Source organism: Pontimonas sp. (assembly GCF_031581085.1).
In the GTDB taxonomy this organism is placed as follows: Bacteria; Actinomycetota; Actinomycetes; order Actinomycetales; family Microbacteriaceae; genus Pontimonas.
This window is the reverse complement of the sequence record NZ_JAVLBO010000002.1, coordinates 57,672-111,879: the sequence shown is the minus strand read 5'-3', so window position 1 is coordinate 111,879 and position 54,208 is coordinate 57,672. Positions and strand designations below refer to the sequence as shown.

Below are 54,208 nucleotides of genomic sequence, written 5' to 3'. Positions count from 1 at the left end.
AGTGACGGAGTCGAGGTACTGCCCGGGCAGCGACGCGAGCTCACCGTCATAAATGGTCATCGTCCCGTGGGTGCGGTAACAACTGAGCCCGATGACTGGATTCGCCATGGTGGACTACTCGGCCAGCACGCCGCGGAAGTACTGCACCGTCTGGTCGAGCCCCTCGCGGAGCTGGACGCTCGGTTCCCACCCGAGCTCCGAGGTGGCCAGGCTGATATCGGGTTTTCGCTGCTTCGGGTCATCTTCTGGCAGCGGCTGGTAGTCGATGGGCGAGGTACTCCCGGTCGCCTCCAGCACGGCGTGGGCCAACTCGTTCATGGTGAACTCGCCCGGGTTGCCGAGATTGACCGGGCCCACCAGGCCCCGATCGTTATCCATGAGTCGCACAAACCCCTCGACCAGGTCGGAGACGTAACAAAATGAGCGTGTCTGCGAACCGTCACCGTAAATCGTGATCGGCTCACCGCGGAGAGCCTGGAGGATGAAGTTACTGACCACCCGGCCATCGTCGGGTGCCATGCGCGGGCCGTAGGTGTTGAAAATTCGCGCCACTCGAATATCCATTCCGTGTTGCCGGTGGTAATCGAAAAAGAGTGTTTCGGCGGCGCGTTTTCCTTCGTCGTAGCAGGCGCGAGGGCCAATGGGGTTGACCTTCCCCCAATACGACTCCGGTTGCGGGTGGACTTCCGGGTCGCCGTACACCTCCGAGGTGGAGGCTTGGAAGATGCGCACTCCCAAACGTTTGGCCAAACCGAGCATGTTGATTGCCCCCAACACGCTGGTCTTTGTGGTTTGGACGGGGTCTCGCTGGTAGTGGATGGGGGAGGCGGGAGAGGCGAGGTTATAAATGGCATCGACTTCGACGTACAGGGGGAAGGTGATGTCGTGACGAATCACTTCGACATTTAACTGGTTGTGCAGGTGCCACAGGTTTTTCTTACTCCCCGTGAAGAAATTGTCGACAACGATCACTTCGTGGCCGTCGGCCACCAGTCGATCGGCGAGGTGGGAGCCGAGGAAACCGGCTCCGCCGGTGACGAGGATGCGCATCACCACATGCTAGGCGATAGTGACCCGCCGCCTGCTCTCGACAAACCAGCCAGTGGCGGAAACCAAGACCACGACCACGGACACCAGGGCGGCTACCTCCAGGGGGCGACCCATCAGGGCCACCGCTGCGTCGGTGGCCAGAGACGGACCGTGGTTGTGAATAAAGACTCGTGCGACGAAGACCGGAAGGAGTGTCACCAGTGGTGTCACCACGCCGATGGCGATCCAGGCTAGGTCTCGACGCCTCGCAAACCACAGCCCCAGCCCGGTGAAACCGACGGCGAGCAGGGCAAGCCACGGGTCAGCTGCCGCGGCGATACTGTAGCCGCGCTGCCAGGTCTCCGGTGGCTCGACCGTGAACAGTGGGAGAGAGACTTCTGGGATGGGAAGGCGCTCTAAGCCGGCGAAGCCAGAGTCGGCAATGTCATCTCGAACCAGTTCCAAAAACGGTTGTAGCGGGAGGGCGATGTCGATCTCGCCGCCGTTGATGACGGCGTCTTGGAACGAGCGGTGCGAATTGCCCACGGCGGTGCGCCAACTCGTGGCGAAGGCTTCGCTGGCGACAATGTCGGCCGCCGTATTTTCCACCTGGTTGGTGAGTTGATCAATGAGCGGCTGGATGAGCCCTTCGGCACTGTCTTGGAGGCCCTCTGGCAGAGCATCCGGCACTCCCGCGGATTCCACAAGGAAGGAGATAACGGCTTCCGAGGTAAACGCTTCGGTGAGGGGTTGGAGCGCTTGCTCGACTAGCTGTTGCTGAATGTCGGGTCGTTCAATCAGGGGCTCCAGGGAATCCGCAACGTATTCGGTGTTCTCCACGACCTCGACCACACTGTGGGCGCTGAGGGCAACGGGCGACATCGCGAGGCCCAATCCGATGAGCACAGCAGAGCCGCGGGTAGACCACGGTGTCGTGCGGTCAGGGATACTCATGCTTCCATTGTCTCAAGCTGAGGCCACCGCGGTGAGTGTTCACCTTTTGTTTACCCAAGAAAACCAGAATCGGCCGATGTTCGCATCGCCAGGGAGGGTCGCGATTGACGGTCTTGTCCGCACCGCCCACCCCGAGAGTTTTCCTTTCGTTCACCACTTGACCACTGGGCGTCTACGTAAGGCTTTGAATATGGGGCGCGGGCAGAAAACACTGCCCTCATTCAATCCAAGAGGAGAAGTATCACTGTGAAAAAGCACCTGATCGCTCCGGTCGCCGCATTGTCGGCCGGGCTTTTGCTGCTCTCCGCGTGTGCGACCGAAGCGGAAGAGCCGGCACCGGCTCCTACCGAAGCCGCTGAGGAGACCACCGAAGAGACCACTGAAGAAACCGCTGAACTGTCCGGCACCGTGTTGCTGGATGGCTCCAGCACCGTGGGTCCGTTTGCTGAGGTGGCCGCTGAGCTGTTCCAGCAGGAGACCGGCGTCGAGGTTACTGTGGGTATCTCCGGTACCGGTGGAGGCTTCGAGAAGTTCTGCAACGGTGAAACCGATGGCTCGAACGCTTCGCGTGGCATCAAGGACGAAGAAAAGGCTCTGTGCGACGAGAACGGTGTCGAATTCGGCCAGATCACCGTCGCTAACGACGCCCTCTCGGTCGTTGTCAACCAGGACAACCCCCTCGAGTGCATCACCACCGAGCAGCTTTCCGCGATGTGGAACGTTGACTCGACTGTTGCCACCTGGGGTGAAGTGGACGGCCTCGACGCCGGCGACCTTGCCAGCGAAGACCTCGTCCTCTACGGTCCCGGAACTGACTCGGGAACCTTCGACTTCTTCACCGACGAAATCAACGGCGAGTCGGGCAACATCCGCACCGACTACACCAACATTGGTGAAGATGACAACCTGGCCGTCCAGGGTGTTGCTGGTGGCGTGGGAGCCATGGGATTCATCCCTTACTCCTTCTACCAGGAGAGCTTGGACGAAGTGAAGGGTCTCGCCATTGACTCCGGCAACGGATGTGTGGAGCCCACCGTCGAGAACCTTCTCGCTGGTGACTACACCCCGCTCGGCCGTGGCCTGTTCATGTTCCCGGCTTCGGAAGCCCTCGAGCGCCCCGAGGTGCTCGCGTTCTACGAGTTCGTGATCGACAGCAACGAAGACATCGCCGCTGGTGCTGGTCTGGTCGCTCTGACCGACGAGCAGAAGGCTGAGCAGCTCGAAGTTGTTGCCGGACTCGGCAGCTAGAACACTGTTCGACAAGTCACTGTTGGGGATGATGGAGAGATTGGTTAGGTTCGTCTAGACATGTCTTCATCAACAGTGCAGTCGGCCTGGAGTGGTGCGCCACAGCGGCGCACCCTCCAGGCCGAATCCCCCCGCTACGGAGAGAAGCTCATCATTGGGTTTCTGTTTCTCACCGCGGCGATATCGGTGGGGGTCACGACCGCCATCGTTATTTCACTGTTTCAACCGCTACCCGGTTTCTTCCAAGAGATTTCCATCGTCGAGTTCTTCTCCGAAACGGAATGGTCTCCCGGGTACACCGATCCAAAGTTTGGCGTCTGGCCCGTGGTGGTCGGGACGTTCATTGTCGTTATCACCGCGATGCTCGTCGCGGTGCCGCTGGGGCTTCTCTCCGCGATTTACCTCTCCGAGTACGCCCCCAATCGGGTGCGGAAGTCGATCAAACCGGTCCTCGAGGTCCTGGAGGGAATCCCGACCGTTGCGACAGGCTTGTTCGCCTTCTTCTGGTTGCGCCCCTTTTTGGAATACCTCACTCCCTGGCTGCCGTGGTCGGGAATTTTCTCCACCGGCGTCGCGGGCTTCGCGGTGGGGCTCATTATCATTCCGTTGATTGCCTCAGTCGCTGACGACGCGATGCGCTCTGTGCCGCGCGCGCTGCGGGAAGGCGCTTACGCCCTCGGCGCCAGCAAAATGCGTGTGGCACTGAGGGTTGTGGTCCCGGCCGCTATTTCGGGAATTATTGCCGCCTTCGTTCTTGGCGCCTCGAGGGCTGTGGGCGAGACCATGATTGTGTTGCTGGTGGCTGGCGCGGGCTCGCCGTCGTTGTCGTTTAACCCGTTCGAAGCGACCCAGACGATGACCGCCTACATCGCGAGCCGGGCGACCGGTGAGATTGCGGTGGGGTCAATCGTCTACGACACCATTTTTGCTGTCGGATCGCTGCTGTTTCTCATCACTCTGATTTTCAACATGATTGCGATTCGGTTCGTCGAGCGATTCCGGGAGGTATACGACTAATGTCCTCTTCGACTCCTCGGTCGTCGATGCGCTCAGCCGCTGCGGTAGCGGGTGCACGATCCACAGTAAACAGCCAATTCCAGTCGAAAGACGCTTGGGCGGAAGTCGGCCGGGCCCTGTTCGTCGGCGTGATGATCGCTGCTCTGTCCGTCGCCATTGTCGCCATTTTCGCCATCCTCGCGTGGGCGTTCGTGGAAGGGCGCACACGAATCGATCTCGACCTGCTCACGAACGGCCCGTCGACCGTGAACCGTGCCACCGCGGGTTACAGCGTCGCCATTGCGGGAACGCTGCAAATTATCGCCGGCGTGGTCGCGCTGATTGTTCCGCTCGGGGCGGGAGCCGCTATCTACCTGGAGCAGTTTGCTGATCGCACGAAGTGGTACAACCGGCTCATTGAGCTGAACATTCAAAACCTCGCTGGTGTGCCCTCCATTGTGTTTGGCATCCTCGGTCTCGCGTTCTTTGTGCGAGGACCCTTTAGCTGGGGATTCGTGGCGGCAGCGGGTTCGGCGACAATTGCTCTGCTGGTCTTGCCCACCGTGATTTTGGCGTCACGAGAGGCGATTCGTGCCGTGCCGTCATCGATTCTTGAGGGCTCGCTCGCTCTCGGTGTGACCCGTTGGCAGGCGGTGCGCAAGCAGGTCTTGCCCGCGGCGTTCCCCGGTATTCTCACCGGCATCATCTTGGCGATTTCCCGTGCGATCGGTGAGGCGGCCCCGCTGCTGTTGGTGGGAGCGTTGACCTTCGTGACGTTCTACCCGAACTTCTTCGACGGCGGCTTTTCCGCGCTGCCGGTGCTGATTTATAACTATGCAGGTCGCGCCCAAGAAGAGTTTCAGATTCTTGCGGCCGCGGGCGTGCTGTTGATGTTGGTGATTTTGTTGGCTATCAACTCGGTGGCCATCTGGCTTCGTGCCCGATACGAGAGGACGTGGTAGCAGTGTCGATGGCTGCAGCAGATATGGGAGAAGCGACGACAATGAAGGAAGAAGTCTTTTCGCTCAAAGATGTGTCGGTGTATTACGGCAACAACTTGGCCGTCGACTCGGTCAACCTTCCCGTCTACAAGAACGAAATCACCGCACTGATTGGGCCCTCGGGCTGTGGCAAATCCACGATTTTGCGCTCGCTCAACCGCATGAACGACCTGATTCCCGGCGCGCGTGTTACCGGGGATGTGCTCTACCACGGTGAGGACATCTATGGCCCGACCGTGGACCCTGTTCAGGTGCGCAAAATCATCGGAATGGTGTTTCAAAAGCCCAACCCGTTCCCCAAGTCCATCTACGACAACATCGCCTTTGGCCCCCGCACGATCGGGATGAAGGGCGACATGGACGAAATCGTCGAAAACGCTCTGCGCTCGGCGGCCCTCTGGGATGAAGTGAAAGACCGTCTTAAAGACAACGCCTTTGGCATGTCCGGTGGTCAGCAGCAGCGCCTCGTCATCGCCCGGTCGATTGCCGTCAACCCCGATGTGATCCTGATGGACGAACCGTGCTCGGCGTTGGACCCGGTCTCCACCTTCAAAATCGAAGACTTGATGAACGAGCTGAAAGAGAAGTACACCATCGTCATCGTGACCCACAACATGCAGCAGGCGGCCCGGGTCGCCGACCGCACCGCGTTCTTTACCGTGGTCTCCGACGACGAAGCAGGAAGTCGCATCGGGACGCTGGTCGAACACGACGAGACGTCCAAAATCTTCGAAAACCCCACCAACGACAAAACCCGCGACTACGTCACGGGTCGTTTCGGATAACCTCGCCGCGGGGCGGCCCCCACGGGGCGGCCCACACGCTGTGGCAGACACGCTGGTGCCTCCACTTCACTGGAGCGCACGGGCTTTATGGCAGAACCCCTGTTGCCCTCGGCGGTAGCCTGGGGCAATGAGCGGTAATCTCCCGACCACCCAGAGAGCCCACGCGGTGTGGCGCGACAGCGAGGATCCCCTGGGGCGCTATCCCGGTCAGTTTTTCCGGGCCGATCCGGATCAGTGTTACCTCGATGGCAACTCACTGGGTCGACTGCCCCTTGCGACGAAAGACGCTCTGGAGTCTTTTCTCACTGATGGGTGGGGCACTGAGTTGGTCGATGGCTGGAGTCACTGGATCGATGAGCCGGAACTAGCCGGCGATCAGTTGGCTCGGGCGGTCCTCGGTACCGGGCCCGGGCAGTCGCTCGTTACCGACAGCACGTCGGTGAACCTCTACCAACTCTTCACGGCAGCGATTGATGCGCAACCGTCGAGACGAACCGTCATCATCGACTCGGCCAACTTTCCCACCGACCGCTACATCCTCCAAGGCATTGCCAAAGCGCGGGGCTTGACGCTGGTGACTCTCGACGTCGACCAGTCTGGAGGGCCTGGAGCCGTTCGGATGGATACCGATATAGAGCGGTTCGACCCCAACGCCCTGGAGTCGTTGCTGAGCGAAGATGTTGCGGTGTTGACCCTGCAGGCGGTGAACTACCGCTCGGGGACGCGTCAGCCGGTGCGAGAAATTACCGAAATGGCGAGGAAATATGGAATCCCGGTGGTCTGGGACTGCTCCCACGCAGCCGGATCAGTGGTGTTAGATTTCGACGGCAACGGGGTCGACCTCGCCGTGGGCTGTACGTATAAGTACTTAAACGCTGGGCCCGGTTCACCGGGATGGCTGTTTGTGCGAAAAGAGTGGCAGGAGCGTCTTCAGGTCCCCATCCAGGGGTGGTTTGCTCAGGCCGACCAGTTCGCGATGGGGCCACTTTTTGATCCGGTGGACGGTATTCGCCGCTTCCAAATCGCGAGCCCTCCCGTCATGGGCATCCGGGCTGTCCAGTCCAGCCTGGACATGATTGAGCGCGCGGGGATGGCCGCCATTGAAGAAAAGGCCCAGCGGGGAACCCAGATGATGGTGGAGCTTTTTGACGCCTGGCTCGCTCCACTAGGTTTTGCGCTTCAGACCCACAGGAATGCAGAGTATCGGGGTGGACACATCGCCGTGACACACCCCGAGGCCAAGCAGATTGCCCTGGCCATGCGGCAACTCGGTAACGTCATTCCCGACTACCGTGAGCCGTCAATGATTCGTCTGGCGATGTCACCGCTCGCGACGACCTATCAGGAAGTGTGGGACGGTATGGATCGGATGCGGGAGCTCGTGGAGTCAGGGCGTTACCGAGACGCCACCGCCGAAGCGTCAAGGGTGACCTAACAGTCCACCCGCACCCCTCCGCGCTATCGAGGCGTTATCGGGGTGAGTCGATAAACGTTGGGCCCTCGACGCTGTGGCTTTCACCGCGAGCCGGCGGGGTGTAGCTGCAACGATCTCCCGGACATAACTGCGGGGGTTCTTTCGCGAAGAGGCGCTGGAGTTCGCAACCGACGCAAATTCCCATGGCCGCTTCGAGAAACAACAGAACCAGACACAGCCCACACAGCGCCAACATCCAGATTGCGGGAAAGCCCAGCCAGCCAAATCCCAGACACCCCACACTCGCCAGTCCAAAGCCCAGCCACCAGGCGAAGCGTTTCTGGGGGGCTCCCACCCATTCGGGTCGTTGCCAACGGACCATCAACGCGCCGATTGCCATGGCTGGGGCAAAGCGGTGGCTGAGGGTGAGGCGCACCATCATTTCGATGAGAAAGAGCGCTCCAAAGGTGCGCATGGGCTGAAAGTCACCGGTGTAGAAAGCGGCCATCCAGGCAGCAAACCCCACAAGAAAGAGCAGGCCGGCCGACGCACGGACCGCACGTTCGTTAAAGACCGGGATGTCGATGCCCTCGACTTTTTCACCAAAACTTGGCGCATCGTCTTTCGTCGCAGTCGCTGTGCTCACCCGCCCCACTATACCAGGGGGGGTATATGAATTCGACCCCTATCCCCAGCGTTAGGCTTAACCAATGCCCCCAACCCGCGTGAAAGCTGACGTCGCCGATGCCCTTCACACCGGATCTCCGGTGGTCGCACTGGAATCGACAATCATCTCCCATGGGTTACCACACCCCGACAATTTTGAGGCCGCCAAGCGTTTTGAGGCACTCGTGCGGGAATACGGAGCGACCCCGGCAACAATCGCCGTCATCGACGGTGTAGCCCGGATTGGTCTTGAGGATGGTGAGCTCGAACTCATTGCCAGCGCCGATGACGTGGAGAAGCTGAGCGTTCGCGACCTGCCCATCGTGATGGCCCGTGGTGGTCACGGAGCCACCACGGTGGCTGCGACAGCTTTCCTCGCCGCCACAGCAGGCATTTCAGTGTTTGCCACCGGCGGACTCGGCGGGGTCCACCAGGGGGCGAACACCAGCTTTGATGAATCGGCTGACTTGGGCACCCTCGCCCACACCCCAGTCGCAGTGGTGTCAGCGGGTGTGAAATCTGTTTTGGATATCCAGGCCACCCTGGAGCGGCTCGAAACACTGAGCGTCCCCGTCCTCGGTTACGCCACAGATGTCTTTCCCCGCTTTTGGCTGCCCCGCAGTGATTTCCCGGTAGACCACCGGGTGGATAGCCCCGAAGAGGTCGCAGCCGTCTTGGCTTCCCTTCGGCAACTCGGTCTCGATAGTGGAGTGTTGGTGGCCAACCCCATACCGGAGGACAAAGCCTGGAGCGTGGACGAGCACGACCGCCTGGTTGACCAAGCATTCGCCGCCGCCAATCAGGAGGGTATTCGCGGCAAAGAGGTCACCCCGTTCCTGTTGGATTACATTCAACGCGAATCCGGTGGTGACAGCCTTCGGGTGAACCTCGACGTCGTTGCCCACAACATTGAGGTCGCGGCGGGTATCGCTCGAGCGGTCAGCGAACGGGCTTCATCCAGTGACTAAAGCGTGGGCCTTAGTGGTCGGCGACATCATTGACGACGTCCACGTGGTCGCCGACGGACCCATTCGTCAAAACACCGACACCCTCGCCACTATTCAGGTCCGACCGGGAGGCTCCGCCGCGAACACGGCATGCTGGTTAGGGCATCTGGGTGCGTCGGTGAATTTCCTCGGGCGGGTCGGGGCGGACGATGAGGTGCGCCACCGGGTTGAATTTGAACGCTTCGGGGTAGACGCCACTCTTCAGGTCGAACCCGGAGGGCACACGGGAACAATCATTGTGATTGGTCAGGGTTCCTCCAGGACCATGCTGAGTGACCGGGGGGCAAACCTCACCCTGGACGTGTCCGACATCGGCTTCGACGACACCAACGCCCCTCGAGTGCTCCATCTCACCGGGTACAGCTTTTTCCACCGCGAAACGTTAGATGATCTGTTGGAATTGATGGACCGAGTGGTCCAGCGTGGCGGTGACGTGGTGTTGGATGCGTCCTCGTCGGGCTTCCTGGCAGATCACGGGGCTGCGTGGTGGTGGGAGATTGCCCGGCACGCCACGGTGTTGCGCGCCAACGAAGACGAAGCCCATTTCCTCACCGGGTCGAAAGATCCGATTGAGGCGGTGGAGATGTTCACCCACCACGGTGTGACCGGCATTGTCACACTGGCAGAAGAAGGGGCAGTGTGTGCCAGGCCGGGTCAGTCGGCTAGCCATTTTTCGGGCCATCCGCTCGGGCCTGAGGGTCTTGTGGATCCCACCGGGGCTGGCGATTCGTTTAGCGCAGGGGTGGTTTCCCAATTGTTGAGTGGGGGCTCACTCGAGCAAGCCGTGACTGAGGGACTTCGTGTATCAGCGCTTGCGGTTACCCAGTTAGGGGCGAGGCCTTCGTCGCGTCAAAAGCGCTGAGTGCTCTCCCCCGGGATTCTTTGAGGTCAAGGATGGGATCTGGGTAGTCATCGGTCCCCCATTCGGGCAGCCACTTCCTTCGGTAGCTCCCGTCGGGGTCAAACCGGTCTGCTTGGACGACCGGGTTAAACACACGGAAATAGGGGGCTGCGTCGGTGCCACAGCCCGCAACCCACTGCCAACTCCCCGGATTATTGGCCTCGTCGGCGTCGACCAGCCTGTCCCAAAACCACTGCTCGCCAAGCCGCCAGTGCACCAGCATGTTTTTGACCAGAAACGACGCGGTGACCATCCGCACCCGGTTGTGCATGTACCCGGTGCGCAAGAGCTGACGCATCCCGGCATCGACCAGGGGTATTCCAGTGAGCCCCCGATGCCAGGGTTCCAGTTCGGAGTTTTCTGGCCACCGCCAGGGGAACTGGTCGAAAGCGGGCTTGATGTTCTGGGTGTGGAGCTGAGGGTGTTGGTAGGCCACGTTGATGGTGAACTCTCGCCAGCCGATTTCGCTCAAGAACTTCTCGACGTTCGCCCGGGCATCGGGCTGAGTCACCTGGTGGGTCTGGTGCCACACCTGGTGAGGGCTTATTTCACCAAAGCGCAGGTGCGGGCTCAACATGGACGTCGCGTCGATCCCGGGTTCATCCCGGCGGTGATACAGCGCGAGCCCGGTCTCGAGAAACGCCCCCAGTCGATCGTTGGCGCCATCCTCTCCCGGCGTCCAGTGGTCGCTGAGACTGGCAGACCACTCGGGTGAATCGGGCTCCAGCGCCCATTCGGCAAGCTGCTCGGATTCCACGCTCTCTACTGCGGGCAGCGCTGTGGGGGTGGACAGTGGTTGTCGAGGCGGCTCACCGGAGAGGCAGCTGCGCCAAAACGGGGTGAACACCTGGAAGGGCTTATCGTCTTTGGTCGTAATCGTCCAGGGTTCAAACAGCACGTTCGCGTGGAAGCTGTGCGCGTCCACCCCCTGGGCTCGAAGCTGGGCCTTGAGGTCCTGGTCAATCGCTCGAGACGCGCCGTAGCGGCGATTCCAGGCGATCGCTCCGGCGCCGACCTCACTGACCAGCGCCGCGATGGTCTCCCTGGCGGGGCCGGAGCGGAGCGTGAGCGCACTTCCTAACTCCCGAAGAGAGGTGTCCAGCGCGAGTAGTGAGCGGTGTAGCCACCATTTGCTGGCGGAGCCCAGCGGTCTGATTTCTGGCGAGTGTTGGTCAAAAAGGTAGAGGGCGACAATCGGCTCGCCTCGCTCGATGGCCCAGTGGAGGGCGGGGTGATCGCTGATGCGCAGGTCGTCTCGGAACCAGACAATGGTGGGCGATGGCACACCCCCAGATTACGCGGGTCGGCGTGTGTGGTCGCTGGAGACAAAGAGAAGGGCCGGTCGCCGAGGCGAGCGACCGGCCCTGTATCCCTTGCACCAAGAGTGTTCTGCAATCACATTCACGAGAGTTGTCACAGCAAACAACTGACGATGACTTCAATGTATAACGAAACGGTAACGCTGTCTAGTGACCAAATCGTTATTTAACCTAATGGCCACTTTCTTTTCGCCATTCTTTAGACACCGACGTCTGGTGAGGGGCCCTGACCAAAGACGATCGTCACGTCGGCGTGACGATCGAATCGGTAGCCCTGGCCCCGCACGGTGCGGACAATGTCCGGGTAGGGCTCCAGCTTCTGTCGAAGACGGCGCACGTAGACATCGATGGTGCGCTCATTCGGGGCGTCGCCGGATTCCAAACCCCACAGGTGGTTGATGATCGCCTGCCTCGCCACGGATTGTCCCTCGCGCAACACCAGAAACTGCAGGAGTTCAAACTCGAGAAAGGTGAGGGCGGCGACAACACCGCCGAGCACCACTTTCTTGCGCGAAATGTCGATGACCACGCCGTCTGGTTCGTTTTGTGGTTGATGCTGCTCTGCCAGAGCGCGCAGTTTCCCCGGGTCGTGTAGCGCTAAGCGCACCAATTCCAAGTTATCCCCGGGGGTCCCCCGGGGAGCCAGCGCAATCGTCGCGTGGGTCTTTGCCCCCGGGGCACTCTGGGTGACGCGGTCTTTGAGGACGTGAACGAGGTCGGCGAGGGACATTCCGGCCGCCGCGGCGGCGTCCTCATCGAGTCCCACATAGAGCGCGAACCCGCGAGCCTGGTTGTCTGCGCTAGTCGGCGAGTCCATAGAGACGATCTCCCGCATCACCCAAGCCGGGGACAATGTAGCCCTGGTCGTTTAGCCGCTCATCCAGTGCGCCCAGCACGATCGTGACATCCCGATCACCGCTGGCCTCCTCGAGTGCCGCCACACCCTCCGGGGCGGCTAAGAGACAAATCGCGATGATGGACCGGGCGCCCCGCTGGAAGAGAAACTCGTGGGCTTGAGCCAGTGATCCGCCGGTCGCCAACATCGGATCGAGCACCAGAGCGGTGCGACCAGATAGGTCTTGGGGGAGTCGCTCGGCGTAGGTGGTGGCCCGCAGGGTGTCTTCGTCGCGCACCATTCCCAAAAAACCCACTTCGGCGCGGGGCAGTAGCGCCAACATCCCATCCAACATGCCCAGCCCGGCCCGCAAAATCGGGACAATGAGCGGCCCAGGGGAGGGCATTTCCACCCCCGACGCGCTGGCCACCGGAGTGTCGACCTGCACCTTGGCGACCTCGATGTCTGAGGTCGCCTCGTAAGCCAGGAGCGTCACCAGCTCCCTCGTCAACGCCCGAAACTCAGGAGTGTCAGTGCGCTGGTCTCGAAGGCGGGTGATTTTTTCCGCAACGAGAGGGTGGCTGGAGACCTGTTGGCGCATGGGCCAAGGGTAGCGCAGGGCGGAAAAGCCACTGCGGTCTCTTACGCTTAATGACATGGGTTATTCCCCGCTGGAAAATGTTCATCCCGACTCGCGGCCCAGTCGCGATCAGATGGAGCAGTGGATGCAACGCGCCCTGCAGAACGCGCGGGTGGCGACGCAGCAAGGGGACGTGCCAGTGGGTGCAGTCGTCGTGGGCTCCGACAAAGAGGTCATCGCCGAGGGCCACAACACCCGCGAAGCGGAGCATGATCCGACCGGGCACGCCGAAATTGTCGCTTTAAGGCGGGCTGCCCAGACTCTCGGAAGTCCTCGACTCGATGGCTGCACTCTTGTCGTTACCCTCGAGCCCTGTGTCATGTGTGCCGGGGCAATCACCCAGTCGGGTATCAGTCGGGTTGTTTACGGCGCAGCCGACCACAAAGCCGGTGCGGCCGGGGGCGGGCCACACGACTTGGTGCGCGACCGGTCCTTGCCCCACCGGGTGGACGAGGTCATCGGTGGGGTCCTCGCCGACCAATCGGCAGCTCTTCTCCGTGACTTCTTTGAGCCGCTGCGCGATTAAATCAGACGCACTGTGCGACGCAGCGGACGGTGGAGTGTTGCGGGCCTAGCCCATCACCACACCGGGCCACAGCACCGCCACGAATACATCGATGAAAGCAAGCCCACCGGCGGTGTGGAAAAACGGCATCAGCTTGCGTTCATTACCGGCGAGGCCCCCGCGCTGTCGGAGGAAGCCGATCAACGCCGCGGTGAGGGCGACCAGCGCGACACCGGTTTTGACCGCAATCTTGATGTGGTCCACAGCGACATCCGGATCATCCGCCAGACGCATTTCGGCCAGACCCGTCAGGACTAAACCGGTGACCAGCTGGACGATGGTGCCGGCGAGTACCCAGTTAAAGGGGTAGCCGCTGCGAGAGCGCAGGTGGAGCAAAAAGGGGCCAATAATCATGGCCAGCCCAATGAAGTGGGCAATCAGCGTGAGGTTTCGGGCCAGTTCCATAGCAGTGCGTCCGTTCTCGTCAACAGGGTGTCTGGTCAGTCTGATGCCCGAATGACGATGACGTCCGTCTCGGGTTCACTCCAGTCGGGGTCGCGCACAAGGTCGGGCTCCAAAAACACGTCACACTCTTCACCGAGTGCCTCTTTCACGCGACGCTTCGCGTCGCGCAAGGCGTGGGAGATGACGTGGTTGGGAAGCGTCTCGACCATGGCGACCCCGGCCGCCACGACCAAGGTCTTTTCTGCCTTGTCCTTCACGACGGTGAGGCGCAAGACCGATTCGATGTCGGGACTATCGAGCAGGGCGTTGGCCACCACCTGGCGACGCTCTGACTCTGTGGAAGACGTGTTCGACTCGGACATTGACGCTCACTCCCTCGACCGTGTCGGTGACTCCAACATACACTGGCGTAATGAACGCTACCCTGCCTCGTATTGCTCTTGTGGGAACCGGAAAAATGGTGGGAGCAATTCTGGAAGGGCTCCTCCAACCCGATGTGTCCCTCGAGGCGCTTCGCGCGACTACTCAGAGTGGCTCCTCAGCGTCCCTCCTCGTCGAGCGTGGCGTCGAGGCCAAAAGCGTGGAAGAAGACGCCGGCGCCAATCGCTGGGCGGTGGAAGACGCCGATATCGTCCTACTCGGTGTGAAGCCCTATGCCATTGTCGATGTGGCGGCCGAGGTGGCCTCTGCGCTGAAGCCCGGAGCCGTCGTCGTCAGTGTCGCGGCGGGGATCACCACCGCGTCAATCGAAGCGGTCGTGACACAGCCGGTCGTGCGCGCGATGCCAAACACCCCCTCCCAAATTCGACAGGGTGTCACCGGCATTGCGGGAGGCTCCCGTGCAAGCGAGCACAACATCGAACTGGTTGACGCGCTGTTCTCGCTCGTCGGCGAGGTGGTGGTCGTCGACGAGGACCGTATTAACGACCTCAGCGCTCTGTCTGGTTCCGGCCCCGCCTACCTGTTCTACATCGCCGAAAAGCTCATTGATGTCGCTCGGGAGCGAGGTTTCAGCGACGAGCAGGCCCAGACCATGGTGACCGGAACCCTGCTGGGAGCGGCTCAGTTGCTGGATCAATCAGAGCACTCAGCGGAGCAACTGCGCCACGCGGTGACAAGCCCCGGGGGGACGACCCAGCAGGCCATTTCGGTACTCGATGCCCACGACATGGGGTCAATCTGGGCGGAGGCGATCGCCCGGGCCGTTGCTCGGGCAGAGGAAATGGCCACCGCGAAATAGCCGTCGCGAAAGAGCCGCCGCCCTCAATCGGGCTGTGACCTGCGCGATTGGTTAGCTCTCGAGCGCGGCGAAGCGTTCAATATCTTCGTTCGCCCCGGAGACAATAATCAGGTCGTGGTTGGTAACGGTCGTTTTTTCCGTGGCGTAGGTAAACGGCTTTCCCGGTGACTTCACACCCACCACGGTGATGTTGTATTTGGTGCGCACACCCGACTCGGTGAGAGTTTTGCCACGAATGGGTTTGGGCGGATACATCTTGACCAGAGCGAAGTCGTCGTCGAAGCGGATGAAGTCAATCATCCGCCCGGAGACTAAGTGGGCGACGCGCTCGCCCGCTTCACGCTCGGGGTAAATCACGCGGTGGGCGCCAATGCGGGTGAGGATTTTCCCGTGCGCTTCGGAAATGGCTTTGGCCCAAATCTGGGGAACCTTCAAATCGACCAGGTTGGTCGTAATCAGCACGCTCGCCTCGATGGAGGAGCCGACGGCCACTACCGCCACCGAAAAGTCCGACGCGCCAATCTGTTGCAGCGCATTCATGTCCCTCGCGTCTAAGACCGCGGTGTGGCGAACTCGGTCAGCCCATTTTTGAACCAGCAGGGGGTCGGCGTCGACCGCCAAGACGTCGCGGCCGAGTTTGTCGAGCTCGCCGGCAGTGGCCGCACCGAAGCGACCCAAGCCGATAACGAGCACCGGGGCGTCGTGCGCAATTTTCTCAACCAACGATTGGCCTTTCCGCCGCACGCCGGTACACCGTCTGGCGGTGAGTTCCGGAGAGGGCTGTTGCGAGGGTTACTGTACCAACTCGGCCCAGCAGCATGGTGATGGCCAAGACATATTTGGCCTCTTCGGCGAGCTCGTTCGAGCTCAGCCCAGCGCTCAAGCCGCAGGTGGCAAAGGCCGAAATCACGTCGAAGAGCACCTTGTCGAGGGGTTCGTTGGTGATCTGCAAGATGGCGATGGTGGAGAGTGCGACGATACTCGACCCCCACAGCGTCACGCTCACGGCCAAGCGGACCGTGTCGGAGGGAATGCGGCGCTCATACACGCTGAGGTCCTGGTCGCCTCGGGCTTCGGCGTAAGCGGCGATGAATAAAATCGCCAGGGTGGTGACTTTGATGCCACCCGCGGTCGACGCCGAGCCACCCCCGACGAACATCAACATGTCCAGCACGAGGTGGGTGGCGCCACTCATCTCTTCGGTGGGCACGGTGTTGAACCCGCCAGAGCGGGCCATCATCGACGTGAACACTGCGGTCATTGGCCGCACCCAGAGGTCTTGGCCCCCCAGGGTTTTGTCGTTACCCCACTCCAAGAGACCGATGGCCAACGCGCCCACCACCAACAAGATGGTCGTCGTCACCAGCGTGAGCTTCGCGTGGAGTCCGATGCGCGCGTGGGCAAGAGTGGAGCGCTTCTGGCGCTTTCTTGCAATCCAGAGGGCCCGGGAGAGGGCGAAAATAACGGGGAAGCCGAGGCTTCCCAGGAACACCCCTACGCCCACGGTGAGCACGATCACCGGATCGTTTTGGTAGGCGCCGAGGCCTTCCACGAGGGGCACAAACCCGGTGTTGGTAAACGCCGACGCGGCCAGGTAGCCGCCCTGCCACAGCGCGGTGACCGGCTCAAGCCCCGACTGCCACAAGCGCGGGATGATGATCGCGGCGAGAACGGCTTCGATGGCGAACACGCTAATTACGACAGTGCCGATCAGCCCCTTCACATCGCCCAGTTTCATCCCGTGCGCGTTCATTTCTTGACGCTCGTGCAGACGCGAAGGATCGACATCGCTGGCCATGACTTTGCGGGCGCCAAGACCCAGCCGCTTCGAGGCGAGGATGGCCAGCAGGGTCGCGACGGTCATCACCCCGATGCCACCGATTTGGAGGGCAGAAAAGACGACCGTGTGACCAAAGGGCGACCAGTGGGTCGCCATGTTCACCGTTGTCAGACCGGTCACGGCGATACCGGACACGGCGGTGAAAAAGGCGTCCGCCATCGGAGTCGCCTCGCCGCTGGCCGAGGCGGCCGGCAACATCAACAGACTGGTGGTGATCAGGCTCAACAGCAGAAACACCGCGATGGTCAGCGTCGCGGCCGAGTTGCCAAGCGCCGAGCGGACACGATCAAACACCCCCAGCAGACCCGTGCGGGGGTGAAAACCGTAGGGCAGGGCGGAGGCCGAGCGCAGCGTCGAGCTGGCTGACTTCTGGCGCGAGAAGAGACCTCGCCGTCGGGCCATGCGGGTTTGCCCACTTTCTTTGGGGGTGTCGAAACGACCAGCAGAAATGGTACTCCCACTCCCGGCCCGATAGGTTAGGGGGCTGTGGTAGACATTTTCGACGTCCTCGCTGACGACACCAGGAGAGACATCCTGCTTCTGCTTCGCCAACGCGAAGCGGGGGCAACGCGCAGCGACGAAGGGGCCTTACCCGGCGAATCGAGCGTGGGTGAACTCGTGGAACGCTTGGGCCTCACTCAGCCCACCGTGTCCAAGCACTTGAAGGTGCTGCGCGATCACCAACTCGTTCAGGTCCGAGAAGACGGTCAGCGTCGCTACTACCGCCTGACTTCGCAGGCGCTCGGTCCCGTGCGCAGTTTTCTCGACGGGGTAGCACCCGGGGCTTCCGGTGAGGGTCTGGGCGACGTGGTCGATGCGCCCTATGTCGATTTGTGGCCGGCGGGTTATCAGGTCGGGGCCCTTCTGGGCCGTCTGCGAGAGGCACTCCAGGCGGGCATCCACAACCGCTTTTAATACCCCGCCTCGACACCGGGCCTTTACACTGGGCCTTTACACCGGGGCCGCCTGGCCTTTAGGGTGTGCTGAGGTAACGCTCGTCACACCAGTCACAGCGCATTAGTTACAGGAGGCCCTCATGCACGAGTCCTCCGCACCGATGCGCTTTTTCACGGTCCAAGAGGTCGCCGACACGATGCGGGTCTCCAGCATGACCGTGTACCGGATGGTGCACGCCGGAGAGATACCGGCTATTCGGTTTGGGCGATCGTTTCGGATTCCCGAATCCGCGATGGATCAACTGGTGGGCCACGCCGGCAACTGGGAAATCAACCAGGCTGGATAAATTCCCGCTCGGCGGTGCGTTACACTCGAGCGGTTGTGTCCCTCGCGCGAAATGCGCGACCAAATAAAGGTGAGTAATGGGTTCAGTAATTAAGAAGCGTCGGAAGCGGATGGCAAAGAAAAAGCACCGGAAGCTCCTGCGTAAGACCCGTCACCAGCGTCGCAACAAGAAGTAACCCGCCGATTCGGCTCGGCTAGTGGTGCAGGGCAAAAGACACCCAATGTTCACCCAGGTGAACATCAGGGTTTGCGAAGTCTGCCCAATCTTCTTAGTCTAAAGCCGTGTCTGTCACCATCACACTGATCGGAAAGCCCGGCTGTCACCTCTGCGACGACGCTCGGAGCGTGATTTCCGAAGTCGCTGACGACGCGCTCGATATCGAATTCGACGAAGTCTCCCTGGAAGACAACCCGCTCTGGGGCGAGCTTTACGGGGAGCTCATCCCGGTGGTGTTGGTCAATGGCGTGGAGCACGCGCACTGGCGGGTCGATAAACACTCCCTCTCCCACGCGGTTAACACGGCGCTCGCCGAGGCCAGCTAACGCCACAGCCTGGGCAGAACCCTTCACACTGGGGCGGGTTTCGCGGTAAAAAGGAGTCATGGCGCAGACGAGCACACCAGACCCCAATTCGGGATGGTTCTCCGAGGACGAACTCACAGCGATTAGGCAACGACTGCCCCTGATGTATGTCGAAGCCGTCCCGGTGCGCGTCGATAGCTATTCGGTCATTACGGAAGTCGGCTTATTGCTGCGGGTTAGCAGTGAAGGGTCGATGAATCGCACCCTGGTGTCTGGTCGCGTGCTCTTCGGGGAAACCCTGCGCGATGCGCTCTTTCGCCACCTGGAAAAAGACCTCGGCCCGATGGCCTTCCCACAATTACCCGTGTCGCCCCAACCGGTGCAAGTGGCGGAGTACTTTCCCGAACCCGACGCCAAATACACCGATTTTCGCCAGCACGCTGTCGCGCTGGTGTATGTGGTGCCCGTCACGGGAACGTGTGAGCCCCGACAGGACGCGCTCGAAATTACCTGGATGTCTCCCGAACAGGCCGTCAGCGACTCGGTGGGCTCAGAGCTCGAAGGCGGCAGGGGCCAACTGTTGCGCGCTGCCCTCGCAAGCGTCGGCGCACTGCCCTAGCGCGTCGCCTCCAGCACGATGTCGTGGACCGCGACGTCTTCGCCGCCAATGTTCTGGGTGCGCGCGACGACTCGCGTTGACACCCGGGACCAGTCGCCGGGCACCGCCTCGCGCAGCTGTTCTTCGGTGAAACACATATCTGCGGGTGGGCGAGGAATCCCGGCCAAGCCGTCCTGTGGATCGTGGCCCACAATCAGCAGAGTTCCCCCCGGCGAGACGGCATCGATTGCGTGCTCCCAGATCTTTTTTCTCGCCTGCGCATCCGTGTGGATGAACTGGAGGCTCACGGCACCCGCGCCGCCCGACGCGACTGGCCACGGCTCCTCTAAATCCCACACCCGCCAGTGAATATCGAGGGGGTCCCCCGAGTCTGTGCTGTGCTGGGCGGCTTCGTGCACACCTCGATAAATACCCACCGACGATGCTTCTAGCGCGGTCACACTCCAGCCCCGCTGGGCGAGCCACAGCGCATCGCCACCCTCGCCGGCTCCGGCGTCAATTGCCACACCCGGTGAGTGGGCAGAAAAGACGTCTTCGAGGACGGGGTTTACTTTCCCACTCCACATCGCGCCCTTTCCGGCATAGCGGGCGTTCCACGCGGCCGTGGCGCTCGGATCGAGCGTGCGCGTGACCAGGCGCAGTCGAAACCCTCGCCACGACCACATCACCCGCAGTGCCAGCCACAGCAGCGGGGTGAGTAGTCCCGCTCGGACGCTCAGCGTGTCCGAAAAATCGGTTCCGCCGTCTGGCCGGGCGACCAGACTCATGCGGTGGTGCCAATCGCGCAGAAGACCCAGCGCCCCGGAAGTGCCGTGGCCGGTGTCGGTGACCACGCGACTCGTCCAGTCGGCGACGTCGTCAACCAGGTGAATTGTTTGGTTGCCCAGGGGCACAACACCGCCGGCTCGCACCGACACGGTGTAGTCGGTGTCGGGGCGAAAGCGACGGGGAAGAGGATTGCCGGGCTGATCAGCAAACACCGTGAAGGGAGCGGACACGGCCCGAAAAATGGCCGGGTTGTGAAGCGCTTCCCACGCGCTGTCGATCGAGCAGGACAGAGTGGCGCGGGTCGAAATCTTCATTCGAATATTGTCTCCTGTTCGGCTTGTGCTCAGCCGGGAGGCTTAGCCTCCACACTATGAAAGCCACACTGAACGACACCGTATTGGCCGACGCGAGCGACGAAGAGGTCGTCTCCATCGAGGGCAACTGGTATTTCGCCCCGCACACTGTCAACGCGCAGTTTCTCGATGCCAGCCCCACGCAGTACACCTGCCCGTGGAAAGGCGCCTGCCAGTTTTACCATGTCCAAGTCGACGGGCTCGATCACGCGGATCAGGCCTGGGCCTACCCCGACTTAATTGATGGCGCCATCGAACGCGTTGGTCAAGACTTCGCGGGATTCGTGGCCTTTGGCCGCGAGGTCACCGTTACGCCGTAGCCCTGCGGTCGTGCCAGGTGATCAGGTAGTCCGGGTGAAACCGGTTACTGCACAGCGCGCACGACGTGGGCTTTGACGGGCGCCGAAAACGAATCACTTCGTGTCCGGCGGGACACCGCCCCAACCATTTCGCGTGTTCGGTGGCGGCCGGACTGTCGTGGGTGCGGCCGCCTTCGTAGCCGAGCTCGCGCGCAATGCGCATCCACGCGGGACCGTGTCCGGCGCGAACCCCGGCGATCGCGTGGGCGACTTCGTGGAGAAGGACCTGGTGGACCTCATCGTCTTCGGCGCTCTGACTTAAGTGCCGTGAGAGCGAAATGCGTCTTTTCTTGTGATCGCACTGACCAAAGCGGGTCTTGGCGTGGTCGAAGTGAAAACTCCACGACGGGTCGAGGTAGAGGCGAATGAGAGCATCCGCCCAGACTTCGACTCGGTGTAGCTCTGCCATGGCCACAGAGTAACCAGGCTCGGGCTATCGCTGTGGGAGGTTTTCCACAACTACTCCGACGCGTCGGGGAGGAAGGCTTGGGAGAGTGTCGGGGAGTCCAACGGGTGGGCGTCCACTTGGGGTGGGACTGCGTGGGCAAAGCGCTCGAGTGTGACGCCCGCCAAAGAGCCTGTGGGGTGGGGGCCTCGGCGAATCAGCTCCGGCCACCAGTCCGGCTCGGCGGAATCCTTCGTCGCCACCATCACCATGTTGCCAAAACGCCGTCCCCGAACGACGCCGGCTTCGCCCCAGGCGCCAACGAAGCCGAAGAGGGAGCGAAGTGTCGCCGCCTGGGCTTTGGCGAAGCTGCCTCCGCGACCATCCACCAGGTTGACCGCGATGACCCCGCCGGGGCTGAGCAGCGGGACGAGCAACGCAAAAAACTCTGTGGTGGTGAGGTGACTGGGAGTCTGGTTACCCGAAAACAGATCGACGACGATCAGATCGAGTACGCCCTGGAGTCCGGCGGGGAGTGTGGCGATGACGGCTCGGGCATCGCCGTAACGGATTCTGATGCTCCAGCGGGAATCCCAGGGGAGGTGTTCTCGCACGTAGTCGATCAGGTCTTTTTCCCATTCGACGACCTGGGAGCGTGAGCCGGGCCTGGTGTGGGCGAGGTAGCGCGGCAGGGTGAGCGCCCCCGCACCGAGGTGCAGTGCCGAGAGGGGTTGACCGGCCGGGGCGAGAAGGTCAATGAGGTTTCCGATGCGCCGAATGTATTCAAAGCTCAGCAACTCTGGACGATCCGGGGTGACCTGGGATTGGGCGACCCCGTCGACGCTTAAGACGTAGCCTCCCGGGACGTAGCGATCGGGAACCAGCTGTGCGGTGAGCCCACTGTGTTCGAGGGTGACCTCGGGAAAGGGCGACGCGTTGCTCACGCCCTCAGGGTAGTCCCGGCGGTGTGCGGGGCCGGTGCGCGTGTGGTGCCACTCCGGCTCGTGGTGGGAGGCAGGGAATCGTCTCCACGGCCCCACTGTGGGAGGCGCGTCGCGAGCTAGACAATGTCACCTCTTCGGGGTAAGGTAAAAGATTGCTCCCCCTGTCTCTCAGTCGTCATATGGCGGTCGGCCCCGAGAGTATTGCGGTTCTTCGCGATGGTGACCCGGAAAACGGGTCGATGCGGGGTGGGCATCGACACAGTTCGGTCACTCAACAGCGAGGGTAGACGCTACTACCCGGGAGGTTACTTCTTTGGCTTCTGCGCGTTCTCACACCGCATCCACCCCCAAGAACGGTCGAGTCGCTCCGCGGCTGTCGTTCGCCAAAATCTCAGACACCATTTCGGTTCCCGATCTGCTCGCCTTGCAGACCGAGAGCTTCGATTGGCTTGTCGGTAATGACGCCTGGGCCGCCCGGCTGAAAGAAGCCGAGGCCACCGGGGCGCCAGTGTCGTCCACCCAGAGTGGTCTGGAGGCAATCTTTGAGGAGATTTCCCCCATCGAAGACAACGGCGAGACCATGCAGCTGTCGTTTACCAACCCCTACCTCGAAGACGAGAAGTACTCGATCGATGAGTGCAAGGAACGCGGCAAGACCTACGCGGCTCCCCTCTACGTCGAAGCCGAGTTCATGAACCACCAGACCGGTGAAATCAAAACCCAGACGGTCTTTATGGGTGATTTCCCGCTGATGACCGAGCGCGGAACCTTCATCATCAACGGCACCGAGCGCGTCGTGGTGTCCCAGCTGGTACGAAGCCCCGGCGTGTACTTCGAGCGGGAGCTGGATAAGCAGACCGACAAAGAAATTCACTCCGTCCGCGTGATCCCGAGCCGCGGTGCGTGGCTCGAATTTGAGGTGGATAAGCGCGACCAGGTGGGTGTGCGTATCGATCGCAAGCGCAAGCAGTCGGTCACCGTATTTCTCAAGGCGTTGGGGCTGACGACCGAGGACATTCAAAAAGAATTTGCCGGGTTCGACTCCATTATCGACACCCTCGAGCGCGACACCATCCTCACCAAAGAAGAAGCGCTCAAGGACATCTACCGCAAACTGCGTCCCGGCGAGCAGGTGGCCGCGGAAGCAGCCCGTTTGCTGTTGGACAACTTCTTTTTCAACCCCAAGCGCTACGACCTTGCCCGCGTGGGTCGCTACAAGATCAACCGCAAGCTGGGGATGGATAAAGACCTCGACGTCTCGGTACTCACCGTCGACGACATCGTCCACACCATCCGCTACCTCGTCGCACTCCACGAGGGGCGCACCTCGGTCGAGGGCGTGCGCGCGGGCAAGAAGGTGGAGCTTCGTCTCGACACCGACGACATCGACCACTTTGGTAATCGCCGCATTCGCGCGGTAGGTGAGCTGATTCAAAACCAGGTGCGTACCGGTTTGTCCCGGATGGAAAGGGTTGTCCGCGAGCGGATGACCACCCAGGACATCGAAGCGATTACCCCGCAAACACTGATCAACGTGCGTCCGGTGGTGGCCTCAATCAAAGAGTTCTTTGGGACCAGCCAGCTCTCGCAGTTCATGGACCAAAACAACCCGCTGTCTGGGCTTACCCACAAGCGCCGTCTCTCAGCGCTTGGACCCGGTGGTCTGAGCCGCGAGCGGGCAGGGGTCGAGGTGCGCGACGTGCACCCCTCGCACTACGGGCGCATGTGCCCCATTGAAACCCCGGAAGGTCCCAACATTGGGCTGATCGGCTCCCTGGCGTCCTTTGCCCGCATCAACGCGTTCGGGTTTATTGAAACTCCCTACCGCAAGGTCAAAAACGCCAAAGTCACCAAGACCATCGACTACTTGACGGCCACCGACGAAGACGACTTCATTGTCGCCCAGGCCGGAACGCCGCTCAATTCGGACGGCACCTTCGCCGACGAAAAAGTGTTGGTGCGTAAAAAGGGTGGAGAAGTCGAACTGGTCACCCCCGATGTCGTCGACTATGTCGACGTGTCACCGCGCCAGATGGTCTCCGTGGCCACCTCGCTGATTCCCTTCCTCGAACACGACGACGCCAACCGCGCCCTGATGGGTGCGAACATGCAGCGCCAGGCGGTGCCGCTGCTGCGCAGCGAATCGCCACTGGTGGGAACCGGTATGGAGTCCTATTCGGCGGTCGACGCCGGGGACGTGATGATCTGTGAGGCCTCCGGTGTCGTCACCGAAGTCTCCGCCGATCACTGCGAAGTGACACTCGATGCGGGTGGAACGCAGCAATACTTCTTGCGCAAATTCGATCGCTCGAACCAGGGCACCAACTACAACCAGCGTGTGGTGGTCTCCGTGGGTGACCGAGTCGAAGAGGGCGAAGTGATTGCCGATGGCCCCGCCACCGAAAACGGTGAGCTCGCGTTGGGTAAGAACCTCATGGTCGCCTTCATGTCGTGGGAGGGCTACAACTTCGAAGACGCGATCATCCTCAGCCAGAACCTGGTCAAGGACGACACTCTCTCCTCGATTCACATCGAGGAGTACGAGGTGGACGCCCGCGATACCAAGCTGGGTAAGGAAGAAATCACTCGCGACCTTCCCAACGTGGGACCGGAGTTACTGGCGAACCTCGACGAACGAGGAATCATTCGCATTGGCGCCGAGGTGCGCCCCGGCGACATCCTCGTGGGTAAGGTCACTCCGAAGGGTGAAACAGAACTCTCCGCGGAGGAGCGCCTGTTGCGCGCGATCTTCAACGAGAAGAGCCGCGAAGTGCGCGACACCTCGCTCAAGGTTCCCCACGGTGAACAGGGCACCATCATCGGCGTCAAAGTATTTGACGCCGAAGAGGGTGAAGACGAACTCGGCAGCGGTGTCAACCAGCGTGTCGTGGTCTACATTGCCCAGAAGCGCAAAATCTCCGAGGGGGACAAGCTCGCGGGTCGTCACGGGAACAAGGGCGTCATCGCGAAAATCTTGCCCGTCGAAGACATGCCCTTCTTGGAAGACGGCACTCCCGTCGACATTATTTTGAACCCGCTCGGTGTCCCCGGTCGCATGAACGTCGGCCAGGTGTTGGAAATCCACCTCGGTTGGGTCGCCAGCCAAGGGTGGAAGATCTCCGGCAGCCCGGCGTGGGCGAAGAACTTGCCCTCCGCGTTCAAGGAAGTCGACCCCGGTACCAAGGTCGCGACGCCGGTGTTCGACGGCGCCAGCGAGGAAGAGATTGTGGGACTGCTGGAGTCGACCAAGCCCAACCGCGATGGCACGCAGCTCATTGGCGGCTCGGGTAAAGCGAAGCTCTTCGATGGCCGCTCCGGCGAGCCCTTCCCCGACCCGGTCAGTGTGGGCTACATGTACATCCTGAAGCTCCACCACCTCATCGACGACAAGATCCACGCGCGCTCGACCGGCCCGTACTCGATGATCACCCAGCAGCCCCTGGGTGGTAAAGCACAGTTCGGTGGTCAGCGCTTCGGTGAAATGGAAGTCTGGGCGCTGGAAGCCTACGGAGCGTCCTACGCGCTGCAGGAGCTACTGACCATCAAGTCCGATGACATTCTGGGCCGCGTGAAGGTCTATGAATCCATCGTGAAGGGCGAGAACATCCAAGAGCCCGGTATTCCCGAGAGCTTCAAGGTGCTGATGAAGGAGATGCAGTCGCTGTGTCTCAACGTCGAAGTCCTCGCCTCCGATGGTCAAGCCGTCTCACTGAAGGACAGTGACGATGAGCTCTATCGCGCTGCCGAAGAACTCGGCATCAACATCTCCACCCGGTTCGAATCGTCGAGTGTCGACGAAATCTAGACCGGTCCCGTTTTTTCACGAAGTCGAAATAGAAGGTAGATAGCGTGCTGGAAGCAACCACGTTTGACGAAATCCGCATTGGTTTGGCCACCTCGGAGAACATCCGCGGCTGGTCGTACGGTGAGGTGAAAAAGCCCGAGACCATTAACTACCGGACGCTCAAGCCGGAAAAGGATGGACTGTTCGGTGAACAGATCTTTGGTCCTTCCCGCGACTGGGAGTGCGCCTGTGGCAAGTACAAGCGGGTGCGCTTCAAGGGAATCATCTGTGAGCGCTGTGGCGTCGAGGTCACCAAGTCCTCGGTGCGTCGTGAGCGCATGGGCCACATCGAACTGGCGGCACCGGTTACCCACATTTGGTACTTCAAGGGTGTGCCCAGCCGTCTGGGTTACCTCCTCGACATGGCGCCCAAAGACCTGGAGAAGGTCATTTACTTCGCCGCCTACATGATCATTCGTGTCGACTCTGAAGCCCGTCACCGCGAAAAGCCCGAACTGGAAAAAGAACTGCGCCAGGAGCTCGGTGTGCTCGAAAAAGAGCGCGACGCCGCACTCGCGGAGCGGATGACCGAACTGGAGCAGGAACTGGCAGAGCTGGAAGCCCAGGGGGCCAAAGCCGACCAGAAGCGTCGCGCCGATGACGCCGGGAAAAAAGAGCTCCAGTCGATCCGTAAGAGCTACGACGACGACATCGCCCACCTCGAGCGGGTCTGGGAAGAGTTCATGAGCTTGCAGGTCGGTGACCTGAAAGCCGAAGACGCCATCTTCCAGGACGTTCAAGACCGCTACGGAATGTTCTTCGACTCCCACATGGGCGCCGAAGCGATTCAGCGTCGCCTCGAAGACTTCGACCTGCAGGGCGAAGCCGACATCCTGCACGACGAAATCCAGAACGGGAAAGGCCAGCGGAAAATCCGCGCCATTAAGCGCCTGAAGGTCGTCAACTCGTTCCTCCAAACCGGTGCCTCACCGGCGTCGATGGTGCTCGAAGTCGTCCCGGTGATCCCGCCGGAGCTTCGCCCGATGGTCCAGCTGGACGGTGGTCGCTTCGCGACCAGTGACCTCAACGACCTCTACCGTCGTGTGATCAACCGCAACAACCGCCTGGGTCGACTGCTCGACCTCGGTGCACCCGAGATCATCGTGAACAACGAAAAGCGGATGCTGCAGGAAGCCGTCGACGCCCTGTTCGACAACGGTCGTCGTGGTCGTCCCGTCACGGGAACGAACAACCGTGCCCTGAAGAGCCTTTCCGACATGCTGAAGGGTAAGCAGGGTCGGTTCCGCCAGAACCTGTTGGGTAAGCGCGTGGACTACTCGGGCCGTTCGGTCATCGTGACCGGACCGCAGCTTCGACTCCACCAGTGTGGTTTGCCCAAACTGATGGCGTTGGAGCTGTTCAAGCCGTTTGTGATCAAGCGCCTGATGGACATCGGCCACTCCAGCAACATTAAGAACGCTAAGCGCATGGTGGAGCGCTCGCGCCCCGAGGTGTGGGACGTGCTGGAAGAGATCATTCGTGAGCGCCCGGTGTTGCTCAACCGCGCCCCCACCCTGCACCGTTTGGGTATTCAGGCATTCGAGCCGCAACTGGTCGAGGGTAAAGCGATTCAGCTTCACCCCTTGGTCTGTGCGGCCTTCAACGCCGACTTTGACGGTGACCAGATGGCTGTTCACCTTCCACTCTCCGTGGAAGCCCAAGCGGAAGCTCGCGTGTTGATGCTGGCCTCGAACAACATCCTGAAGCCCTCTGACGGTCGACCCGTCACCGTGCCCACCCAGGACATGATCATCGGTTTGCACCACTTGACCTCGGTGCGCAAAGAGGCTGTGGGTGAAGGCCGCATGTTCTCTTCGGTCGCCGAAGCCATCATGGCGATGGACCACGGCGAAATCCACCTGAACTCGGTGGTGAAAATCCGGATCGACAACGTGCACCTTTCGCCGCGTAAGCAGCCAGAAGGATTCGTTCAGGGCCAGACCATGGTGCGTGAAACCACCCTGGGTCGTGCGCTGTTCAACGAACTACTGCCCGCGGACTACTACTGGGTCGAGGCGGTCATCGATAAGTCGCGGGTGTCCGAGCTGGTCAATGACCTCGCCGAGCGCTACCCCAAAGTGGTCGTAGCGGACACCCTGGACAAAATCAAAGACGCCGGCTTCTACTGGGCGACCCGCTCTGGTGTGACGGTCGCGCTGAGCGATGTTCCCCGCCCCGCCAAGAAGGACGAAATCGTCGCCAAGTACGAAAAGCAGGCGGCGAAGGTCGACGCGCAGTTTGACAAGGGTCTGATTTCTGACCAGGAGCGTCGCCGCGAGCTCGTGGAACTGTGGACTGCAGGAACCAAAGAGGTCAACGATGCAATGCGTGAAGTCTTCGAAGAGGGCAACACCATTAACCGCATGGTGACTTCTGGTGCCCGAGGTAACTGGTTGCAGGTGGGAAACATCGCCGGTATGCGGGGATTGGTGTCCAACCCCCGCGGTGAGGTCATCGCCCGACCCATTATTTCCAGCTACCGCGAAGGCCTCAGTGTGGCGGAATACTTCATCGCGACACACGGTGCCAGAAAGGGGCTCGCCGACACCGCTCTGCGGACGGCCGACTCCGGTTACCTCACCCGTCGACTGGTCGACGTGTCGCAGGATGTCATCATTCGCGAAGAGGACTGTGGCACCACGAAGGGAATCACGTTCCCGATTGCCCACCAGGACAGCGAGGGCACATGGGTGCGCTCGGACAATGTGGAGAACGAAGTCTTCGCGCGCAACCTCGCCCAGGACGCCCTCGATGCCAAAGGCACCGTGGTCGCCGAGGCGGGTGCCGACGTCGGCGACGTCCTCATCGATCAACTGGTGTCGGCCGGCGTTCACGAAATTTCCGTGCGCTCCGTGCTGGTGTGCGAATCCCACGTGGGTGTGTGTGCCGCGTGTTACGGACGCTCCCTGGCGAGCGGTACCGCGGTTGACCTCGGTGAAGCGGTGGGAATTATTGCCGCCCAGTCGATTGGTGAGCCGGGAACCCAGCTGACAATGCGTACCTTCCACACGGGTGGTTCCGCTTCTGCTGACGACATCACTCAGGGTCTGCCCCGAGTGGCGGAGCTGTTTGAGGCGCGCACCCCGAAGGCGGCGAGCCCCATTGCCGAAGCGGATGGTCGAGTCTCCGTCGAAGAGACCGAGACCCAGTACAAGATCACCCTCACTCCGGATAACGGAGACGATGAGGTGTCACACACCATTTCGAAGCGCATGAGCCTGCTCGTGGCGGACGGCGACCGTGTGGAACTGGGCGCCCAGTTGCACGAAGGAGCCGTCGACCCGAAGGAAGTTCTTCGCGTGAAGGGTGTCCGTGCCGTACAGGAACACCTCGTGGGTGGCGTCCAGGACGTCTACGGATCCCAGGGTGTGCCCATCCACGACAAGCACATCGAGGTCATCGTGCGCCAAATGCTGCGCAAGGTCACCGTGGTCGATCACGGTGAGACGACGCTGCTGCCCGGTGAGTTGGTCGATCGCACCCGCTACAACCAGATCAACCGTGAATCACTGACCGAGGGCAAAAAGACGGCCTCGGCGCGTCAGGAAGTCATGGGAATTACGAAAGCGTCGCTCGCGACCGAATCGTGGCTGTCGGCGGCCTCCTTCCAGGAGACCACCCGAGTGCTCACCGAAGCGGCTATGCAGGGCAAGCGCGATCCGCTGGTGGGGCTGAAGGAAAACGTCATTATCGGAAAGCTGATTCCTGCGGGAACCGGACTCTCGCGCTACCGCAATATTCAGGTGGAGCCGACCGAGGAAGCCAGGGCCGAGCACTACCCGGCTCGACTCTTCAGCGAAGACGACGCGTTCGGGTCGGCTGATGACCTCTCGTTTGTCGACTTTGAGGCCTTCAGCACAGAAGACGGCGCCCAGAAAGACAACTACAGCTAGAGCTGTGGATAAGGCCCACCCGGGTCCCTAATGTCTCATTAGGGTTCCCGGGTGGTGTCTTTTGATCTGGCGCATGCCCTCCTCGTGCCGGTGCTCTTTCGCCTGGTCTGGTGGGATCAACGCAGCCACCGTCTGCCCGATGCGCTCACGCTGACCAGTTTGGGCCTGAGCGCTGCGGCGCTCCTTTTTCTGGCCGTGTACGCAGACTGGGGTGAGCGCGCGCAATCGGCCGGACTCGCCGTGGCGGTGAGTGTCTTAGGGCTTTGGCTGCTCTCGGAAGCCCCCGGCCACCCGTTGGGTTTTGGCGATGTGAAACTCGGTGCACTGTTGGCCCTCCATCTCGGTGTGTACCACTGGAGTGTCGTCGCCCTGTGGTGGGGTGGGGCTTTTATCGTCGGGGGTCTGCACGCGACGTGGCTACTCTGGAGGGGCAGGCTCGGTCCGCGCGATGCGGTGGCATTTGGGCCCTATTTGGCCGGTACCTGGCTCGCCGTTCTCGCCGGCGTAGGCGGGGCGCATGGGGCGTAATCATTTGACCCTTAGGGCTGGGGGCAGTAGTCTGGTCGACTGTGTGTTCGTTGGCACGCCCGCAGCGTGTGCCCGGAATACGGGGCCGCTAGGTATCGGGTCGCGAACGTCACAAATGGGTAAGCAAAACAGTAGAGAAGTACTGGATTGCGGCCCCCACGGCATACTGTCGGCCTTCCAACCGGAGGGCCCTCGGTTCGATGTCGCCCGGGGTGTGACACATCCGTCACGCGCCGGGAAAAATCATCACACTGTCACCGTGCAGACCACAAACAAGGAGTTCATTGTGCCAACGATCCAACAGCTGGTGCGCAAAGGGCGCTCGCCCAAGGTCTCAAAGACCAAAGCGCCAGCACTGAGGGGAAACCCCCAACAGCGAGGCGTGTGCACTCGCGTGTACACCACGACCCCCAAGAAGCCGAACTCTGCGCTTCGCAAGGTCGCCCGTGTGAAGCTTTCCAACGGTACGGAAGTGACCGCCTACATTCCCGGTGAGGGCCACAACCTGCAGGAGCACTCGATGGTGCTCGTGCGCGGTGGACGTGTGAAAGACCTCCCCGGTGTGCGCTACAAGATCGTGCGTGGTTCGCTCGACACTCAAGCGGTGAAGAACCGCAAGCAGAGCCGCAGCCGTTACGGAGCGAAGAAGTAATGCCCAGGAAAGGTCCCGCAACTAAGCGTCCCGTCGTCGCCGATCCGGTTTACGGATCGCCGGTCGTTACTCAACTGGTCAACAAGATTCTCGTCCAGGGCAAAAAAGGCCTGGCGGAGGGCATTGTCTACGGCGCCCTCGAGGGTGTCTCGGCGAAAACAGGTCAGGAGCCTGTCGAGGTGCTGCGTAAAGCACTCGACAACGTGCGCCCAACTCTCGAAGTCCGTTCGCGCCGCGTCGGTGGCTCGACTTACCAGGTGCCCGTGGAAGTGAAGCCCCACCGGGCCAACACTCTGGCGCTTCGCTGGTTGGTGAGCTACTCACGCTCACGTCGTGAAAAGTCGATGACCGAGCGACTGACCAATGAGATTCTCGATGCGTCCAACGGCCTTGGTGCCGCGGTGAAGCGTCGCGAGGACACCCACAAGATGGCCGAATCGAATAAGGCCTTCGCCCACTACCGCTGGTAATCACCACACCCCTACAACCCTCCCGGAGGAGCACTGTGGCACAGGACGTGCTAACCGACCTGAACAAGGTCCGAAACATCGGCATCATGGCGCACATCGATGCTGGAAAAACCACGACCACCGAGCGAATCCTGTTCTACACGGGCATTTCGCACAAAATCGGCGAGGTCCACGACGGTGCCGCCACGATGGACTGGATGGCTCAAGAGCAGGAACGCGGAATCACGATCACCTCCGCGGCGACAACCTGCTTCTGGGACAACCACCAGATCAACATCATCGACACCCCCGGTCACGTCGACTTCACCGTTGAGGTGGAGCGCAGTTTGCGGGTACTCGACGGTGCCGTCGCGGTGTTTGACGGAAAAGAAGGTGTGGAGCCCCAGTCGGAAACGGTGTGGCGCCAAGCCGATAAGTACAACGTCCCCCGGGTGTGTTTCGTCAACAAGATGGACAAGCTGGGTGCTGACTTTTACTACACGGTCGACACCATCATCAATCGCTTAGGCGCGAAGCCTCTCGTCATTCAGTTGCCCATTGGCGCCGAATCAGACTTTTTGGGCATCATCGACCTGGTCGAAATGCGCGCGAAAGTCTGGCCCGGCGACTCCAAGGGTGATGTCACCCTCGGCGCCCAGTACGAGACGCGCGACATTCCCGAAGAGTTGCTCGAGAAGGCCCAGGAGTATCGCGCCAAGCTCGTGGAAGACGTGGCCGAAGCGAGCGAGGAGCTTCTGGAGAAGTACCTCGGCGGGGAAGAAATTTCCATTCCGGAACTCAAAGTCGGGATTCGCCAGCTGACGATCGCCGGTGAGGCGTACCCCATCATGTGTGGTTCGTCGTTTAAAAACCGCGGGGTGCAGCCGATGCTGGACGCTGTGGTCGACTACCTGCCCTCTCCTCTGGATGTTCCCGAGGTCGAAGGACACAAGGCAAACGACGAAGAAACCATCATCACCCGCAAACCCGATTCGAAAGAGCCGTTCGCGGCTCTCGCGTTCAAGGTCGCGGTGCACCCCTTCTTCGGTCGGCTCACGTACGTGCGGGTTTACTCGGGCGCCATCGAATCCGGAGCCCAAATCATCAACTCGACCAAGGGCAAAAAAGAGCGCATCGGGAAAATCTTCCAGATGCACTCCAATAAGGAAAACGCTGTCGATGCGGTCTCAGCCGGCCACATTTACGCGGTCATCGGCCTGAAGGACACGACCACCGGCGACACCCTGTGTGACCCGGCGAGCCCGGTGATCCTGGAATCGATGAGCTTCCCCGAGCCCGTGATCGAGGTCGCCATCGAGCCCAAGACCAAGGCTGACCAGGAGAAGCTGTCGCTGGCGATTCAGAAACTCGCCGAGGAAGATCCCACCTTCCGCACCGAGTTGAACCCGGAAACGGGCCAGACGGTGATCAAGGGAATGGGTGAGCTCCACCTGGATATCCTCGTCGACCGCATGAAGCGCGAGTTCAACGTTGAGGCCAATGTCGGTAAGCCGCAGGTGGCCTACCGCGAGACGATTCGTCGCGCCGTGGAGAAATACGACTACACCCACAAAAAGCAGACCGGCGGTTCCGGTCAGTTCGCGAAGGTGGAAGTCACCCTCGAGCCGCTCGAGGTCACTCCGGAGACCAGTTACGAATTCGAAAACAAGGTCACCGGTGGTCGTATTCCCCGCGAATACATTCCTTCCGTTGACGCGGGAATCCAGGACGCCATGCAGGTGGGTGTTCTGGCGGGGTACCCGACTGTCGGAGTCAGAGCGACTCTGCTCGATGGTCAGTACCACGATGTCGACTCGTCAGAAATGGCGTTCAAGATTGCTGGATCGATGGTCTTTAAAGAGGCCGCGAGAAAGGCAAACCCTGCACTGCTCGAGCCGGTGATGGCCGTCGAGGTGCGTACCCCGGAGGAATACATGGGGGACGTCATCGGTGACCTGAACTCCAGGCGCGGGCACGTGCAGAGCATGGAGGATGCGACCGGCATTAAAGTTGTGCGCGCCCTCGTACCGTTGTCGGAAATGTTTGGATACGTCGGCGATTTGCGCTCGAAAACGTCGGGCCGCGCCGTGTACTCCATGGTTTTTGACTCCTATGCTGAAGTCCCGAAGGCTGTGGCCGACGAGATTATTCAGAAGGGCAAGGGAGACTAAGCCCGAGCGAATAGGCTCGACGAGCCTTGCATTATCAAAACAACCGATCCTGTTTGAGTCGGAGCACCTGATTCAAACACCGAAGTCCTGAGGAGGACCAAGTGGCTAAGGCCAAGTTCGAGCGGACCAAGCCGCACGTAAACATCGGAACGATTGGTCACGTCGACCACGGCAAGACCACTCTGACCGCTGCAATTTCCAAGGTACTCGCTGACCGTCATCCGTCGGATGTCAACACGACGCGCGACTTTGCGTCGATTGACTCTGCTCCGGAAGAAAAGCAGCGTGGTATCACCATCAACATCTCGCACGTCGAGTACGAGACCGATAACCGTCACTACGCACACGTCGACGCTCCCGGCCACGCCGACTACATCAAGAACATGATTACCGGTGCGGCTCAGATGGACGGCGCAATCCTCGTGGTTGCCGCCACCGACGGCCCGATGGCCCAGACCCGCGAGCACGTTCTGCTCGCCAAGCAGGTGGGTGTTCCTTACCTCTTGGTCGCGTTGAACAAGTCCGACATGGTCGACGACGAGGAAATCCTCGAGCTCGTCGAGGTCGAGGTTCGCGAACTGCTCACCAGTCAGGGCTTCGATGGCGAAAACGCTCCCGTGGTGCGCGTGTCCGGTCTGCAAGCCCTCGAGGGCGACCAGGCCTGGGGCGACAAGATCATGGAGCTCATGGACGGCGTGGACGCAAACATCCCCGACCCCGTGCGCGACAAGGACAAGCCATTCTTGATGCCCATCGAGGACGTGTTCACCATCACCGGCCGTGGAACTGTTGTCACCGGCCGTGCCGAGCGTGGCACTCTGTCAATCAACTCGGACGTCGAAATCGTGGGTATCCGCGACACCCAGAAGACCACCGTCACTGGAATCGAGATGTTCCACAAGCAGCTCGACGAAGCGTGGGCCGGTGAGAACTGTGGTCTGTTGCTGCGTGGTACCAAGCGTGAGGACGTCGAGCGCGGTCAGGTTGTCGTGATCCCCGGATCCGTGACTCCTCACACCGAGTTCGAAGGAACCGCCTACATCCTCGGAAAAGACGAGGGTGGGCGCCACAACCCCTTCTACACGAACTACCGTCCGCAGTTCTACTTCCGCACCACCGACGTCACCGGTGTCATCTCGCTGCCCGAGGGCACCGAGATGGTCATGCCCGGCGACACCACCGACATGAAGGTGGAGCTGATTCAGCCCATCGCCATGGAGGAAGGTCTCTCCTTCGCGATTCGTGAAGGTGGACGTACCGTGGGTGCCGGAACGGTGACCAAGGTCATCAAGTAGTCGGCGTTCAAGCTCGTAAGAAGGCCCGGGGCAACGCCCCGGGCCTTCTTCTTTTCTCGGTGTGCTTGGATTGAGAAGTGGCCGGACCGAGAGACGTTGCCCCCGATGTCCTTCGAGGTTTTGCCCTGTGGGGAATCATCCTGGTCAATGTGGCCTACTTCTCCCACTCGGTAGATTCTGGGCCAACTGCTTCCACCCTCTTGTCCACCGGGGACGCTACTGCGGCCTTTCTGGTTTTTGTGTTGGCCCAGGGCAAGTTCTATCTCATCTTTTCTTTCCTTTTTGGCTATAGCGCCCACTATGTGTTGCGAAACCTGGAGACAGGGCGCCGACGTTGGTGGTGGCGAAGCGCGGGGCTAATAATCCTGGGTGTTGCCCACGCAAGCCTTCTCTTCATCGGCGACATCCTCTTCCTCTATGGGCTGCTGGGCATAGTGGTGCTGGCTTTCTATGGCCGCAGCGAAAAGGTCATCAGGCGTTCGATGGCATGGATCTATGGGGCGTTCGCCTTGTTCTCTGTTGCTGTTGTCGCACTGGTCTGGTCAGTGGAGGCACAGGGAATCAGCGCGGCGGGCGAGACGTCACAGGCCGCGAAGGTTTACGAATCCACCGTGCTCTCCGGCGACTACCTGGCGTCGATTCCTGCCCGTTTTGACTTCTGGTTCTCGGAAGCGATCCTGCTCGTCGCCTTCCAGGGGGCCTTGACCTTCGTCGCATTCTTAGCCGGGGTACTCGCCGCCCGCGCCGGCGCCCTCGCGTCTCATGGCCTGGCCGCGCACACGCTGCGAGGAATGATGGGCTGGGGTCTGGGCCTTGGCCTGGGCCTGCAGTTGTTGTTTGGCGGGCTGTGGTTAGCCAACACTCTCTCTGCCGCGCCCTCCACGGCCGTGGAGTTGGGGTCCTTCTTTGGAAGCTTCCTCGCCGCGCCACTGCTCAGTGCCGGTTATGTGGGGCTTGTGTTGACAATCGTCAGGGCGAAACCCACAGTCTTGGGATGGCTGGGCCGTATGGGCCGAATGTCCCTCACGGTGTATTTGGGCCAGTCGGTCATTTTGAGTGTGATCTTTGGCGGTTGGGGGCTTGGCCTCTACCAAGAGGTGCCCTACTGGTCGGCGGTCGTGATTGCGGTGGGGGTGACCCTCCTGCTCGCCCTGGGGGCCACGCTGTGGTTGCGCCTGGCCACGCAGGGCCCCATGGAGCGCCTGCTGACTGCCTGGTCGCGCGTGGGTATGTCGAGGCCTACCCGCTAGCCCCATACCCCTTCCCTATGGGGCACAACCATTGTCAATCGGCGCTTCAGACAGCGATCCTTGCCGGTTTGAAAAGCTTCGACCTAATCCCACCAGAGTGTTGTGAGACCTGCCGCCGCAAAGATTTACCTCAAAGACTGCTTCCGGTCGGAAATCCGACACGCCCGGGTTGCGGGAAATACCCGGCTGTGGCAGAGTTATCGATGTTCAACACGCGCTGCATTTGTGGCGCTCACTGCCAGGCAGTGCATAGATACGCTCTAGGCCGCGGGTAGCAGAACTCTCATCGTCACTTCGGGCTCCCGTTTCGTGCGGGTGGCTGGGGAGTGGTTTGGACTGTGCTCCAAACCCGTTGAAATACACACAGTGATGTCAGTCGGACTGCCGCGTGCGGCAGGCCGGTGGGAACGCCAGGGGCCGCGTGCTGCTGGCGTGTGAAAAAGAAGGAAGAACACCATGGCGGGACAGAAAATCCGCATTCGACTCAAGTCGTATGACCACGCTGGTCTCGACGTGTCGGCGCGCAAAATCGTCGACACTGTGACACGAGCCGGTGCCACGGTAGTGGGCCCCGTGCCGCTGCCGACCGAGAAAAACGTCGTCACGGTGATTCGCTCGCCCCACAAATACAAGGACTCGAGGGAGCACTTCGACAAGCGCACCCACAAGCGCCTCATTGACATCATTGACCCCACCCCGAAGGCAGTCGACTCGCTGATGCGACTCGACCTGCCCGCGGACGTCAACATCGAAATCAAGCTGTAGGGAAACGACTGTGTCTACTCTGACTGCAACCAAAGGTGTGCTGGGTAAGAAGCTCGGCATGACCCAGGTGTGGGACGACAACAACAACGTCGTTCCCGTCACCGTCATTGAGGTGAGCCCCAACGTGGTCACCCAGATCCGCACCGTCGATCACGACGGCTACGACGCCATTCAGATCGCCGCGGGCGCTATCGATCCGCGTAAGGTCACCAAGCCGCTCAAAGGCCACTTCGAGAAGGCCGGCGTGACTCCTCGTCGCCACATCACCGAGATTCGCACCCCCGACGCCTCCAGCTACGAAGTCGGTCAAGAGCTCACCGCTGAAGCTTTTGAGGCGGGTGCAGTCGTCGACGTAGTCGGTACCAGCAAAGGTAAGGGCACCGCCGGTGTGATGAAGCGCCACAACTTTAAGGGCGTTTCCGCCTCACACGGTGCCCACCGCAACCACCGCAAGCCCGGTTCCATCGGTGCCTCTGCGACTCCGTCGCGCGTGTTCAAGGGAATGCGCATGGCCGGCCGGATGGGTAACGAGCGCGTCACCGTGATGAACCTCTCCGTGGTGCGCGTGGATGCCGAGCGCAACCTGATCCTCATTAAAGGTGCCGTACCCGGCCCTAAGGGTCGTCTCGTTTTTGTTCGTAACGCCCGGAAGGGATCCTGAGCATGAGTGCCATCGACGTCCTCGACGCGACCGGGAAAAAGTCCGGTTCGGTTGACCTGCCCGCCGACATGTTCGACGTGCAAACCAACGTGCCGCTGATTCACCAGGTCGTTGTCGCCCAGCTCGCCGCTGCTCGCCAGGGAACTCACAAAGTGAAGCACCGCGGTGAAGTCTCCGGCTCCGGGCGCAAGCCATTCAAACAAAAGGGAACCGGTCGCTCACGCCAGGGCTCGATTCGTGCCCCCGAGCACCGCGGTGGTGGTGTCGTCCACGGACCCACACCCCGCAGCTACGCGCAGCGCACCCCGAAGAAGATGATCCGCCAGGCCCTCTTTGGAGCACTCTCGGACCGTGCCCGCGCAGAACGCCTTCACGTGGTCAAGAACTTCGGTTTAGGCGACACCCCGTCGACCAAGACCGCCGCCTCGCTGTTGCAGGCGACCGCCCCGGGACCCAAGGTCCTCGTGGTGGTCGGACGCGAAGACGAAGTCGGTCAAAAGAGTGTGCGCAACCTCCCCGGTGTGCACGCCCTACACCCCGACCAGTTGAACGCCTACGACGTGCTGGGCTCTGATGACATCGTCTTCACTCAGGGCGCCTTCGAAGAGTTCGTGTCGGGTATCGCTGTGACGACTGAGGAGGCCACCAAATGAGCGTCGACCAGATTGCCGGTAACAAGGACCCCAGGGACATCATTGTCCGCCCCATTGTCAGTGAGAAGAGCTACAACCTCATCGACCAGGGCAAGTACACCTTCGAGGTCCACCCCGAGGCAAACAAGAGCGAAATCAAGGCCGCCATCGAGAAAATCTTCGATGTGAAGGTCGGCAGTGTGAACACCCTCAACCGCCAGGGCAAGACCCGCCGCACCCGGTTCGGGCAAGGCAAGCGCAAAGACACCAAGCGCGCGATTGTCACCCTCGCCAGCGGTTCCATCGACATCTTCACCGCGGTCGGTTAAGGAGACTCTGACTCATGGCTATTCGTAAACACCGTCCGACGACCCCGGGTCGTCGCGGCTCGTCGGTCTCCGACTTCCAGGAAATCACTCGGACAACCCCCGAGAAGTCCCTGCTGCGCCCGCTGTCAAAGACCGGTGGACGAAACAACCAGGGCCGCATCACCTCGCGTCACATCGGTGGGGGCCACAAGCGTCAGTACCGCGTGATCGACTTCCGTCGCAACGACAAAGACGGCGTGAACGCCAAGGTGGCGCACATCGAGTACGACCCCAACCGCACGGCGCGTATCGCGCTACTGCACTTCGTGGATGGCACCAAGCGCTACATTCTCGCGCCGGAGAAGCTGAAGCAGGGTGACATCGTCGAGTCGGGTCCCGGTGCGGACATTAAGCCCGGGAACAACCTGCCCCTTCGCAACATCCCGGTGGGAACCGTGGTTCACGCCATCGAGCTTCGCCCCGGTGGTGGCGCCAAAATGGCCCGCTCGGCCGGAGCCTCCGTGCGACTCGTCGCCAAAGACGGCCCCTACGCCCAACTGCGTTTGCCGTCTGGAGAAATTCGCAACGTCGATGCGCGCTGCCGCGCCAGTATCGGCGAGGTGGGTAACGCCGAACAGACGAACATCAACTGGGGTAAGGCGGGACGCAACCGCTGGAAGGGCGTTCGCCCCACCGTCCGCGGTGTCGCGATGAACCCGGTCGATCACCCCCACGGTGGTGGTGAGGGCAAGACCTCTGGTGGACGTCACCCGGTGAGCCCCTGGGGTCAGGCCGAAGGGCGCACCCGCAAGCCCAACCGTCCCTCCGACAAACTCATTGTCCGTCGCCGGTCCACCGGTAAGAAGCGCTAGGAGCCAGACATGCCACGCAGTCTGAAAAAGGGTCCCTTCGTGGACGACCACCTGTTGAACAAGGTGAACGTCCAAAACGAGGCAAAAACCAAGAACGTGATTAAGACCTGGTCACGCCGGTCAATGATTGTGCCGGCCATGCTCGGTCACACCATCGCGGTCCACGACGGCCGCAAGCACATCCCGGTCTTCATCACCGAAACGATGGTGGGTCACAAGCTGGGCGAATTCGCGCCGACGAGGACGTTCCGCGGACACGAAAAAGACGACAGAAAGGGTCGCCGCCGCTAGGCGCGCGTCACAGAGGAGAGAAGACCATGGTGGAATCGATGGCCCGGGTGCGACAAATTCGCGTCACGCCCCAAAAGGCCCGCCGAGTCGTGGACCTGATTCGTGGAATGCGGGCCGTGGAAGCGGTGGCCGTGTTGAAGCACCAGCCGCAAGCAGTCAGTGAGCCCCTGGGCAAAATTGTCGCCTCGGCGATCGCCAACGCCCAGGTCATCGCCGACCGCGACGGCGTGTTCCTCGACGAGACCGACCTCTACGTCGCCAAAGCGTTCGTGGACGAGGGAATCACACTCAAGCGTTTCCGCCCCCGCGCCCAGGGACGTGCGTTTCGCATCAACAAGCGCACCAGCCACATCACCGTGGTCCTGGCGACCCCCGATGAACCGTCGCTTGGCTCAGGCCCCGGCGCGAAGCAGAAGGTGAGCAAGTAATGGGTCAGAAAGTCAACCCCTACGGTTTCCGCCTCGGAATCACGACCGACCACACGTCGCGTTGGTTTTCCGACAGCACGGCGAAAGGCCAGCGCTACCGCGACTACGTGACCGAAGACGTCAAAGTTCGCGAGTTTTTGAAAAAAGAGCTCGACCGTGCGGGTATTGCGCGCATCGAAATCGAGCGCACCCGTGACCGCGTGCGCGTCGACATCCACTCGGCACGCCCCGGCATTGTGATCGGACGCCGCGGTGCAGAAGCAGAACGTATCCGCGCCGACCTCGAAAAGCTCACCGGTAAACAGATCCAGCTCAACATCCTCGAGGTGAAAAACCCCGAAGCCGAAGCGCAGCTGGTCGCCCAAGGCATTGCCGAGCAGTTGAGCGCTCGCGTGGCGTTTCGCCGCGCGATGCGTAAGGGCCTCCAGGGCGCTCAGCGCGCCGGGGCCAAAGGTGTCCGTATCCAGGTGTCTGGTCGACTGGGTGGGGCAGAAATGTCCCGCTCCGAGTTCTACCGCGAAGGCCGTGTGCCCCTGCACACCCTCCGGGCGAACATCGACTACGGCTTCTACGAAGCCCGCACCACCTACGGCCGTATCGGTGTGAAGGTGTGGATCTACAAGGGTGATTTGACCAACAAGGAACTGGCTCGCGAACAGGCTCAGCAGCGCTCGCAGCGTCCGGAACGCCGTGATGGCGCCCGTCGCGGCCCGGCGCGCGACGCCCAGCCCGCAGCCCAGGCAAGCGGAAGTGAGGCCTAGTCATGCTGATTCCCCGGAAGCTGAAATTCCGCAAGCAGCACCACCCCAAGCGGGGCGGTCACGCCACCGGTGGCACCAAGGTGTCCTTTGGTGAGTACGGGATCCAGGCGATGTCCTCGGCGTATGTGACGAACCGTCAGATCGAAGCCGCACGTATCGCCATGACCCGTCACATCAAGCGTGGTGGAAAAGTGTGGATCAACATCTACCCCGACCGTCCGTTGACGAAGAAACCGGCGGAAACCCGGATGGGTAGCGGTAAAGGTTCGCCGGAGTGGTGGATTGCCAACGTCAAGCCCGGCCGTGTGCTCTTTGAGGTATCCGGCGTGAACGAGCAGCTCGCGCGCGAAGCGCTCACCCGCGCCATCCACAAATTGCCAGTGAAGGCTCGGATTATTTCCCGGGAGGAGGGCGCCTGATGGCTGTCGGATCGAAAGAACTGCGTCCGGAAGAGCTGGACACTTTTGAGGACCAGCGTCTCTTGGACGAACTCAAGCGTCAGAAGGAAGAGCTGTTTAACCTGCGATTCCAGGACGCGACGGGCCAGCTGGACAATCACGGTCGCTTGCGCGCGGTGCGCCGCGACATCGCCCGGATTTACACCGTGATTCGGGAGCGCGAGTTGGGCATTCGTGCCACCCCCGCTCCGATTGAGGTGCCGTCCAAGAAGAAGGCGTCCAAGAAGGCCGAGAAAGAACCCGCCGAGGCGGCAGCGAGCGAGGAGACCGCGTAATGGCGAGCGAAGCACAGAAGACCTCCGCCACTGAGGCGGAAGAGATGTCGCGTGGCTACCGCAAGGTGCGCCGCGGATACGTCGTGAGCGACAAGATGGACAAGACCATCACCGTCGAGGTAGAGGACCGGGTCAAGCACCCCCTCTACGGCAAGGTGGTGCGCCAGAGCTCCAAAGTGAAAGCCCACGACGAAACCAATCAAGCTGGAGTCGGTGACCTGGTGGTCATCAGTGAGACCAGGCCACTGTCGGCAACGAAGCGTTGGCGTCTAGTGGAAATTGCGGAGAAGGCCAAGTAGGCCCCAACAACTAAAAGGACCCCGTAGTCATGTTGCAGCAGGAATCCCGAGTTAAAGTCGCCGATAACACCGGCGCGAAAGAGCTACTGACCATTCGTGTGGTCGGTGGCTCCGGTCGCCGCTATGCGGGACTGGGCGACGTGATTGTCGCGACCGTGAAAGACGCGATCCCCGGTGGCGGTGTCAAAAAGGGCGAGGTCGTCAAAGCCGTCATCGTCCGCACAGCCAAGCAGACCCGTCGCCACGACGGTTCGTACATCAAATTTGACGAGAATGCCGCGGTGCTGATTAAAAACACCGAGGGTGAACCGCGCGGAACCCGTATTTTCGGCCCGGTGGGTCGAGAGCTTCGCGATAAGCGGTTCATGAAAATCATCTCGCTCGCTCCGGAGGTGCTCTAACAATGGCAAAGATCAAGAAGGGTGACCTGGTTCAGGTCATCAGCGGAAAAACCGAAGCGCGCGGTGGTGACCGCGGCAAAACGGGCAAAGTCATTGAAGTGCTCGCCGAACAGGACCGTGTCCTCGTCGAAGGCGTCAACTTTGTGACCAAGCACATCAAAGTGGGCCAGAGCTACCGCGGGGCAAAAACCGGCGGAATCGAAACCCACGAAGCCCCCATCCACATTTCCAATGTGGCCCTGGTCGACCCGAAGACGAAAAAGCCCACCCGCGTGGGTTTCCGTGAAGAGGTCGGCGAAAAGGGTGGCGTGAAAAAGACCATCCGTGTTCGTTATGCGAAAAAGTCAGGTGAGACCCTCTGATGTCGACCACAACCGTGAACGCGCTGCCGAGCCTCAAAGCTCGCTACCGCAACGAAATTATTGCCGCCCTCACCGAGGAATTTGGTTATGCCAACCCGCACCAGGTGCCGACGCTTGTCAAAGTAGTCGTCAACACCGGTGTCGGTGAAGCGGCAAAAGACAGCAAGGTGATTGATGGTGCGGTCGCTGACCTCACGGCGATCACCGGCCAGAAGCCCGTGGTCACGAAGGCCCGCAAGTCAATCGCTCAGTTCAAGCTGCGCGAAGGAATGCCGATCGGGGCGCACGTGACCCTGCGCAACAACCGGGCCTGGGAGTTCATTGACCGCCTGGTGAATCTCGCGCTGCCACGAATCAGAGACTTTCGGGGGCTCTCGCCCAAACAGTTCGACGGTTCGGGTAACTACACTTTCGGGCTGGCCGAACAGTCGGTCTTCCACGAAATCGATCCGGACAAGATTGACCGGGTTCGCGGTTTCGACATCACTGTCGTGACCACCGCAAAAAACGATGACGAAGGTCGGGCGCTGTTGAAGGCGCTGGGCTTTCCGTTTGTCTCCACAACAGTAGAAGAGGCCTAAGGGCCCATAAATCGGATGGGTCGGCCCCGGTGCCCCGGGAGTCGAAACCGGCCGAAGACAGGAATACAGCACTATGACGATGACAGATCCGGTCGCAGACATGTTGACCCGGTTGCGAAACGCCAACCAGGCTCAGCACGACGCTGTGAGCATGCCCGGAAGCAAACTGAAATCCCACATCGCCGAGATTCTCGAGCGTGAGGGCTACATTTCCGGTTTCGCCGAAGAGGCTCAACGTGTGGGTAAGACCCTCACCCTGACCCTGAAATACGGTCAGAATCGCGAACGCAGCATCGTGGGCATTAGTCGCGTGTCCAAACCCGGTCTTCGGGTGTACGCCAAGTCGACCGAACTTCCTCAGGTCCACGGTGGCCTGGGTATCGCCATTTTGTCCACCTCCTCCGGTCTGTTGACCAACCGTGAGGCCAACGAGAAGGGCGTAGGTGGGGAAGTTCTCGCCTACGTATGGTGATCTGACATGTCACGTATTGGACGACTTCCTATCCCTGTGCCCGCCGGTGTGACGGTGACCATCAACGGTTCCCACGTCGCGGTCAAGGGACCCAAGGGTGAGCTCGAGCTCACGATTTCTGAACCGATTGAGGCTACCGTTGAGGACGACCGCATCCTGGTCACGCGTCCCGACGATGAGCGCGAATCGCGTGCTCTGCACGGCCTCACGCGCAGCCTCATTGCCAACCAGGTGATTGGTGTGACCGATGGCTACGCCAAGACCCTCGAAGTTGTCGGGACGGGCTACCGTGTCGCGGCGAAAGGGCAGTCTGTGGAGTTCGCGCTCGGCTACTCACACTCCATTACGGTGGATCCACCGGCCGGTGTCACCTTCAGCGTGGAGGGCACCAACAAGGTCACCGTGTCGGGTATCGATAAGCAGGCTGTCGGCGAAGCGGCAGCGAACATTCGCAAGCTTCGCAAGCCGGAGCCCTATAAGGGCAAGGGTGTGCGCTACGAAGGTGAGCGCGTCCGACGCAAGGCTGGAAAGGCTGGTAAGTAACCATGGCTTTGGGAACTAGAGGTTCGAGCAAGCAGGCTCAGCGCGCCCGTCGCCACAACCGCCTGCGCAAAAAGATTGTTGGCACCCCCGAGCGTCCGCGCTTGGTGGTCACCCGTTCAGCACGCCACGTGTTTGTTCAGGTCGTGAACGACCAGGAGAGCCGCACGATTGCCTCGGCGTCAACGATGGAAGCCGACATGCGTTCCTTCGACGGTGATAAAACCGCCAAGGCTCGCAAGATCGGTGAAATGGTGGCCGAGCGTGCCAAGAAAGAGGGCATCACCGCGGTGGTGTTTGACCGTGGAGGCAACCGCTATGCCGGCCGAGTGGCCGCCATCGCTGAAGGTGCCCGAGAGAGTGGATTAGAGCTGTGAGCGACGAGAAGAAGGAAGAGAACGTGACCGACGCCGCCGAGGCAGAAGCGACCGAAGTGGTCGCGACTGAAGCGGACGCGACGGAGGGCCAAGCCGCTGAGGCCGCTCCTGCCACAGACGCCCCGGTTGCCGGAGTGTCGGTAGCGGAAGAGCCCCGCGAACAGCGTCGCGGTAGCCGTGAGCGCCGTCCCGAGGCTCAGCGCGGTGCGCGTGACACGGGCGATAAGGGCCAATTCCTGGAGCGTGTGGTCACGATCAACCGCGTGTCCAAAGTGGTCAAGGGTGGTCGCCGTTTTGCGTTTACCGCTCTCGTTGTCGTCGGTGACGGCAACGGCATGGTCGGTGTCGGCTACGGCAAGGCCCGTGAGGTCCCCCTGGCGATTTCTAAGGGAGTGGAAGAGGCGAAAAAGAACTTCTTCCGCGTTCCCCGGGTCTCCCAGACCATTCCGCACCCGGTCCAGGGTGAGGCCGCTGCGGGAGTTGTCCTGTTGCGCCCCGCCGCTGCGGGTACCGGCGTTATCGCCGGTGGTCCGGTTCGCGCCGTACTGGAGTGCGCGGGAATTCACGATGTCCTCAGCAAGTCACTGGGTTCATCCAACACGTTGAACATTGTCCACGCCACCGTGGAAGCCCTGAGGCAGTTGGAGGAGCCCCGCGCTGTCGCCGCTCGCCGAGGGGTGGAGTTCGAATCGATGGCCCCGGGCCGCCTGGTGCGCGCTGAGGCCGAAGCTGTGGCGGCGAAGAAGGCGAGCGAATAATGGCGAAGAATCTCAAAGTGACTCAGATGAAGTCGCGGATTGGCGAGAAGCCGAGGGCGCGCGAAACCCTCCGCAGTCTTGGTTTGAAAAAGATCGGCCAATCAGTGATTCGACCCGATAATCCGCAAAACCGTGGATACGTGCAGACTGTCCGTCACCTGGTGACGGTGGAGGAGATTGACTAATGGCTGAAGAGAAGAAGCCGGCCGCGAAGAAGCCGGCTGAGAAGAAGCCGGCCGCGGATAAGCCGTCCGCGGCGAAGAAGACCACGGCAAGCGCTGCCAAGGAGACCGCCGCGAAGAAGCCGGCCGCGAAAACGACGGCGGCGAAGAGCACTTCGTCGAAGAGCACTGCGTCGAAGACCACCGCCTCTAAGAGCACTGGCTCGAAGAGCACTGCGTCCAAACCCGCCGCCTCCAAACCGGCCGCGTCCAAGACGGGCTCCAAGGCGGCAGCCTCGACAAAGACAGCCTCGACAAAGACAGCGTCGACAAAGACCTCCTCAGCGAAGGCTGCGTCGACCACATCGAGTGCTGCAAAGCCCGCGGCAAAGAAACCCGCAGCGGAGAAGAAGACTGAGGCACAGCCGGCGACTAAGGCGGCGTCTTCAGCCAAGGCTCCCGCGGCGAAGAAGGCTACCGATACCGCAGCGCCTGCGGCAAAGAGCGCGTCCGGTTCCACTAAGACGGCTGCCAAGCCGGCGGCGAAGAAGAAGCCTGCTTCTTCGGATGTCGCCCGCCCCGCAGTGTTGAAGCTCCACCACCTACGACCCGCACCCGGGGCGAAAAAGTCCAAAACCCGCGTGGGTCGCGGTGAAGGATCGAAGGGTAAGACTGCGGGTCGCGGAACGAAGGGAACGAAGGCTCGTTACCAGGTGCGCCCCGGTTTTGAGGGTGGCCAGTTGACCTCGGTGATGCGTGCGCCCAAGCTGCGTGGATTTACCAACCCGTTCCGCGTGGAGTACCAGGTGGTAAACGTGGGTCGTCTCGCAGAGCTGTACCCCAAGGGTGGAGATGTCACTGTGGCCGATTTGGTCGCGAAGGGTGCCGTGCGCAAGTCCGAAAAAGTGAAGGTCCTCGCGGATGGCGAGCTGTCCGTCAAACTGAGCGTGAGCGTGGACAAAGTCTCCGCTTCCGCGAAAGAAAAAATCGAAAAGGCTGGTGGCGAGGTCCGCTAAGGCCCTCAGATTCCCGCCAGCCGGCGGGGATGAAAAACCACTAGGCTCGTGTGGATTGTGAGCGGCTCAGTCGCATCGGGAGGCAAATGTGTTTCAGGTCATAGGAAGAATCTTCCGAACTCCTGATTTGCGGCGAAAGATTGCGTTCACGGTGGCAATCATCGCCATCTTCCGACTGGGCTCCTTTATTCCCGCGCCTTTTGTGGACTACCGCAACGTCCAGCAGTGCTTGGCGGGCTCTGGCGGAACCCAGGGGCTCTATGAACTGGTGAACCTGTTCAGTGGTGGCGCCCTGTTGCAGCTGTCGATTTTTGCGCTGGGCATCATGCCCTACATCACGGCGGCCATTATTACCCAGTTGCTGCGTGTGGTCATTCCCCACTTCGAGACCCTGCACAAAGAGGGACAGCAGGGTCAGGCGAAGCTCACCCAGTACACCCGCTACATGACAATCGGTTTAGCTCTGCTGCAGTCGACCACACTGATTACGGTCGCGCGTAGTGGTGCGCTTTTTGGGGCAAACTCCGGCGTGGCCTCCTGTAATCAACTGCTGGCCAACGACTCCTGGTACGCCATCATGCTGATGGTCATCACGATGACCGCCGGGACCGGCTTCATCATGTGGATGGGTGAGATGATCACCGAGCGCGGTGTGGGTAACGGCATGTCACTGCTGATTTTCGTGTCGATTGCCGCGACATTCCCCGGGTCGCTGTGGGCGATTGGTCAGTCGGAGGGCTTCGAAATCTTCGTGGGCGTGCTCGTGGTGGGGTTGATCATCATGGCGCTGGTGGTCTTCGTTGAGCAGTCTCAGCGTCGAGTCCCGGTGCAGTACGCCAAGCGCATGGTGGGACGTCGAACCTTCGGTGGGAGCAACACCTACATCCCCATCAAGGTGAACATGGCCGGAGTCGTTCCGGTGATTTTCGCGTCCTCATTGCTCTACCTTCCCGCGCTGCTGACCCAGTTCAACCAGCCCGGAGCCGCCGGTGAGCAGCCTCCCGAATGGGTCGTGTGGATTCAAAATAACTTCACCTCCGGGGACAACCCGCTCTACATGCTCGTCTACTTCCTCCTCATCGTGGGCTTCACCTTCTTCTACGTGGCCATCACGTTTAACCCTGAAGAAGTGGCCGACAATATGAAGAAGTACGGCGGCTTCATCCCCGGTATTCGTGCCGGACGGCCCACTGCGGAATACCTGGACTACGTCCTCACCCGGATCACCTTCCCCGGCTCGTTGTATTTGGGCTTGGTGGCCCTCATCCCGCTCATCGCCTTGGCGACAGTGAACGCCAACCAAAACTTCCCCTTCGGTGGCGCCAGCATCCTGATTATTGTGGGAGTCGGCCTCGACACGGTGAAACAGATCGACTCGCAGCTGCAGCAGCGCCACTATGAAGGGCTCCTGAAGTGAGTAGCGGCACCCGCCTCCTTCTGATTGGTCCTCCCGGAGCGGGCAAAGGAACGCAGGCGACGCGCCTCGGTGAACACTTCGGTATCCCCGCCATTTCCACGGGCGATATTTTTCGCGAAAACGTCAAAAACGAAACCGAGCTGGGCAAGAAAGCTAAGTCCTACATGGACGCGGGCGAAAACGTCCCCGACTCTCTGACCAACGATCTCGTTCAGGACCGGCTGAGCCAGGCCGATTGCGCCGACGGGTTTCTCCTGGATGGCTACCCCCGCACTGCGGCGCAGGTCGACGCGCTCGAGGACATGCTCGCGGCACAGTCCACCAGGCTCGACGCTGCAGTAGAACTTGTAGCGGACGTCGAGGTGGTGGTCGATCGCCTGCGCCAGCGGTCGATTGATCAGGGCCGGAGCGACGACAGCGAAGATGTCGTGCGCCACCGTCTCGAGGTGTATGCCGAGCAGACCGCTCCGCTCATTGAAGTTTTCCAGCAGCGGGGACTGTTAGTCGCCGTCGATGGGATTGGTCCGATCGATGAAATCACCGAACGGATCGTGGCCCGCCTCGCGGCGGCCGATGTGAACTAGTCCAAGAAGATTTGTGTCGGGGGCTACTTCGGCATAAACTAACCCTTTGGTGTGTCAATGGCTTTCGAGCCAGCCACTCCAGCATGACCAGTACAAGTAGACGAAGAGGCTATGGCCAACAAAGACGGTGTCATCGAAATCGAAGGTTCGGTTATCGAGTCCCTGCCCAATGCGATGTTTCGTGTTGAGTTGACCAACGGTCACAAGGTTCTTGCCCACATTTCGGGCAAGATGCGCCAGCACTACATTCGTATTCTCCCCGAGGATCGCGTGATTGTGGAGCTAAGCCCCTATGACCTGACCCGTGGCCGAATCGTTTATCGCTACAAATAGCGGGTACTGAGAAGGAACGGCCCGCGTGAGTGGGTACGAGGCCAGCAGGAGAAAAAATGAAGGTTAGCTCGAGCGTCAAGAAGATTTGTGACCGGTGTCGTGTCATTCGCCGTAACGGAAACGTCATGGTGATTTGCTCCAACCCCCGCCACAAGCAGCGCCAGGGATAGTAGTACGACAACTCAATAGACCAGCCAGGTTCACGAATCCCTCACGGGAGGACACCTCGGGGAGAGGCCCGGGCACCGAATCTGACACATACCTCTCAGCCACTTTTGGAGAAAACAAATGGCACGTATTGCCGGGATTGACATTCCCCGCGAAAAGCGGGTCGAAGTCGCCCTCACCTACGTCTACGGCGTGGGACCCACCCGTGCGCGGGAGACTATCGCCGCGACCGGGATTAACCCGAACACCCGCGTGAAGGACCTGAGCGACGACGAGTTGCTCGCCTTGCGTTCACACATCGAAGCCCACTTCAAGGTCGAAGGTGACCTCCGCCGCGAGGTCGCCGCAGATATCCGCCGCAAGGTGGAAATCGGTAGCTATCAGGGCGTGCGGCACCGTCGTGGCCTGCCCGTGCACGGCCAGCGGACAAAGACCAACGCGCGCACCCGCAAGGGTCCCAAGCGCACCGTCGCCGGCAAGAAAAAGGCCTAGTCGGTACCTGATCACTAACGAGTCTCGGAGTTAATTAATGGCAACCACGAAAGCGTCCCCCGCGCGTAAGCCGCGTCGTAAGGGCAAGAAGAATATTGCTGTGGGCCAAGCCCACATCAAGTCGACCTTTAACAACACCATCGTGTCGATTACCGACCCTCAGGGCGGTGTCGTCAGCTGGGCGTCATCGGGCGCCGTGGGTTTTAAAGGGTCCAGAAAATCCACCCCGTTCGCTGCCCAGCTTGCTGCCGAGTCGGCCGCCAAGCAGGCGCAGGAGCACGGGATGAAGAAAGTTGACGTATTCGTCAAGGGACCGGGTTCCGGACGGGAGACGGCCATCCGGTCGCTCCAAGCCGCTGGTCTTGAGGTGGGTTCGATTACCGATGTGACGCCCCAGGCGCACAACGGGTGCCGTCCCCCCAAGCGTCGTCGCGTCTAAGGGGTGACCGACCGTCACCTAGACGGTCGGACGTCTCGCCTCGCACTACAACTCAATATGTTCCGCGGTGTGAAACCGCATTGCGTAATAGGTGTCATATAGCGGACACTTTGCCGAAAGGAAACAAATAGTGCTCATTGCACAGCGCCCCACCCTCGCAGAAGAATCCCTCTCCGAAAACCGATCGACGTTCGTGATCGAGCCCCTGGAGCCAGGTTTTGGCTACACGCTCGGTAACTCACTGCGTCGCACACTGCTGTCGTCTATTCCCGGTGCAGCCGTCACGGGCATCCGCATCGACGGTGTCCTCCACGAATTCTCCACGGTGGAGGGTGTGAAGGAAGACGTCACCGAGATCATTTTGAACATCAAGAACCTCGTGGTCGCCAGTGAGCACGACGAGCCGATCACCGCCTACCTGCGTAAGCAGGGTGCGGGGAACGTCACCGCGGCCGACATTTCGGCCCCCGCCGGTGTCGAAATCCACAACCCCGAGTTGCACATCGCGACGCTGAACGACAAAGCCAGCTTCGAGCTGGAGCTCACCATCGAGCGCGGTCGTGGATACGTCTCGTCCACCCAAAACCGAAACGAGTATGCCGAAGCCGGTCAGATCCCGGTCGACTCGATTTACTCGCCCGTGATGAAGGTCACCTACCGCGTCGAGGCAACTCGTGCCGGTGAGCGCACCGACTTCGACCGTCTCGTCGTTGACGTGGAAACGAAGCCCTCGATGGCTCCACGGGATGCGGTGGCTTCGGCCGGTCGCACCCTGGTGGAACTCTTCGGACTCGCTCGCGACTTGAACGCGGAGGCAGAAGGTATTGAAATTGGTCCAGCCCCGGTTGAGGCAGTGATGTCCAACGAAATGGCCACACCAATCGAGAGCATGGACCTGTCGGTTCGAAGCTACAACTGCTTGAAGCGCGAAGGCATCAACACGGTGAGCGAATTGGTTGCTCTTTCCGAGCACCAGCTCATGAACATCCGCAATTTCGGTCAGAAGTCGGTCGACGAGGTGCGCGACAAGCTGGTGGAAATGGGTCTGTCTCTCAAAGACACCATGCCCGGTTTTGACGGCAGCGCGTACTACACCGGCCTCGACGAAGAATAACCAGCTCACCAGTACAAGGAAGAGACCATGCCTAAGCCCACGAAGGGACCCCGCCTCGGCGGCGGACCCGCCCACGAAAAGCTGATGCTCGCGAACCTCGCGACCGCGCTGATCACCCACGGTCGTATCCAGACCACGGAGACGAAGGCGAAGCGCCTTCGTCCGCTGGCTGAGCGGATGGTGACCTTTGCCAAGCGCGGTGACCTGCACGCACGCCGTCGGGTGATGACGGTGATCCGCGATAAGTCGGCAGTGCACAAGCTGTTTACCGAAATTGCTCCCCTGGTCGAACACCGCGAAGGCGGCTACACCCGCGTGGTGAAGACCGGTTTCCGCAAGGGTGACAACGCCCCCATGGCGGTCATTGAACTAATCCTCGACCCGGTGGAAAAGAAGCCTTCGGCGAAGAAAGCCCAGGCCGCAAGTGACGCTGCGGCGCCCGTTGCGCCCGTCGCTGATGCGGAGGGCACCGATGTTGAGAGCACCGAGTCAGACGCTGTGGCATCCGACGGAGTAGAGGTCGCCGCCGAAAACACCGAGTCGGTAGCCGTCGACATGGACCAGGCGGTGGAGGCTGCTGGCGCTGAGGAGGCTGCTGACGAGGCTGCTGACGCCACGGAAGAGGCCACGGAAGAGGCCCCTGTCGAGACAGAAGCTGCCGAGACAGAAGGTGCCGAGACGGACGCTGCCGAAGCGGAGCCCGAGACCGCGGCGAGCGACGACACCCCCGAGGAGAAAAAGGCCTAAGCGGGTCACGTTGGCCCCTGGCTTACACTGCTCGTTGTGAGCATCAGGTTACGACTCGACCTGTCCTACGACGGGTCAGAGTTTTCCGGTTGGGCAGTTCAGCCCAACCGGCGCACCGTCCAGGGTGAGGTTGAGCTTGCCCTCTCCCGGGTGTTTCACTGTGAGCTCCACCAACTGCGCACCGTGGTCGCCGGCCGCACCGATGCCGGTGTTCACGCCACCGGGCAGGTCTGCCACGCAGATTTGCCCGACGAGGCAGAAGCCGTTGTGACCCGGGCGGGAAGTGGTGATCGGCTCCTTAAGAGGCTTCGTGGGGCGCTGGGAAAATCGTCGCCGGTGTGGATTCGCTCGGTGGTGAGGGCGCCGGAAGGCTTCGATGCCCGATTTTCGGCACTTTCGCGCCGCTACGAATACCGCATTGCTGACGCGACCTCCACTAAAGACCCACGCCAGGTTGGATACACGCTCTGGAGTGACGACCATTTGGACCGGGAGGCGATGAACGCACTGGGACACAAGCTACTCGGACTACACGATTGGGCGAGTTTTTGTCGCGCACGGCCCGGGGCGACAACCATTCGGGAACTTCAGGAGTTTTCGTGGACACCGGATGCGGACAACGTGTTGGTGTCGACCGTATTAGCTGACGCGTTTTGCCACTCCATGGTTCGATCGCTGGTGGGCGCGGCGGTGGCTGTGGGGCGGGGGGAATTGAGCATCGAGCAGGTCGTGGCCCTCCGAGACGCGACGACCAGGACCAGTAGTTGGAAGACCATGGCCGCGAAAGGTTTGACGCTGTGCGAGGTTACCTATCCTCCGGATCGCGAGCTCTTCCGCCGGGCTGAGGCCACCCGGTCCCAGCGTGAGCAGCCCACAGATTGAGATTGGCCCCATCACGGTGTAACGTAGGGCGCTGGTGCCAAAAGAGTTGGCACTTCGGTTGAGCCCTCCACCGGGATGTTTGTCACAAACTCCCCCCGGAGCGGGATTCACGAACACCTCGACACGATGGGATGACGCATGACGCGCACCTTTAGCCCCACCCCCGCGGACATTAGCCGCTCCTGGGTGGTCATTGACGCCGCTGACGTGGTTCTGGGTCGCCTCGCGACTCACGCCGCCACTGTTCTGCGCGGTAAGCACAAACCCACTTTCTCCCCGCACATGGACATGGGTGACTACGTCATCATCGTCAATGCGGACAAAGTGGTTCTGACGGGCAATAAAGCCGCCCAGAAGATGGAATACCGCCACTCGGGTTACCCCGGTGGTTTGACCGCCACGTCCTACACCGAGGTGTTGGAGAAGAACCCCGTTCGTGCCGTGGAGCGCGCCATTCGAGGCATGTTGCCCAAAAACACGCTGGGTCGCGAACAGCTGAAAAAGCTCAAAGTCTATGCCGGTCCGGAACACCCGCACGAGGCACAGCAGCCCACTCCCTTCGAAATCAACCAAATCGCCCAGTAGCGGCGCCCACGCAAAGGATTAGACCATGGCTTCTCTCGCCGATCAGGCTGACGTCCCCGAGACGTTCAGCACCGAAACTCCAGAAACAGCGGAAACCGCTGCAGCCCCCCGACCCGCCCTCACCATTGGTGGTCAGGCGGTGGGCAGGCGCAAGCAGGCCATTGCCCGCGTGCGCCTCACTCCGGGAAGCGGTGTCATCACCGTGAACGGCCGCACCCTCGAGGACTACTTCCCCAATAAGTTGCACCAGCAACTGATCAACGACCCGTTCACGCTGTTGAAGCTTCAGGGCAGCTACGACGTTCAGGCACGCATCAGCGGCGGCGGCCCCTCCGGCCAGGCCGGTGCACTGCGTTTGGGCATCGCCCGAGCGCTCAACGAGATTGATCGCGACAACAACCGGGCTGACCTGAAAAAGGCGGGCTTTTTGTCCCGAGACGCCCGCGCCAAGGAAAGCAAGAAGGCCGGCCTGAAGAAGGCTCGTAAGGCTCCTCAGTACTCCAAGAGGTAGTCCGAGCCTTCGGACCAGACAATGGGTCGTCTTTTTGGAACCGACGGCGTCCGCGGTCTCGCTAACGCAGACCTCACGGCGAAGCTGGCGCTTGAGCTGGCCCAGGCGGCAGCGTCTGTTCTCACCAAGGGTCGACACGCTGATGAGCTGCGCAGTAAGGGTCTTCGCCCCCAAGCAGTAATCGCGAGAGACCCCAGGGTCTCTGGGCAGTTTCTCTCCCACGCTGTGGCGGCAGGTCTGGCCAGCTCAGGCATCGATGTGTTAGACGCCGGGGTGTTACCGACCCCCGCGGTGGCACTGTTGGTTCGAGACGCCGGTCTCGATTTCGGGGTGATGATTTCCGCCTCACACAACGCGGCCCCCGACAACGGCATCAAGTTCTTCTCCTTCGGGGGAACC

General features: G+C 61.0%; 68 protein-coding genes and 1 pseudogene (2 of these 69 only partly in view). 55 read left to right on the top strand and 14 right to left on the bottom strand.

What is annotated here, in order from left to right; translation table 11 throughout:
• The 3 genes in view from RI518_RS01665 to RI518_RS01655 are tightly spaced (at most 9 nt apart) and all read right to left on the bottom strand, a layout consistent with a single transcriptional unit that may run on beyond the window.
• A protein-coding gene (locus RI518_RS01665; protein ID WP_310671684.1) for a gamma-glutamyl-gamma-aminobutyrate hydrolase family protein crosses the window boundary here: on the bottom strand, positions 1-108 show its 5' portion. Its footprint begins 612 nt before the window's first position; 108 of the gene's 720 nt are visible here — the first part of the coding sequence; it begins with the start codon at positions 106-108; its stop codon lies beyond the left edge, outside the window.
• 6 nt (positions 109-114) lie between these two features.
• The gene (locus tag RI518_RS01660) at positions 115-1,050 is read right to left on the bottom strand and encodes a UDP-glucuronic acid decarboxylase family protein (RefSeq protein ID WP_310671685.1); all 936 of its coding nucleotides are present in this window, start codon (positions 1,048-1,050) and stop codon (positions 115-117) included.
• A gap of 9 nt (positions 1,051-1,059) precedes the next feature.
• The gene (locus RI518_RS01655) at positions 1,060-1,983 is read right to left on the bottom strand and encodes a hypothetical protein (protein WP_310689187.1); all 924 of its coding nucleotides are present in this window, start codon (positions 1,981-1,983) and stop codon (positions 1,060-1,062) included.
• 246 nt (positions 1,984-2,229) lie between these two features.
• Between RI518_RS01655 and RI518_RS01650 the strand changes: the two genes are divergently transcribed.
• The 5 genes from RI518_RS01650 (at position 2,230) to RI518_RS01630 (ending at position 7,448) form a co-directional block, all read left to right on the top strand.
• The gene (locus tag RI518_RS01650; RefSeq protein WP_310671688.1) at positions 2,230-3,231 is read left to right on the top strand and encodes a phosphate ABC transporter substrate-binding protein PstS family protein; all 1,002 of its coding nucleotides are present in this window, start codon (positions 2,230-2,232) and stop codon (positions 3,229-3,231) included.
• Between the two features lie 60 nt (positions 3,232-3,291).
• Complete coding sequence (gene pstC, locus RI518_RS01645; protein ID WP_310671689.1) at positions 3,292-4,248, top strand: phosphate ABC transporter permease subunit PstC; 957 nt, start codon at positions 3,292-3,294, stop codon at positions 4,246-4,248.
• Positions 4,248-5,189, top strand: a complete 942-nt coding sequence (gene pstA, locus RI518_RS01640) for a phosphate ABC transporter permease PstA (protein WP_310689186.1) — start codon at positions 4,248-4,250, stop codon at positions 5,187-5,189. The genes pstC and pstA overlap by 1 nt, the downstream gene beginning before the upstream one ends.
• A gap of 8 nt (positions 5,190-5,197) precedes the next feature.
• Complete coding sequence (pstB, locus tag RI518_RS01635; RefSeq protein WP_397428128.1) at positions 5,198-6,013, top strand: phosphate ABC transporter ATP-binding protein PstB; 816 nt, start codon at positions 5,198-5,200, stop codon at positions 6,011-6,013.
• A gap of 127 nt (positions 6,014-6,140) precedes the next feature.
• A complete protein-coding gene (locus RI518_RS01630; protein WP_310689185.1) occupies positions 6,141-7,448 on the top strand; it encodes an aminotransferase class V-fold PLP-dependent enzyme in 1,308 nt (435 codons plus the stop codon).
• A gap of 34 nt (positions 7,449-7,482) precedes the next feature.
• On the opposite strand, the gene RI518_RS01625 is transcribed toward RI518_RS01630, so the two are convergent.
• Positions 7,483-8,073: a DUF4395 domain-containing protein gene (locus RI518_RS01625; RefSeq protein ID WP_310671692.1), complete on the bottom strand. Its 591-nt coding sequence runs from the start codon at positions 8,071-8,073 to the stop codon at positions 7,483-7,485.
• 64 nt (positions 8,074-8,137) lie between these two features.
• Between RI518_RS01625 and RI518_RS01620 the strand changes: the two genes are divergently transcribed.
• Positions 8,138-9,061, top strand: coding sequence for a pseudouridine-5'-phosphate glycosidase (locus tag RI518_RS01620; RefSeq protein WP_310689184.1), 924 nt, complete (start codon positions 8,138-8,140; stop codon positions 9,059-9,061).
• Positions 9,054-9,962, top strand: coding sequence for a PfkB family carbohydrate kinase (locus RI518_RS01615; RefSeq protein WP_310689183.1), 909 nt, complete (start codon positions 9,054-9,056; stop codon positions 9,960-9,962). Before RI518_RS01620 ends, RI518_RS01615 begins: the two co-directional genes overlap by 8 nt.
• Here RI518_RS01615 and RI518_RS01610 read toward each other — a convergent pair.
• From RI518_RS01610 to upp, 3 genes are all read right to left on the bottom strand, one after another.
• Positions 9,919-11,286: a deoxyribodipyrimidine photo-lyase gene (locus tag RI518_RS01610; protein WP_310671695.1), complete on the bottom strand. Its 1,368-nt coding sequence runs from the start codon at positions 11,284-11,286 to the stop codon at positions 9,919-9,921. The genes RI518_RS01615 and RI518_RS01610 overlap by 44 nt on opposite strands.
• A gap of 233 nt (positions 11,287-11,519) precedes the next feature.
• Positions 11,520-12,137 carry a winged helix-turn-helix domain-containing protein gene (locus RI518_RS01605; protein WP_310689182.1) on the bottom strand — a complete coding sequence of 206 codons (618 nt, stop codon included), beginning with the start codon at positions 12,135-12,137 and terminating at the stop codon, positions 11,520-11,522.
• The gene (upp, locus tag RI518_RS01600; RefSeq protein WP_310671698.1) at positions 12,121-12,756 is read right to left on the bottom strand and encodes a uracil phosphoribosyltransferase; all 636 of its coding nucleotides are present in this window, start codon (positions 12,754-12,756) and stop codon (positions 12,121-12,123) included. The genes RI518_RS01605 and upp overlap by 17 nt, the downstream gene beginning before the upstream one ends.
• Before the next feature lie 112 nt (positions 12,757-12,868).
• On the opposite strand from upp, the gene tadA reads away from it, so the two are divergent.
• A complete protein-coding gene (gene tadA / locus RI518_RS01595) occupies positions 12,869-13,321 on the top strand; it encodes a tRNA adenosine(34) deaminase TadA (RefSeq protein WP_310689197.1) in 453 nt (150 codons plus the stop codon).
• A gap of 45 nt (positions 13,322-13,366) precedes the next feature.
• On the opposite strand, the gene RI518_RS01590 is transcribed toward tadA, so the two are convergent.
• Complete coding sequence (locus tag RI518_RS01590; protein WP_310671699.1) at positions 13,367-13,765, bottom strand: hypothetical protein; 399 nt, start codon at positions 13,763-13,765, stop codon at positions 13,367-13,369.
• A 35-nt stretch (positions 13,766-13,800) separates the two neighbouring features.
• Positions 13,801-14,127 carry a hypothetical protein gene (locus RI518_RS01585; RefSeq protein ID WP_310671700.1) on the bottom strand — a complete coding sequence of 109 codons (327 nt, stop codon included), beginning with the start codon at positions 14,125-14,127 and terminating at the stop codon, positions 13,801-13,803.
• A 50-nt stretch (positions 14,128-14,177) separates the two neighbouring features.
• On the opposite strand from RI518_RS01585, the gene proC reads away from it, so the two are divergent.
• The gene (gene proC, locus RI518_RS01580) at positions 14,178-15,005 is read left to right on the top strand and encodes a pyrroline-5-carboxylate reductase (RefSeq protein WP_310689181.1); all 828 of its coding nucleotides are present in this window, start codon (positions 14,178-14,180) and stop codon (positions 15,003-15,005) included.
• Positions 15,006-15,056: 51 nt separating this feature from the next.
• Here the strand turns inward: proC and RI518_RS01575 are convergent, their stop codons facing one another.
• A complete protein-coding gene (locus RI518_RS01575; protein WP_310671703.1) occupies positions 15,057-15,728 on the bottom strand; it encodes a TrkA family potassium uptake protein in 672 nt (223 codons plus the stop codon).
• On the bottom strand, positions 15,721-17,247 hold the full coding sequence (locus tag RI518_RS01570) for a potassium transporter TrkG (RefSeq protein WP_310671704.1): 1,527 nt from the start codon (positions 17,245-17,247) through the stop codon (positions 15,721-15,723). The genes RI518_RS01575 and RI518_RS01570 overlap by 8 nt, the downstream gene beginning before the upstream one ends.
• A gap of 84 nt (positions 17,248-17,331) precedes the next feature.
• On the opposite strand from RI518_RS01570, the gene RI518_RS01565 reads away from it, so the two are divergent.
• The 5 genes from RI518_RS01565 to RI518_RS01545 all read left to right on the top strand — a co-directional run bounded on the left by RI518_RS01565 (position 17,332) and on the right by RI518_RS01545 (position 19,228).
• The gene (locus tag RI518_RS01565; protein WP_310671705.1) at positions 17,332-17,760 is read left to right on the top strand and encodes a metalloregulator ArsR/SmtB family transcription factor; all 429 of its coding nucleotides are present in this window, start codon (positions 17,332-17,334) and stop codon (positions 17,758-17,760) included.
• Between the two features lie 121 nt (positions 17,761-17,881).
• A complete protein-coding gene (locus RI518_RS01560; protein WP_310671706.1) occupies positions 17,882-18,088 on the top strand; it encodes a helix-turn-helix domain-containing protein in 207 nt (68 codons plus the stop codon).
• A gap of 76 nt (positions 18,089-18,164) precedes the next feature.
• Complete coding sequence (locus tag RI518_RS01555; protein WP_003792170.1) at positions 18,165-18,263, top strand: 30S ribosomal protein bS22; 99 nt, start codon at positions 18,165-18,167, stop codon at positions 18,261-18,263.
• Positions 18,264-18,369: 106 nt separating this feature from the next.
• Positions 18,370-18,630 carry a glutaredoxin family protein gene (locus tag RI518_RS01550; RefSeq protein WP_310671707.1) on the top strand — a complete coding sequence of 87 codons (261 nt, stop codon included), beginning with the start codon at positions 18,370-18,372 and terminating at the stop codon, positions 18,628-18,630.
• A 58-nt stretch (positions 18,631-18,688) separates the two neighbouring features.
• Complete coding sequence (locus tag RI518_RS01545) at positions 18,689-19,228, top strand: DUF4916 domain-containing protein (RefSeq protein WP_310671708.1); 540 nt, start codon at positions 18,689-18,691, stop codon at positions 19,226-19,228.
• Here the strand turns inward: RI518_RS01545 and RI518_RS01540 are convergent.
• Positions 19,225-20,310: a class I SAM-dependent methyltransferase gene (locus RI518_RS01540; protein ID WP_310671709.1), complete on the bottom strand. Its 1,086-nt coding sequence runs from the start codon at positions 20,308-20,310 to the stop codon at positions 19,225-19,227. The genes RI518_RS01545 and RI518_RS01540 overlap by 4 nt on opposite strands.
• 56 nt (positions 20,311-20,366) lie before the next feature.
• Between RI518_RS01540 and RI518_RS01535 the strand changes: the two genes are divergently transcribed.
• A complete protein-coding gene (locus RI518_RS01535; RefSeq protein WP_310671710.1) occupies positions 20,367-20,669 on the top strand; it encodes a DUF427 domain-containing protein in 303 nt (100 codons plus the stop codon).
• Here RI518_RS01535 and RI518_RS01530 read toward each other — a convergent pair.
• Together RI518_RS01530 and RI518_RS01525 are read right to left on the bottom strand one after the other, a co-directional pair.
• A complete protein-coding gene (locus RI518_RS01530; protein ID WP_310671711.1) occupies positions 20,659-21,117 on the bottom strand; it encodes a SprT-like domain-containing protein in 459 nt (152 codons plus the stop codon). The genes RI518_RS01535 and RI518_RS01530 overlap by 11 nt on opposite strands.
• 50 nt (positions 21,118-21,167) lie before the next feature.
• Positions 21,168-22,037: a fused MFS/spermidine synthase gene (locus RI518_RS01525; RefSeq protein WP_310671712.1), complete on the bottom strand. Its 870-nt coding sequence runs from the start codon at positions 22,035-22,037 to the stop codon at positions 21,168-21,170.
• 313 nt (positions 22,038-22,350) lie between these two features.
• On the opposite strand from RI518_RS01525, the gene RI518_RS01520 reads away from it, so the two are divergent.
• The 40 genes and pseudogenes from RI518_RS01520 to glmM form a co-directional block, all read left to right on the top strand.
• Positions 22,351-25,842: a DNA-directed RNA polymerase subunit beta gene (locus RI518_RS01520; protein ID WP_310671713.1), complete on the top strand. Its 3,492-nt coding sequence runs from the start codon at positions 22,351-22,353 to the stop codon at positions 25,840-25,842.
• 44 nt (positions 25,843-25,886) lie between these two features.
• Positions 25,887-29,774, top strand: a complete 3,888-nt coding sequence (gene rpoC / locus RI518_RS01515) for a DNA-directed RNA polymerase subunit beta' (RefSeq protein WP_310689180.1) — start codon at positions 25,887-25,889, stop codon at positions 29,772-29,774.
• Between the two features lie 51 nt (positions 29,775-29,825).
• On the top strand, positions 29,826-30,302 hold the full coding sequence (locus tag RI518_RS01510) for a prepilin peptidase (RefSeq protein ID WP_310671715.1): 477 nt from the start codon (positions 29,826-29,828) through the stop codon (positions 30,300-30,302).
• Between the two features lie 286 nt (positions 30,303-30,588).
• Positions 30,589-30,954 (top strand): 30S ribosomal protein S12, encoded by a 366-nt coding sequence (rpsL, locus tag RI518_RS01505; RefSeq protein WP_310671749.1) that lies wholly within the window; start codon positions 30,589-30,591, stop codon positions 30,952-30,954.
• Positions 30,954-31,424 carry a 30S ribosomal protein S7 gene (gene rpsG / locus RI518_RS01500; protein ID WP_310671716.1) on the top strand — a complete coding sequence of 157 codons (471 nt, stop codon included), beginning with the start codon at positions 30,954-30,956 and terminating at the stop codon, positions 31,422-31,424. The genes rpsL and rpsG overlap by 1 nt, the downstream gene beginning before the upstream one ends.
• A 35-nt stretch (positions 31,425-31,459) precedes the next feature.
• A complete protein-coding gene (fusA, locus tag RI518_RS01495) occupies positions 31,460-33,574 on the top strand; it encodes an elongation factor G (RefSeq protein WP_310689179.1) in 2,115 nt (704 codons plus the stop codon).
• 101 nt (positions 33,575-33,675) lie between these two features.
• Positions 33,676-34,869 (top strand): elongation factor Tu, encoded by a 1,194-nt coding sequence (gene tuf, locus RI518_RS01490; RefSeq protein WP_310689178.1) that lies wholly within the window; start codon positions 33,676-33,678, stop codon positions 34,867-34,869.
• Between the two features lie 77 nt (positions 34,870-34,946).
• Positions 34,947-36,119 (top strand): DUF418 domain-containing protein, encoded by a 1,173-nt coding sequence (locus RI518_RS01485; RefSeq protein ID WP_310671719.1) that lies wholly within the window; start codon positions 34,947-34,949, stop codon positions 36,117-36,119.
• 456 nt (positions 36,120-36,575) lie between these two features.
• Positions 36,576-36,884 (top strand): 30S ribosomal protein S10, encoded by a 309-nt coding sequence (rpsJ, locus tag RI518_RS01480; RefSeq protein WP_310671720.1) that lies wholly within the window; start codon positions 36,576-36,578, stop codon positions 36,882-36,884.
• A gap of 10 nt (positions 36,885-36,894) precedes the next feature.
• Positions 36,895-37,545 (top strand): 50S ribosomal protein L3, encoded by a 651-nt coding sequence (gene rplC, locus RI518_RS01475; RefSeq protein ID WP_310689177.1) that lies wholly within the window; start codon positions 36,895-36,897, stop codon positions 37,543-37,545.
• Between the two features lie 2 nt (positions 37,546-37,547).
• Positions 37,548-38,198 (top strand): 50S ribosomal protein L4, encoded by a 651-nt coding sequence (gene rplD, locus RI518_RS01470; protein WP_310671722.1) that lies wholly within the window; start codon positions 37,548-37,550, stop codon positions 38,196-38,198.
• Positions 38,195-38,506, top strand: a complete 312-nt coding sequence (gene rplW / locus RI518_RS01465) for a 50S ribosomal protein L23 (RefSeq protein ID WP_310671724.1) — start codon at positions 38,195-38,197, stop codon at positions 38,504-38,506. Before rplD ends, rplW begins: the two co-directional genes overlap by 4 nt.
• A gap of 14 nt (positions 38,507-38,520) precedes the next feature.
• Positions 38,521-39,357, top strand: a complete 837-nt coding sequence (rplB, locus tag RI518_RS01460) for a 50S ribosomal protein L2 (protein WP_310671725.1) — start codon at positions 38,521-38,523, stop codon at positions 39,355-39,357.
• Between the two features lie 9 nt (positions 39,358-39,366).
• Complete coding sequence (gene rpsS, locus RI518_RS01455; protein WP_104912947.1) at positions 39,367-39,648, top strand: 30S ribosomal protein S19; 282 nt, start codon at positions 39,367-39,369, stop codon at positions 39,646-39,648.
• Positions 39,649-39,674: 26 nt separating this feature from the next.
• Positions 39,675-40,076 carry a 50S ribosomal protein L22 gene (gene rplV / locus RI518_RS01450; protein WP_310671726.1) on the top strand — a complete coding sequence of 134 codons (402 nt, stop codon included), beginning with the start codon at positions 39,675-39,677 and terminating at the stop codon, positions 40,074-40,076.
• Positions 40,076-40,837, top strand: a complete 762-nt coding sequence (gene rpsC, locus RI518_RS01445) for a 30S ribosomal protein S3 (protein ID WP_310671727.1) — start codon at positions 40,076-40,078, stop codon at positions 40,835-40,837. Before rplV ends, rpsC begins: the two co-directional genes overlap by 1 nt.
• 2 nt (positions 40,838-40,839) lie before the next feature.
• A complete protein-coding gene (gene rplP / locus RI518_RS01440; RefSeq protein WP_310671728.1) occupies positions 40,840-41,256 on the top strand; it encodes a 50S ribosomal protein L16 in 417 nt (138 codons plus the stop codon).
• Entirely contained in the window at positions 41,256-41,570 is a 315-nt protein-coding gene (gene rpmC / locus RI518_RS01435; RefSeq protein ID WP_310671729.1) for a 50S ribosomal protein L29, read from the top strand. The genes rplP and rpmC overlap by 1 nt, the downstream gene beginning before the upstream one ends.
• Positions 41,570-41,869: a 30S ribosomal protein S17 gene (gene rpsQ, locus RI518_RS01430; RefSeq protein ID WP_310671730.1), complete on the top strand. Its 300-nt coding sequence runs from the start codon at positions 41,570-41,572 to the stop codon at positions 41,867-41,869. The genes rpmC and rpsQ overlap by 1 nt, the downstream gene beginning before the upstream one ends.
• Positions 41,870-41,898: 29 nt before the next feature.
• Complete coding sequence (gene rplN / locus RI518_RS01425) at positions 41,899-42,270, top strand: 50S ribosomal protein L14 (protein WP_310671731.1); 372 nt, start codon at positions 41,899-41,901, stop codon at positions 42,268-42,270.
• A 2-nt stretch (positions 42,271-42,272) separates the two neighbouring features.
• A complete protein-coding gene (gene rplX / locus RI518_RS01420; protein ID WP_310671732.1) occupies positions 42,273-42,632 on the top strand; it encodes a 50S ribosomal protein L24 in 360 nt (119 codons plus the stop codon).
• Positions 42,632-43,213 carry a 50S ribosomal protein L5 gene (gene rplE / locus RI518_RS01415; protein WP_310671733.1) on the top strand — a complete coding sequence of 194 codons (582 nt, stop codon included), beginning with the start codon at positions 42,632-42,634 and terminating at the stop codon, positions 43,211-43,213. The genes rplX and rplE overlap by 1 nt, the downstream gene beginning before the upstream one ends.
• 73 nt (positions 43,214-43,286) lie before the next feature.
• A complete protein-coding gene (rpsH, locus tag RI518_RS01410) occupies positions 43,287-43,685 on the top strand; it encodes a 30S ribosomal protein S8 (protein WP_310671734.1) in 399 nt (132 codons plus the stop codon).
• Positions 43,686-43,691: 6 nt separating this feature from the next.
• Positions 43,692-44,228 carry a 50S ribosomal protein L6 gene (rplF, locus tag RI518_RS01405; protein WP_310671735.1) on the top strand — a complete coding sequence of 179 codons (537 nt, stop codon included), beginning with the start codon at positions 43,692-43,694 and terminating at the stop codon, positions 44,226-44,228.
• 2 nt (positions 44,229-44,230) lie between these two features.
• Positions 44,231-44,602 (top strand): 50S ribosomal protein L18, encoded by a 372-nt coding sequence (gene rplR, locus RI518_RS01400; protein WP_310671737.1) that lies wholly within the window; start codon positions 44,231-44,233, stop codon positions 44,600-44,602.
• Between the two features lie 56 nt (positions 44,603-44,658).
• Positions 44,659-45,360 (top strand): 30S ribosomal protein S5, encoded by a 702-nt coding sequence (gene rpsE / locus RI518_RS01395; protein WP_397428129.1) that lies wholly within the window; start codon positions 44,659-44,661, stop codon positions 45,358-45,360.
• Positions 45,360-45,545: a 50S ribosomal protein L30 gene (rpmD, locus tag RI518_RS01390; protein ID WP_310671739.1), complete on the top strand. Its 186-nt coding sequence runs from the start codon at positions 45,360-45,362 to the stop codon at positions 45,543-45,545. Before rpsE ends, rpmD begins: the two co-directional genes overlap by 1 nt.
• 329 nt (positions 45,546-45,874) lie before the next feature.
• A pseudogene (rplO, locus tag RI518_RS01385) lies at positions 45,875-46,537 on the top strand (50S ribosomal protein L15); the annotation flags it as partial.
• A gap of 88 nt (positions 46,538-46,625) precedes the next feature.
• A complete protein-coding gene (gene secY / locus RI518_RS01380) occupies positions 46,626-47,954 on the top strand; it encodes a preprotein translocase subunit SecY (RefSeq protein ID WP_310671740.1) in 1,329 nt (442 codons plus the stop codon).
• Positions 47,951-48,538 (top strand): adenylate kinase, encoded by a 588-nt coding sequence (locus RI518_RS01375; protein ID WP_310671741.1) that lies wholly within the window; start codon positions 47,951-47,953, stop codon positions 48,536-48,538. Before secY ends, RI518_RS01375 begins: the two co-directional genes overlap by 4 nt.
• A gap of 111 nt (positions 48,539-48,649) precedes the next feature.
• Positions 48,650-48,871, top strand: coding sequence for a translation initiation factor IF-1 (gene infA, locus RI518_RS01370; RefSeq protein ID WP_310671742.1), 222 nt, complete (start codon positions 48,650-48,652; stop codon positions 48,869-48,871).
• A gap of 56 nt (positions 48,872-48,927) precedes the next feature.
• Positions 48,928-49,041: a 50S ribosomal protein L36 gene (gene rpmJ / locus RI518_RS01365; RefSeq protein ID WP_104912963.1), complete on the top strand. Its 114-nt coding sequence runs from the start codon at positions 48,928-48,930 to the stop codon at positions 49,039-49,041.
• A gap of 118 nt (positions 49,042-49,159) precedes the next feature.
• Entirely contained in the window at positions 49,160-49,531 is a 372-nt protein-coding gene (rpsM, locus tag RI518_RS01360; protein ID WP_310671743.1) for a 30S ribosomal protein S13, read from the top strand.
• 37 nt (positions 49,532-49,568) lie between these two features.
• Positions 49,569-49,970: a 30S ribosomal protein S11 gene (rpsK, locus tag RI518_RS01355; RefSeq protein WP_104912965.1), complete on the top strand. Its 402-nt coding sequence runs from the start codon at positions 49,569-49,571 to the stop codon at positions 49,968-49,970.
• A 130-nt stretch (positions 49,971-50,100) separates the two neighbouring features.
• Positions 50,101-51,084, top strand: coding sequence for a DNA-directed RNA polymerase subunit alpha (locus RI518_RS01350; protein WP_310671744.1), 984 nt, complete (start codon positions 50,101-50,103; stop codon positions 51,082-51,084).
• Between the two features lie 27 nt (positions 51,085-51,111).
• Complete coding sequence (gene rplQ / locus RI518_RS01345) at positions 51,112-51,831, top strand: 50S ribosomal protein L17 (protein WP_310689176.1); 720 nt, start codon at positions 51,112-51,114, stop codon at positions 51,829-51,831.
• 36 nt (positions 51,832-51,867) lie between these two features.
• Positions 51,868-52,713 carry a tRNA pseudouridine(38-40) synthase TruA gene (gene truA, locus RI518_RS01340; RefSeq protein ID WP_310689175.1) on the top strand — a complete coding sequence of 282 codons (846 nt, stop codon included), beginning with the start codon at positions 51,868-51,870 and terminating at the stop codon, positions 52,711-52,713.
• A gap of 138 nt (positions 52,714-52,851) precedes the next feature.
• The gene (rplM, locus tag RI518_RS01335; RefSeq protein ID WP_310671885.1) at positions 52,852-53,298 is read left to right on the top strand and encodes a 50S ribosomal protein L13; all 447 of its coding nucleotides are present in this window, start codon (positions 52,852-52,854) and stop codon (positions 53,296-53,298) included.
• Positions 53,299-53,323: 25 nt separating this feature from the next.
• Complete coding sequence (gene rpsI / locus RI518_RS01330) at positions 53,324-53,809, top strand: 30S ribosomal protein S9 (RefSeq protein ID WP_310689174.1); 486 nt, start codon at positions 53,324-53,326, stop codon at positions 53,807-53,809.
• A gap of 21 nt (positions 53,810-53,830) precedes the next feature.
• Positions 53,831-54,208, top strand: partial view of a phosphoglucosamine mutase gene (gene glmM, locus RI518_RS01325; RefSeq protein ID WP_310671887.1) — the 5' end (the start) only. 984 nt of this gene lie beyond the right edge of the window; the window shows 378 of its 1,362 coding nt (coding positions 1-378); the start codon lies at positions 53,831-53,833; its stop codon lies off the right edge, out of view.

Excerpts from the sequence above, each read along its gene's own strand:
- RI518_RS01660 (WP_310671685.1), bottom strand. The coding sequence starts at position 1,050 with ATGCGCATCCTCGTCACCGGCGGAGCCGGTTTCCTCGGCTCCCACCTC.
- RI518_RS01655 (WP_310689187.1), bottom strand. The coding sequence starts at position 1,983 with ATGAGTATCCCTGACCGCACGACACCGTGGTCTACCCGCGGCTCTGCT.
- pstC (WP_310671689.1), top strand. The coding sequence starts at position 3,292 with ATGTCTTCATCAACAGTGCAGTCGGCCTGGAGTGGTGCGCCACAGCGG.
- pstA (WP_310689186.1), top strand. The coding sequence starts at position 4,248 with ATGTCCTCTTCGACTCCTCGGTCGTCGATGCGCTCAGCCGCTGCGGTA.
- pstB (WP_397428128.1), top strand. The coding sequence starts at position 5,198 with ATGGCTGCAGCAGATATGGGAGAAGCGACGACAATGAAGGAAGAAGTC.
- RI518_RS01630 (WP_310689185.1), top strand. The coding sequence starts at position 6,141 with ATGAGCGGTAATCTCCCGACCACCCAGAGAGCCCACGCGGTGTGGCGC.
- RI518_RS01620 (WP_310689184.1), top strand. The coding sequence starts at position 8,138 with ATGCCCCCAACCCGCGTGAAAGCTGACGTCGCCGATGCCCTTCACACC.
- RI518_RS01605 (WP_310689182.1), bottom strand. The coding sequence starts at position 12,137 with ATGGACTCGCCGACTAGCGCAGACAACCAGGCTCGCGGGTTCGCGCTC.
- upp (WP_310671698.1), bottom strand. The coding sequence starts at position 12,756 with ATGCGCCAACAGGTCTCCAGCCACCCTCTCGTTGCGGAAAAAATCACC.
- tadA (WP_310689197.1), top strand. The coding sequence starts at position 12,869 with ATGGAGCAGTGGATGCAACGCGCCCTGCAGAACGCGCGGGTGGCGACG.
- RI518_RS01590 (WP_310671699.1), bottom strand. The coding sequence starts at position 13,765 with ATGGAACTGGCCCGAAACCTCACGCTGATTGCCCACTTCATTGGGCTG.
- RI518_RS01585 (WP_310671700.1), bottom strand. The coding sequence starts at position 14,127 with ATGTCCGAGTCGAACACGTCTTCCACAGAGTCAGAGCGTCGCCAGGTG.
- proC (WP_310689181.1), top strand. The coding sequence starts at position 14,178 with ATGAACGCTACCCTGCCTCGTATTGCTCTTGTGGGAACCGGAAAAATG.
- RI518_RS01570 (WP_310671704.1), bottom strand. The coding sequence starts at position 17,247 with ATGGCCCGACGGCGAGGTCTCTTCTCGCGCCAGAAGTCAGCCAGCTCG.
- RI518_RS01560 (WP_310671706.1), top strand. The coding sequence starts at position 17,882 with ATGCACGAGTCCTCCGCACCGATGCGCTTTTTCACGGTCCAAGAGGTC.
- RI518_RS01555 (WP_003792170.1), top strand. The coding sequence starts at position 18,165 with ATGGGTTCAGTAATTAAGAAGCGTCGGAAGCGGATGGCAAAGAAAAAG.
- RI518_RS01545 (WP_310671708.1), top strand. The coding sequence starts at position 18,689 with ATGGCGCAGACGAGCACACCAGACCCCAATTCGGGATGGTTCTCCGAG.
- RI518_RS01540 (WP_310671709.1), bottom strand. The coding sequence starts at position 20,310 with ATGAAGATTTCGACCCGCGCCACTCTGTCCTGCTCGATCGACAGCGCG.
- RI518_RS01535 (WP_310671710.1), top strand. The coding sequence starts at position 20,367 with ATGAAAGCCACACTGAACGACACCGTATTGGCCGACGCGAGCGACGAA.
- RI518_RS01530 (WP_310671711.1), bottom strand. The coding sequence starts at position 21,117 with ATGGCAGAGCTACACCGAGTCGAAGTCTGGGCGGATGCTCTCATTCGC.
- rpsG (WP_310671716.1), top strand. The coding sequence starts at position 30,954 with ATGCCCAGGAAAGGTCCCGCAACTAAGCGTCCCGTCGTCGCCGATCCG.
- rpsJ (WP_310671720.1), top strand. The coding sequence starts at position 36,576 with ATGGCGGGACAGAAAATCCGCATTCGACTCAAGTCGTATGACCACGCT.
- rplD (WP_310671722.1), top strand. The coding sequence starts at position 37,548 with ATGAGTGCCATCGACGTCCTCGACGCGACCGGGAAAAAGTCCGGTTCG.
- rplW (WP_310671724.1), top strand. The coding sequence starts at position 38,195 with ATGAGCGTCGACCAGATTGCCGGTAACAAGGACCCCAGGGACATCATT.
- rplB (WP_310671725.1), top strand. The coding sequence starts at position 38,521 with ATGGCTATTCGTAAACACCGTCCGACGACCCCGGGTCGTCGCGGCTCG.
- rpsS (WP_104912947.1), top strand. The coding sequence starts at position 39,367 with ATGCCACGCAGTCTGAAAAAGGGTCCCTTCGTGGACGACCACCTGTTG.
- rplV (WP_310671726.1), top strand. The coding sequence starts at position 39,675 with ATGGTGGAATCGATGGCCCGGGTGCGACAAATTCGCGTCACGCCCCAA.
- rpsC (WP_310671727.1), top strand. The coding sequence starts at position 40,076 with ATGGGTCAGAAAGTCAACCCCTACGGTTTCCGCCTCGGAATCACGACC.
- rplP (WP_310671728.1), top strand. The coding sequence starts at position 40,840 with ATGCTGATTCCCCGGAAGCTGAAATTCCGCAAGCAGCACCACCCCAAG.
- rpmC (WP_310671729.1), top strand. The coding sequence starts at position 41,256 with ATGGCTGTCGGATCGAAAGAACTGCGTCCGGAAGAGCTGGACACTTTT.
- rpsQ (WP_310671730.1), top strand. The coding sequence starts at position 41,570 with ATGGCGAGCGAAGCACAGAAGACCTCCGCCACTGAGGCGGAAGAGATG.
- rplN (WP_310671731.1), top strand. The coding sequence starts at position 41,899 with ATGTTGCAGCAGGAATCCCGAGTTAAAGTCGCCGATAACACCGGCGCG.
- rplX (WP_310671732.1), top strand. The coding sequence starts at position 42,273 with ATGGCAAAGATCAAGAAGGGTGACCTGGTTCAGGTCATCAGCGGAAAA.
- rplE (WP_310671733.1), top strand. The coding sequence starts at position 42,632 with ATGTCGACCACAACCGTGAACGCGCTGCCGAGCCTCAAAGCTCGCTAC.
- rpsH (WP_310671734.1), top strand. The coding sequence starts at position 43,287 with ATGACGATGACAGATCCGGTCGCAGACATGTTGACCCGGTTGCGAAAC.
- rplF (WP_310671735.1), top strand. The coding sequence starts at position 43,692 with ATGTCACGTATTGGACGACTTCCTATCCCTGTGCCCGCCGGTGTGACG.
- rplR (WP_310671737.1), top strand. The coding sequence starts at position 44,231 with ATGGCTTTGGGAACTAGAGGTTCGAGCAAGCAGGCTCAGCGCGCCCGT.
- rpmD (WP_310671739.1), top strand. The coding sequence starts at position 45,360 with ATGGCGAAGAATCTCAAAGTGACTCAGATGAAGTCGCGGATTGGCGAG.
- infA (WP_310671742.1), top strand. The coding sequence starts at position 48,650 with ATGGCCAACAAAGACGGTGTCATCGAAATCGAAGGTTCGGTTATCGAG.
- rpmJ (WP_104912963.1), top strand. The coding sequence starts at position 48,928 with ATGAAGGTTAGCTCGAGCGTCAAGAAGATTTGTGACCGGTGTCGTGTC.
- rpsM (WP_310671743.1), top strand. The coding sequence starts at position 49,160 with ATGGCACGTATTGCCGGGATTGACATTCCCCGCGAAAAGCGGGTCGAA.
- rpsK (WP_104912965.1), top strand. The coding sequence starts at position 49,569 with ATGGCAACCACGAAAGCGTCCCCCGCGCGTAAGCCGCGTCGTAAGGGC.
- rplQ (WP_310689176.1), top strand. The coding sequence starts at position 51,112 with ATGCCTAAGCCCACGAAGGGACCCCGCCTCGGCGGCGGACCCGCCCAC.
- rplM (WP_310671885.1), top strand. The coding sequence starts at position 52,852 with ATGACGCGCACCTTTAGCCCCACCCCCGCGGACATTAGCCGCTCCTGG.
- rpsI (WP_310689174.1), top strand. The coding sequence starts at position 53,324 with ATGGCTTCTCTCGCCGATCAGGCTGACGTCCCCGAGACGTTCAGCACC.